Raw genomic sequence first — 47,138 nt, forward strand, 5'->3', positions numbered from 1 at the left:
GCAACCTCATCGAGCACATGTTCGGCAGGCTCAAGGACTGGCGACGCATCGCGACACGCTACGACCGATGCGCACACACCTTCATGAGCGCTATCTGCATCGCCGCTACCGTCATCTTCTGGTTATGAGTCCTGAGCCTAGTCCCCGACGCGAAGGCTGCCGCCACAAGGCCTATCATCGACGGTGGTGCAAAGCAGATCACCGGCAAGCTCGGGGTCGTCGCCCAGGCGGTGGCTGCACCCGATGGGGCAATGCTGGAGGAGCTGACCGCCGCTACCGGATGGCAGCGGCACACCGTCCGCGCCGCTCTCACCCGGCTGCGGCAGCGCGGTATCGATGCCCGGTTGACGACGGTCGATGATCGCAAGGCCTATCGGGTCACTCCAGTGGTCACCTGACGATGTCGAGTCCGGATTTATCGAAGAGCCTCCATGCCATTGCCGGCATGGAGGTCTCGGCATTGCTGCAGGAGTGGAAACGGCTCTTCCGGCGTCCTCCGCCAGAGCGGATCAGCCGATCGCTGCTCGAACTTGGGATCGCCTGGAAGCTGCAGGAAGCGACGCTCGGCGGATTGAGCCGGGCAACGATCCGACGGCTCACGGGTAAGCCGGGTTCGGATGAAGGGGCCGGCCCCAACTTGGAGCCACGGTCGATCACCCTGAAGCCAGGCTCACGACTTGTCCGTGAGTGGCGCGGCGAGATTTACGACGTTCTGGTGGTCGACGGCGGCTACGAGTGGCGGGGTCAACGCTGGATCTCGCTGTCGGTGATCGCCCGAGAGATCACTGGGACCCGCTGGTCGGGGCCGCGCTTCTTCGGCTTGGAGAAGCCCAGGGCGAAGCGGCCAGCCGGTAGGGCGGAGGTGACCGATGTCTAATCGAGCAAGCCGCTGCGCGATCTATACCCGCAAGTCATCAGAGGAGGGGCTGGAGCAAGAATTCAACTCACTCGACGCTCAGCGTGAAGCCTGCGAGGCCTACATCGTCAGCCAGAAGCACGAGGGTTGGACCGCACTCTCGGCATACTACGACGACGGTGGGATCTCCGGCGGCACCATGGAACGTCCGGCCTTGCAGCGACTTCTGACCGATATCGCGGCAGGCAAGGTCGATGTGGTCGTGGTCTACAAGGTTGATCGTTTGACCCGCTCGCTCGCCGACTTCGCCAAGATCGTCGAGGCGTTCGACGCCAAGGGCGTCTCGTTCGTATCGGTCACCCAGCAGTTCAACACCACAACTTCCATGGGCCGGCTGACGCTGAACGTTCTGCTGTCATTCGCGCAGTTCGAGCGAGAGGTCACCGGTGAGCGCATCCGGGACAAGATCGCGGCGTCGAAGAAGAAGGGTATGTGGATGGGCGGGCGGGTCCCGCTTGGCTACGACCTGAAAGACCGGTCGCTGGTGATCAACCCGAACGAGGCCGCGACGGTGCGGCACATCTTCGAACGGTACGCATCGCTCGGTTCGGCGCATGACCTGAAGGTCGAACTCGACCGGGATGGCTATGTCAGCAAGCGCCGGGTCAATGAACATGGCCGAGAAACCGGCGGCCAGCCCTTCAGCCGGGGGGCGCTCTACCTGCTGCTGCAGAACCGGCTGTACCACGGCGAGATCGAGCACAAGGGCTCGGTCTACCCAGGCCAGCACGAGGCGATCGTCGATGATGAGCTTTGGGGTCGTGTTCAACTCGTCGTCGCCAGCAATCGGGTCGATCGCGAGATCGGGCTCGGGGCTGCTGCTCCGAGTGTCCTGGCCGGCCTGGTGTTCGATGAGGCGGGCGAACGTCTGACCCCGACCCATGCCAACAAGAAGGGAACGCGGTACCGATACTACGTCAGCAACAGCCTGGTGCGTGGAGACCGCTCAGGTGCCGGATGGCGCTTGCCCACCAGCGATCTTGAACGGCTGGTTGAAGACCGAGTGATCGCGTTCCTGTCGGATGAAGGTGCCGTCTACGACGCGGTTGCTCAAACGGTACCGGATCAAGGGATTCGCCGAGAGATCCTCTCGGCGGCGTCGGATTTGGCAACTCATTGGACAGACCTGATCGCCGGTCGGCGCCGGGCGATCCTGTCGACCCTCCTGGCTCGGGTTGTGATAACCCGCGACGGCGTCGACCTGATGCTCCGGCCACACGCTATCAAGGCCGCCGTCGACCCCAATCTCCAGGTGGCAAGGTCGACGGCATCCGACCGGGACGATCCAGCGATGCTGCTCCACGTCTCAGCCAAACTCAGGCGGGTTGGTATGGGCAACACCCTGGTGATCAATCGAGGAGAAGCCAAGAGCCGCAGCTCCGATCCGGTGCTCACGCGCTTGCTGACGAAGGCCTATCGATATCGGGAACTGCTGGTATCCGGCGAAGCCGGCTCAATGCAGGAACTGGCCAATCGGGAGGGCATCAGTCGGCCCTACGTATCAGCGTTCGTCCGGCTCGGGTTTCTGGCACCGGAGATCGTTGAGGCCATCATCCAAGGCGAGCAGCCTGAGAGCCTTACGGCCAAGCGCCTGCTGCAGTGCGCGTCGCTTCCTGCCGCATGGGCCGATCAGAAAGTGATGCTGGGCTTCCGCTGACTGAGCACCTGCCAAGTCACTTCCCAATCCGCAATCGCAACCCCGAACACCGGCCCCAGAGACTTTGCGGCCGCCCGGCGCCGAATAGCGTCACCAGATCAGTCTCTCGGTGACGCTCGCGCGGACGCCACTCCGCGAAGCCTCGGAAATGTCGGCGCTATTTGGCAGGGACGCCTAAGCAGGGAGCGGAGACCCGATCGGGCGAAGAAGAATGGCTGGGGGACCTGGATTCGAACCAGGGTTGACGGAGTCAGAGTCCGTAGTCCTACCGCTAGACGATCCCCCAGCGGATCGCGCGCCGTTCCTCGGAACGGGCGGTGTCATTATCACAACCTCGGTTCGCGATGCAAACGCTGAAAGAGCCACGGTTGTCGTACGAATCTTGGCGGGCTCGCGCGAAGGGGATGGCCGCATCGGCTCCCGGGCGGCTACACTGGCTGGGAAGCAGGTCCGCAAGGACCAACGAAGAAGAGCGAGGAACGGGATGACCACGGGGCTGGAAGGCCACCGTAGCACCCCGTCCCGGCGACGAACGCGACGGCTGGACAACGGCCGCGGCGAGGGAGCGACACCGAGGGACGGGTCGGCGGCACACGGGAATGCCGGCGGGGGAGCCTATCCGGGTGTCCGAGTGTCGGGGCGGCCGGATGCTGCGCGGAGCGGCGATGTGCTGGCGGCACTGGATCTCGGAACCAACAACTGCCGGCTGCTGGTGGCCCGCCCGGACGGGCGGGGCTTCAAGGTCATCGATGCGTTCTCGCGGATCGTCCGGCTGGGGCAGGGGCTCAGCCACTCCGGCCAACTGACCGAAGACGCCATCCAGCGGACCATCGAGGCGCTGGTGATTTGCGCCGCCAAGATGGATCGCCGGCGGGTCACCCGGTTTCGGGCGGTGGCGACCGAAGCGTGCCGGCGCGCCGGCAACGGCGGCGACTTTCTGAAACGCGTGGTCGAGCGGACCGGACTGGCGCTGGAGGTGATCAGCACCGAGGAAGAGGCGGCGTTGGCACTGGCCGGCTGCCGGCCGTTGTTCGACCCGGCCATCCCGGGCGCCCTGGTGTTCGACATCGGAGGCGGTTCGACCGAGATCGCCTGGCAGCAGACCGTACCCGGGGGCCTCAGGGTCGCGGCGGTATCGATGCCGATCGGGGTCGTCACCCTGGCCGAGCGGTTCGGCGGCGACCGGTTCACCGATGACGGCTATGAAGAGATGATCGCCGAGGTCGGGGGGCGGCTGCAGGCTTTCGAGCGCGAGCATGGGATTGCCGCCGCCGCCGCCGCCGGGCAGGTCCAACTCGTCGGCACCTCGGGCACCGTGACCACCCTTGCCGGGGTGCAGTTGGAGCTGACCCGGTATAAGCGCGACCGGGTCGACGGTGTGTTTCTGGACGTGCCGAACACCCTGGCGATCGGCCGGCGGTTGGCGGGCATGGATTTCGACGAGCGCGCGGCACACCCCTGCATCGGCCGGGAGCGCGCCGATCTGGTGGTGGCGGGCTGCGCGATTCTGGAGGCGATCTGCCGGGCTTGGCCGGTTCCGCGCTTGCGTGTTGCCGACAGGGGTGTGAGAGAAGGCATCCTATTTGGTTTGATGACGCAACGGAGTTGACGACATGGCAGGCGCAGGCGGCGGCAGCCGGCGACCAGGAGCCCGCGGACGAGGTGCGGCCGGGCGCGCGGCCGGCGGTGTCGGCGGTTCGCGGCAGGTGTTCGTGCGGGTCAAGACCGCGCGCGGCCGTACCGCGTCGTCACAGCGCTGGCTGGAACGCCAGCTCAACGACCCGTTCGTCGCGGAGTCCAAGCGCCTCGGCTACCGCTCGCGGGCGGCGTTCAAGCTGATCCAGCTCAACGAGCGCTTCAACTTCCTGCGGCCGGGCGCACGGGTCGTCGACCTCGGCGCCGCCCCCGGTGGCTGGACCCAGATCTCGGTCGACCGGGTCGGGGCGCCAGGCCGCGGCCTGGTGGTCGGGCTGGACATCCTGCCGGTCGAGCCGATCGCCGGCGCCACGCTGATCGAGGCCGACTTCATGGCCGGGGACGCGCCGCAGCAGATCAAGGCAGCGATCGGCGGTCCGGTCGACGTGGTGCTGTCCGACATGGCGGCCCAGACCACCGGCCATCCCCAGACCGATCACCTGCGGATCGTCGGCCTGTGCGAGGCGGCGTTCGAGTTTGCGCTGGAGGTTCTGGCGCCGGAGGGTACGTTCGTCGCCAAGGTGTTTCAGGGCGGCAGCGAGACGGCGATGCTGGCCCGGATGAAGCGGGCGTTCAAAGTGGTGCGCCACGCCAAGCCACCGGCCAGCCGGGCCGAGTCGGCGGAGACCTACGTGGTGGCGACCGGCTTTCGCGGCGAGCCCGAGGCCGGCTGATTCCGCAGCGTTCCGGGCTATGCAGTGAGCGCATAGCCGGTCATCGAATGGCCGCTTGGCTTCCGAGGGGCGCGGTGTATAGTGCGCCGCCACCGGTACTCGGAGGCACCATGGACATCCGCGACGCGCTCACTTTCGATGACGTCCTTCTAGAGCCCGCTCGCTCGAACGTCCTTCCCGCCCAGGTCGACACCCGAACCAAAGTCACGCGAACCATCGAGCTTGGCATCCCGTTGATGTCGGCGGCGATGGACACCGTGACCGAAAGTCGTCTGGCGATCGCCATGGCCCAGGCCGGCGGGATAGGCGTCGTGCACAAGAATCTCGATGTCGCCGCCCAGGCGAACGAGGTGCGGGCGGTCAAGAAGTTCGAGGCGGGGATGGTGATCAACCCGCTGACCATTCATCCCGAAGCGACACTGGCCGAGGCGCTCGATCTGATGCAGCGCCACGGCATCAACGGTATCCCGGTGGTCCGCCGCCGCGACCGCCGTCTGGTCGGCATCCTCACCCATCGCGACGTGCGCTTCGCCAAGGAGATAAGCCAGCCGGTCCGCGACCTGATGACCAAGCGGGTGATCACGGCGCGCGAGGACGTATCGGCCGACGAGGCGCGGGAACTGCTGCACAAGCACCGCATCGAGAAGCTGCTGGTGGTCGACGACGACCGGCGCTGCGTCGGGCTGATCACCGTCAAGGACATGGAGAAGGCGCACAACTACCCGAACGCCACCAAGGACGAGAAGGGGCGTCTGCGGGTGGCGGCGGCCACCGGGGTCGGGCGCGACGGCATCGCACGGGCTGAGGCGCTGATTGACGCCGGTGTCGACATCGTGGTGGTCGACACCGCCCACGGCCACTCCGAGGGTGTGCTGGGCTCGGTCGCCGAGATCCGCAAGCTTGCCAACTACACCCAGATCATCGCCGGCAACGTCGCCACCGCCGGCGGCGCGCGGGCGCTGATCGACGCTGGCGCGGACGCCGTCAAGATCGGCATCGGACCCGGCTCGATCTGCACGACCCGGATGGTCGCGGGCGTCGGTGTGCCGCAGCTGACCGCCATCGTCGACGCCGCCCGGGTCTGCCAGGAGGCGGGCGTGCCGTGCATCGCCGATGGCGGCATCAAGTATTCCGGCGATCTCGCCAAGGCGATCGCCGCCGGCGCGAACTGCGCGATGATCGGCTCGCTGCTGGCCGGAACCGATGAGAGTCCGGGCGAGATCTACCTGTACCAGGGACGGTCCTATAAGGCGTACCGTGGCATGGGTTCGCTCGGCGCGATGGCCCGCGGTTCGGCCGATCGGTACTTCCAGGAAGAGGTTCGCGACAGCCTGAAGCTGGTTCCCGAAGGCATCGAGGGACAGGTTCCGTACAAGGGCTCGACCGGGCAGGTGGTGCATCAACTGGTCGGGGGCCTGCGGGCCGCCATGGGCTACACCGGAAGCGCCTCGATCGCCGACCTGCAGGCCAACGCCAAGTTCCTGCGAATCTCCAGCGCCGGGCTGCGCGAGAGTCATGCCCATGATGTGACGATTACCCGCGAAGCGCCGAACTACAGACCTAACATGTGACGCAAAAGTCACGTCACAAGAGATTGATTTAAAATGAGAGATGGACCCCGCCTTGCGGCGGTGATCGAGGTTCTTGAAGCGATCGGCGCGACCGATCGCCCGGCCGACCGTGTGCTCGATCGATACTTGAAGGATCGCCGCTATATCGGCAGCGGCGACCGCGGGATGATCGCCAACCGGGTGTGGGCGGTGCAGCGGCGGCGTGCCCGCCTGGACTGGTGGATTCACAAGGCCGGCAAGGGGTTGCAGCGCGACGCTCGCGGCCGGGTGTTGGCTGACGTGGCGCTGATCGACGGTGCCGACGTCGCCCGGATTGCCGAACTGTTCGACGGTTCCCGCCACGCGCCGACGGCCGTGACCCGAGACGAGAGCGATGCGTTACGCCGGCTGGTGGGCCGATCCCTGGATCACCCCGACATGCCGCCGGCGGTGCAGGCTGAATGCCCGAACTGGCTGTGGCCGCGGATGCAGGCGGTGTTTGGCGACGATGTCGACCTCGCGGTCCGCACCCTCGGCGAGGAAGCCAGCTTCGACCTGCGGGTCAATCCGCTCGCCGGGGCCGGCCGCCCCGCAGTGATCGCCGAACTTGCGGTCGCCAGCGTGCCGGCCGAGCCGACGCCGCTGTCGCCGCTCGGCCTGCGCCTCGATCGCCGACGCCCGGTGGACCGGATGCCGGCGTTCAAGGATGGCCGGATCGAGGTGCAGGACGAAGGCTCGCAGATCGCCGCCGCCCTGGTCGGCGCGCAACCCGGCCAACTGGTGGTCGACTACTGCGCCGGGGCCGGTGGCAAGTCGCTGGCGTTGGCCGCCGACATGGCGAACAAGGGCCGGCTGCTGCTGTTCGATGTCTCCAAGTCGCGGCTCGACCGGGCCGCGGTGCGGCTGCGCCGGGGCGGGGTGAACAACGCCGAGCGGCGGCCGCTGGTCGAGGGCGACAAGTCGGTCAAGCGGCTGGCCGGCAAGGTCGACCGGGTGCTGGTCGATGCGCCGTGCACCGGCACCGGCACCTGGAGGCGCAATCCCGACGCCAAGTGGCGCTATGACGCCGACGCGCTGGCCGAGATCACCAAGGTGCAGCGCACGATCCTGGAACGGGCCGCCGCCCTGGTGAAGCCGGGCGGCCGGCTGGTGTACGTCACCTGTTCGGTCCTGACCGACGAGAACGAGCAGGTGGTGGACGGATTCCTGGCTGAGACCACGTCCTTCAAGGCGCTGCCGGTGGCCGAGGTGTGGGCGGCGACCGTCGGCGCGAGTGGCGGCGGCGCGTGTCCGTCGGACGGCGCGTATCTGCGGCTCAGCCCGCACCGCCACGGCACCGATGGGTTCTTCGTCGCGGTGCTGGAGCGGGGCTACAGCCCGGGGTCGGTGGACAGCGCCTGACCGTGGTGCCTAGACTTCCCTGGAGCCGTCGCGAACCGGCGGCGCCCAGGAGGAGCCGATGGCCGAGTACGAAGTTACGATCCGGCCCGTTGAACCGGGAGATGCGCTGGGGTTGTCCCGGGTCCAGATCGACACGTGGCGGGATGCCTATGTCGGCGTGCTGCCGGACGACACCCTGCTCGACCTCGACGAGATGCGCGCGGCGGTCCGCTGGACCCGGATCGTCGGCACCCTGAAAGCGCCGGAGGTTGTGGCGGTCGCCGACTATGACGGCCGCATCGTGGGCTTCTGCCACGGCGGGCTGGGCCGCAAGACCATTTCCGACGTGATCGACCGCGACGGGTCGGTGGCCGAGGTCTACGCGATGTACGTCGACCCGAGCTTCCAGGGCCTCGGCCTCGGCCGGGCGCTGCTGGCGGACGTCGCCCGCCGGCTGATCAGCCACGGTTTCGAATCGCTGGTGCTGACCACCCTGGCCGACAACCGGCACGGCCGGCGCTTCTACGAGCGGATCGGCGGTGCGGTGGGCGACGCGATTCCCTCGATCGTGGTCGGTTCGCCGGCCGAGCAGGTGCCGTATTTCTGGCCGGACATGGAACGGCTGGTCCAGCGACTCGACGCGCCGGCTGCGTAGGGCGGTTTGCCGCGGCGCCGGTGCGCCTTGGTGCTTGCCGCTGCGGCCCCCTTCGGGTAGCGTCCCGCGCTTCTCAGACCCGCCCGGTGCTGCCCCATGACCGACCGCGTCCTCATCCTGGATTTCGGCAGCCAGTTCACCCAACTCATCGCCCGCCGGGTGCGTGAGAACGGCGTCTACTGCGAGATCTTCCCGTGCACCGTCGACCCGTCGCGGATCACCGAGTTCGGTGCCAAGGCGGTGATCCTGTCCGGCGGCCCCGCGTCGGTGTTCGGCGAGGGCTCGCCCCAGGCGCCGATGCTGGTGTTCGAGCTTGGCGTGCCGGTGCTGGGCATCTGCTACGGCGAGCAGTTGATGTGCCACCAACTCGGCGGCCGGGTCGATCCGTCCGACGAGCAGGAATTCGGACGCGCCGAACTGACCGTCACCGGCGAATGCGCGCTGTTTGACGGCCTGTTCGCCCCCGGCACGGTCGAGCCAGTGTGGATGAACCATGGTGACAGGGTGATGGCGCTGCCGCCGGGCTTCCGGGTGGTAGGCACCAGCGGCAACGCGCCGTTTGCGGCGATCGCCGACGACGCGCGCCGATTCTACGGCGTGCAGTTCCATCCGGAGGTCGTGCACACCCCCAGCGGGGCCAAGCTGCTGCGCAACTTCACCCACGGGGTGGCGGGGCTGGCCGGCGACTGGACCATGGCGGCGTTCAAGGACCAGGCGATCGCGCGGATCCGCGAGCAGGTCGGCGACGGGCGGGTGATCTGCGGCCTGTCCGGCGGTGTCGACTCCTCGGTGGCGGCGGTGCTGATCCACGAGGCGATCGGCGACCAGCTGACCTGCGTGTTCGTCGACCACGGCCTGCTGCGTGCCGGCGAGGCCGAGGATGTGGTCCGGATGTTCCGCGACCACTACAACATCCCGCTGATCGCCCGCGACGCCAGCGACCTGTTCCTGGGCGAACTCGACGGCGTCGACGACCCGGAGCTGAAGCGCAAGACCATCGGCCGGCTGTTCATCGACGTGTTCCAGCAGGAGGCCGACAAGATCAAGGATGCCCGCTTCCTGGCCCAGGGCACCCTGTACCCGGACGTGATCGAGAGCGTGTCGTTCACCGGCGGCCCGTCGGTCACCATCAAGTCGCACCACAACGTCGGCGGCCTGCCGGAGCGCATGAACCTGAAGCTGGTGGAGCCGCTACGCGAGCTGTTCAAGGACGAGGTCCGCGACCTTGGCCGCGAGCTCGGCCTGCCGGAGGTCCTGGTCGGCCGCCATCCGTTCCCAGGGCCGGGCTTGGCGATCCGGGTTCCGGGCGCGATCACCCGCGACAAGCTGGACATCCTGCGCAAGGCCGACACGATCTATTTGGACGAGATCCGCAAGGCCGGGTTGTACGACGTGATCTGGCAGGCCTTCACCGTGCTGCTGCCGGTGCGCACGGTCGGCGTGAAGGGCGACGCCCGCTCCTACGACTATGCCTGCGCGCTGCGGGCGGTGACCTCGACCGACGGCATGACCGCCGACTACTACCCGTTCGAGCACGACTTCCTGCGCCGGGTCTCGACCCGCATCGCCAATGAGGTGCGCGGCATCAACCGGGTGACCTACGACATCACCTCCAAGCCGCCGGGTACGATCGAGTGGGAGTGACGGGTGACGGCGGCGGAGCAGTAGTTTAGGCGGCCTGTCACTTGCCCGTTTCGCCTGCCCCGGTTCCAACTGGTCGGTGTCTGCTCCCTTGACGGGCTCGTAAGCCCTCTCTGCGCCTGCCCATGGGGTATTGCCGCCGCGACTCCTGACACGGGCGGTGGTGGGCGTCCTGTGTCCCTCCGGTCAGAAAATCTCCTGAGTGATGTCGGCTCCGGACGGTCCCGTACGTCGTTCCGGCATCAGGCCATTGCGGCCGGCTGGAACAAAGGAGACCGATGATGCGTGTGATGGTGCTCGTGAAGGCCACCGAGGACAGCGAGAAGGGCTTCTCGCCCACACCCGAGGCGCTTGAGATGCTCAAGGCTATGGGCCGATTCAATGATGAACTGGTCAAGGCCGGCATCATGCAGGCCGGCGATGGCCTGAAACCATCCTCGCAGGGCAAGCGGATTGCGTTCGATGGCTCAAGCCGCACGGTCATCGACGGCCCCTTCGCGGCGACCCGGGAGCTGGTCGCCGGCTTCTGGCTGTGGGACGTCAAGGACATGGACGAGGCGGTCGCCTGGGTGAAGCGCTGCCCCAGTCCCATGCCGGGACCCAGCGAGATCGAAATCCGCCCGCTGTATGAGATGGCCGATCTGCAGTGAGGGCCTGATGCCGGAGAGGACCAGAGGAGTTCCGGTCGATCGCCGCGCGTCGCGAGGCGCGCGGCTTCGCTCCCCAGCAGATCTGGGCAAAAACGCGGCCGCCCGGGTAGCCAGGCGCGGGTGGCCGCGTTTACGTTCCGGTCCTGGGTCGGATTTGGACTCGGACGCATGGACGGCCGGCGCGACGGGATAAACTCAGGCCAGGTGAACGAGACACCATGAGCAAGACCGGATCTCAATCAGACAGAACGCCTTCGCAACTGATCGATGACCGGATCGGCGAACTGGGTGACTGGCGAGGCGAGATGCTCGCCCGGCTCCGCGCCCTGATCAAAGAAGCTGATCCCGAGGTAGTCGAGGAGTGGAAGTGGCGTGGGGTTCCCGTGTGGCACCACGGCGGCATGATCTGCACCGGCGAGACCTACAAGAAGGTTGTCAAGATGACGTTCGCCAAGGGGGCCGCGCTGGACGACCCGTCCAGCCTGTTCAACGCCAGCCTGGAGGGCAACACCCGGCGCGCCATCGATTTCCGCGAGGGCGAGCGGATCGACGAGGACGCCTTGAAGGCGCTTATCCGTGCCGCCGTCGCGCTGAACGGAGGCCGCGCCGGCGGTTGATCCCGCAGATGGTGCCGGCCGAACGCGCGTCGGGACGTCGAGCCTTGTGAACGACTGACACGACCGCTTCACATCGCCCGTCTCAGGGTCAGATTGAATCGCGTCCGCCCGGTTGCCGGATGCTCGCCGTTCCGCAAGGTCAGCACCCCGTGGTGGTGCAGCCGCGCTGCGCCGCCCCACACCACCACGTCGCCGTGGGTCAGTGGGACCTTGGCCACCGGATCGGCGCGGTTGGGGCCACCAAACTGGAAAGTCGCGGGCAGGCCGAGCGAGACCGAGACGATCGGATGGGCGTAGTCGCGCTCGTCCTTGTCCTGGTGCAGCGACAGCCGGGCGCCCGGTTCATAGCGATTGATCAGGCAGGCGTCGGGGACGAAGCCGGGGAAACCGGCCTCGGCCGCCGCGGCATCGGCCAAGTTCAGGAACACTGCCGGCATGGCGGGCCAGGGTGCGCCGGTCTGCGGGTCGTCGGCGGTGTAGCGGTAGCCCTTGCGGTCGGTCATCCAGCCGGCGCTGCCGCAATTGGTCATGGCGACCGACATCTGGAAGCCGCCGGGCGTGACCATGCGCCGGAACGGGGCAGCATCGGCGACGGTCCGGATGGCGGAGAGCAGAGCTTCGGCCACCGGCAGCGCCCGGCCGCGCAACAGGACCGCATCTTCCGAAAGCGCTACGCGGACCGCGCCGTCGATTGCCGATGCGTCGAACAGGTCGCCGGTCACTACGGTGCCTCCAGCCCGGCGCTGGGGTGCAGGACCGGATGGTATCCGGCGGCCAAGGCGGCGACGGTCGAGGGCGGAGTAATCAGGCGGTCGAACACCGGTGCCGTACTTGCTTCCCGGTAGCCATCCGGGGTCCAGCGCAGTGTCCGCCGCCCAGTGACAAGGAACGCTTCGGCACCGGCCGCAACCACGGTGCCGTCCGGCAGATCCGCTGCTGGGCCGGGCAGCGGGTGCAGGCGCTTGGCGCGATGCTCGACCCGCTCGCCGTGCAGAGCCGCGTCCATGGCCGGCGCCCGCGCAGGTTCGCACCGGTTGCCGGCCGCCCAGGCCGCCTGGAACGCCCGTGCGTTGGCCCGCCGGCAGTAGAAGCAGGGGCGATGCCCGGCGGCCAGCGCCGTCGCCTCGTCGAGGAAGAACAGCTCAGTCCAGCTTCGTCGGGCCATCACCTCGCGGCGGCGGCCCCTGAACTCGCAGACGCAGATGATCCACGCCTTGCTGGTCCAGCGCCGGGACAACAGGGTGCGGGTCGTAGGGTCGTGGATGATCCCGCGGTTGCCGGTGAAGGTGCCGCGCTGCGGAACCGCCACGATGTCGCCGAAGGGCGTGACCCGGTTCTGCAGCGGCCGGCGGTCGGGCGGCACGACTAGCCCAGCCGTTCGATCAGTGCGGTCGCCGCGGCCGGATTGCGCTCCTTGAACCCGCTGATGACGTACAGGAACACATCGCGGCCGGCCGGGTGCTGTATCGATGGGGCTACGCTGTCCAGATCATCCGGGATCTCCCCTGCCGCCCAACGGCGCGCTCGACCGGCCCAGGCGTCGAGGGCGGCCGGAGAGTATCCGGTCTCCTCGGTCTCGGCCGTGCCCATGATGCGGGCGTAGACGAAATCCGCGGTGGCGTCGGCGATCTGTGGGTATTTGGAATCGGCCGCGGTGATGACCGCCACGCCATAGTCGCGTGCCAGGTCGATGAACTCCGGTGTGCGGAAACTGTCGTGCCGCACCTCGACCGCGTGCCGCAGCGCGCGACCGTCGAGCGATTTTGGGAGCAGCTTCAGGAAGCCCTCGAAATCGGCGGGATCGAACTGCTTGGTGGCAGCGAACTGCCAGTTGATGGGACCGAGCTTGTCCTTCAGCTCCAGCACGCCGCCGGTCAGAAACCGTTCGACCGACGCGCCACCCTCGGCCAGCACCCGCCGGTTGGTCGCGTAGCGCGGTCCCTTGAGCGCGAAGACGAAGCCGTTCGGCGTCTCATCGTGCCATTTGGCAAAGGTCTCCGGCTTCTGGGAGCCGTAGAAGGTGCCGTTGACCTCAATGGTGGTGAGCTTTTGGCTGGCGTACTCCAACTCGCGCTTCTGGGTCAGCCCGTCAGGGTAAAATGTTCCGCGCCAGGGCTCGAACGTCCACCCTCCGATCCCGACCCGGATCCGCTGCTTTGCTTCGCTCGACACGATTCACGCTCCCGACTCTCTCGATTGCCCGATATTCATGTAGGCCCGTTGGAGCGGTTTGACACTCCGGCGCTTGCGCTGACTGGGACCGTACCGGTTGATTGCTGACAACGTGCCGTCAGTAGTAGACGGGCTGACCACCCCCGGTCGTGGCCACCCGCCAGGCCCGCCGACCTTCGTGTTCTCCCGCGAACCGCTGGTCTAGCCGGGGTCGAGGCGCGCGTGGGCACGGACCGGGAAGGTGCCCGTTCCCGCAGCCCTGGGCGGAACCGCCGAGAAGCGGAAGCCATCGATCGGCAGCCTGTCCAGACCGGTCAGGTGCTCGACGACCGGGATACCGGCTGCCAGAAGCACGGAGTGCACGGGCCGGCCGGACCCTGACGTGTCGTCGATGCTGAGGGAGTCGATTCCGACGAGAGCCGCACCCTGGTCGCGCAGATACCGCGCCGCCTTCTCTGTCAGGAAGGGGTGGCCTTCGAAATAGCGATCGGTGCGCCAGTGGACGTCCCATCCGGTGTTCACCAGCACGGCGCGTCCGCGCAGGTCGGTGGCCGCGAAGGCCTGCCAGTCGACGGCCCGGCCGTCGATTCCGGACAACTGGAGCACGACACCGGGAAGATCCGCGACCAAGTGGAGCGCGATGCCGGGCAGGTCGGTGCCATCGGGACTTCGGCCGCGTGGCGTGGCGAGACACGTACCGACGTTCGCCGGCGTTGCATCTTCTACGGCGTGGCTGAGGTCGATGAACACCGCACCGCCGTCTCGCGACGATAGGTGTTCGACAGTCGGGGATCGCTTGTGCCGCTCCTCGATGATCCGTTTGTTGAGGATGCGGGCCGTGCCGACCATCAGGAGGCGAAGATCGCGAATCACGAACGCAGCGAGTGCATCGTCGTCGATGCTGTCCCCTTCAATGTCCAGGCGAAAGCCTTGCCCCTGGATGCCGCCGCCGTTTGAAAACGCGATGTCGAAGTCAAAGCATACCCGATGGTCCACCATGCGACCGGCCTCCGTCACTCTGGCTGGAGGTGTTTGGCGCGGTGCCGGCGCACCTTCGCCCGGTTGCCGCAGCCGGTGGCGGACGAACACCATCGCCGTTTTCCGGGGCGCGACGTGTCGACGAACATCATTGCGCACTCCGGACAGATCCGGATGCGCTGTCTCGAAGAGCCGGTGAGTATCGCGATGGCGTCGGCAGCCAGGGTCGACAGGGCGGCCTCGATCGGACGCTTGGCCTGCAGGACCACGGTTGCGCCTTCGATCCGTGGCCGAAGCGGTGGTTGCTGCGCGTGCCGGTTGATGCAGGCGATGTCGGCCGGATCGAACGGAGCGCCGCCGACCGCCGCCATCCCGCACCGGTAGATCGCTTCGCGCAGTTCCCGCGTCTGCAGGAGGTCATCAGGCGATGCCGGTCGCGCGCCGCCGGTGTCCAGGCCGGCTGCCTTCAGCCAGATGTCGAGATCGGTCGGTTTGCGAAGCCGGTCCGTTGCCAGACGACCGCGGTCCGCGACGGTATCGACGAAGCACAGGGCGGGAGTGCCGGCGATGAATGCGAAGTTGGGTTCAATGAGCATGTAACCAGTATAAAAGGTTACATGCTCGATTCAAGCATTGAGGCTCGGGGGCGGTGCGCCTTGATCGATGGGGCGGAAATCGACGTTCGGATACTGAGCGTAGAGCGCACGCACCAGGGCCTTGTCCGCGTCCGACAGGGTGTTGCCCAGATTGATCTGGCTGTGGGCGTCGGGGGGCAGTTTGGCAAGCTTCTCGGCGAGTTCCCCGCGCAGCAGCCGGTGCCCCCGCTCCTCAAGGCGGTCGACCAGAAAGCCGGGCCAGTCTTCGTGGACGTCTTCCCATCGGTAGACGGTACAGCGACCGGCGGTTTGCTCGATCGACCAGGTTCCATGGAAGTCGACCAACTGAGCCGCCATCCGAAGCACCAGGATCCGTCGACGCGCCTGCGGGTCCAGAGCGGCCAGCCGATAACCGGGCGCGACCGCGGGGTCGGTGCGGTCATCCGCGTAGCTGGCGATCGTGTCGAAGATGTCGCGGACCAGCACGATCGGGCGGACGGCGAGAGCTGCCAGACAAGCCCGGAACCGGATACTCGCGATCAGGTGGGAGCGGACCAGCGACCGGCTGCGAAGCTCGCGGATACCGATGCTGAGGTCAAATCCGGCTTCCCGAGCCGTGTTGCCGGGATAGACGCTGCCGCGCCGCAGCCCGAGTGACTCCACCAGAACCGTCTCGGCGGCGGCCGTTGGAACGCGCGGAAAGGTGTTGAGCAGCAGGACCGTGTCCGGCGGGGTTGCCGGATAGCCGATCAGCTTGGCGGCCAGTGGTCGAAGCTCGTCGGCCCATGGAAGATTGGCCAGTACCTGCTCAAAGAAGCCGACATCCAGGACCACCGGTCGCTCGGCCAGCCTGCGTTCCAGCAGGGCGCGGTAGGCGGCCGGCGATGACTGCGCCGCTGCCGCCCGCTCTTCGGCGAACAGCGCACGCAGGTCGCGCTGCGCTGCGCTCACAGACCCTCAAGGTCGATGTCGAGCATGGTCATCTGGAAGTGGAAACAGGTCTCACCATCTTCGACGTCCTTGTAGACGACACCGAGAAACTCGTCGTCCAGCATCACTTCGACGGAATCGGTCTTCTTCTCCCGTCGGATCAGGCCGATGCGCGGGTTGGCGAACCGCTTGCGCATATAGGTCTGGACCTGGGCGATGTCGGTCGGCGTCACGGTCGTTCTCCCCGGAATGTGGTGTGAGGGTCCCGGCTTATCCCAAGCGCGCCGGCCGGCGCAACCGCGAACGCATTCGGCGGACACGGAAGATGACGGCGCGGCTTGAGGTGGATATGGTCCCGCACTCATCAAGTTTGGAGCCCGCAAGGTGACGGATCCACGCCCCCTCTTGATCGACTGCGACCCGGGTATCGACGACGCCATCGCCCTGCTTCTGGCGTTCTCGATGACGGAGGCGCTGCACGTGACCGCGGTTACGGCGGTTGCCGGGAACGTTCCGCTTGCGAACACGTCCCGCAACGCCTGCCGGGTTCGTGGACTGGCCGGCCGGCCGGAGGTTCCGGTCTTTGCAGGTTGTCCGCGACCCCTGGTAGCCCAGCCATACTTCGCGACCGAGGTACATGGCGCCGATGGACTCGGCGGAGTCCCGTTGCCGGGCGAGCCGGGTGGGCTTGCGGCCCAGCACGGTGTCGACGCCATTGTCGAACAGCTTGCAGCCCGACCGGGCCTTGCGATTGCGGCGGTCGGTCCGCTGACAAATGTCGCTGTTGCCCTGGTAAAGCGCCCGGATGTTGCGGAACGCGTTGGAAAGCTGGTGATCATGGGGGGCGGCTTGGCGATCGGGAATGTCACCCCGGCTGCCGAGTTCAACATCTTCGCCGACCCCGAGGCTGCGCGCACCGTGATCGAGGCCGGACTGCGGCCTGTTCTGGTGCCGCTCGATGCTACGCACCAGGCGCCTGTAACGGCCGCCGCAATCGAGGAACTGGCGGCATGCGGCGACGGAGTTGCCCCGCAAGCCGCGGCGATGCTGCGGGCCTATCATGGCAACGTCGGAACGGAGCGGCCGGGCGCCTACGTGCACGATGCCATGGCGGTGGCCGTGCTGATCTGGCCGGAGCTGTTCGACCTTCGTCCGGTGCGGCTTTCGGTGGTGACGGATGCCGGACCCGAGCGCGGGCGAACGGTCGCCGACTTTGCATCCCGGGAACCGAATGCCGATGTGATTGTTGAACTCGACGCTGACGCCTTCCTGAACCGGTTGCTGGAACGGTTGCGTTCGTTCCCCAGGTGACCCGCGCGATGTTCCTTGCCATCCTGGTCGTATGCCGATCCTAGAAACCGTCCTTGCCGGTGGGGCAGTGCCTGTCGTGGCGACGATCGCGGCGGCACTGCTGGTCCGTCTGATTGGCGGTCGGTCGGTCGGGGCCCGGGCTGCGGCGGTCGGTGTGCCGATCGGGTTGATTGCCGCCTACGCCGTCGTTCCTGGGTGGCCGTGGGCGCCACCGACCGATCCATTCGACCAGCTGGTCTGGCTGGCGGTTGGTGGTGGGCTGCTGGGGCTGGCCATTGATCTGGCGACTCCCGGCCGACTGATTGCAACGATTGTCGCTGCGGTCTGGCCGGCCATCGGGCTCGCCTGGTTGGGAGCGGCGCTGCTGCTGCACGGCAATGGCAATGATCTCTACAGGTTCGGTGAGGTCTCGGTGGTGCTGGGACTGATCCTGGTGCGGTTGTACCGGCTGTCCGGCGATGGGCTGTCCGGTCCGCTCACCGCGGCAGTCATCGCCGCCGGCGTTGCGGCCTTGGGCTTGCTGTCCGGAGTGCCGGGACTTGCGGTCGTGGGCGTGCCGCTCGCTGCGGCTTGGATCGGCTGGCTGGCGTGCAACTGGCCGAAGCGCCGTTTTCCGTTCGGTGCCGCCGGCCTGCTTGGGGGTTCGGGAGTGGCGCTGGTGCTGGCCGGCCACGCGGCCCTCCTGACCCCGGTGAATGCATCGCTGGTGCTGCTTGTCCTGGCGGCGGTCCTGATGCAGCCGGTGATGCCTTTCCTGGCCGGACGTCTGCCTGGCCTCCGCGCTCCGGCTGTACGACCGCTGGCAACCGCCGCATTCGTTGCCATCCCCGTGATCGCGGCAGGGTTATTGGCCTGGCTCGCGCCGAACCTGATCCCGTCCCTGTACTGAACGGTCAGCGAAGCGGATGCCGGAAGCCGTTCGCGACAGGGCAATGGTGCAACAAGAGCACTCCTGTAGAGTCCCGTGAGCACCTTGAGCGGCAACAAGAGGGTTCGATGACACTGGAAACCTGGATCGCGTTTGCAGCGCTGGAGACCGTTCTGTGTCTGATTCCAGGACCCGCGGTTCTGTTCGTCCTGGGGCAGGGTCTGGTGCAAGGCCCGCGGTCCGCTGTTGCCGCCAGCGTAGGCATCCTGTCGGCAAACGCCGGGTACTTCGCTGTTTCCGCAACCGGCCTGGGGGCGCTGTTGCTGGCGTCCTACGAGGTGTTCTTCGCGATCAAGTGGCTGGGCGTCGCCTATCTGGTCTGGCTCGGCCTGCGTGCGTTGCTGGCAAGGCCGGAAGCGCTGGCGGTTGAGCGCAGCAAGCCGGCCAGCGTCTGGCGGGTGCTGCGGCGTGGCTTCCTGGTCCAGGCGGCAAACCCCAAGACGATCCTGTTCTTCGGCGCCCTGCTGCCGCAGTTCATCGATCCCACGGGCGACGTAGTGGCACAGATGCTGATCCTCGGTGTCACGTCGGTCGTCGTCGAGTTCGTCGTCCTGGCCGTCTATGGTGGCCTCGCGGGACGCCTGCGGCAGGTCGCGACCCGGCCGGCGGTCGCGCTGTGGTTCGAACGCGTCGCCGGCGGTTTGCTGATCACTGCCGGCCTCGGCATGGCGGCGATCCGGCGTGCGGACTGACAATCGTTACCGGCGGCGGCCGAAGACCGCTACCCAGATGTGGCGGAAGCTGCGCGTCGGCTCGTCGATCGGCCCCGGCAGGTAGCCGATCCCGACGTCCCGCAACGCCGGATCGTACAGGATCCGGGCGTGACCCGGACTGTCCGTCCAACCCCGTACGACCGCATCGGCGGTGTCCTGTCCGGCGGCGAGGTTCTCACCGATCTTTTGAAAGCGATAGCGGTGTCGATTGACACGGTCGTCGAGCTCGATCCCTTCGGGCGACCGGTGCTCGAAGAATCCGTTCGATACCATGTCCCGGGCGTGGTCCATGGCGGCCCCGGACAACGCCGGCTCCGGTTGGACTGCCGGCAGGCCGCGCTGGCCCCGCGCCCGGTTGATCGCCTCCGCCAGTTGCTTGAACGGCTCCGTCACTGGCTTGAACCGGGTCTCGGACAGCACCAGCAGCCACGCGTGGGTGATGGTCGTGTGGCTGGTGGAGTCCGTATAGGGGCCCGCTGCGTGGGCGATGCCGACCTCGCCCAGGTCCGGATTCATGAGCAGGGTGTGGGTCGCGTCGGTACCGAGCAGGCTTTCGATCAGCAGCCGGGCATCCGGATAGCCTGCGGTCAGCAGCAGCCGGCTGACTGCAGGCACGTATCCGGCTCCAACGAAGTGGTCTCGGAACGCTGCGGTGCCGGGCGGCTCCAGCTTGAAATACTGGCGCCGGACCATGTCCACGGTATGAGCCTGCGCGGACGCTGTCAGTTCGTGCCGTTCGATGACCGGTAGAAGCCCACGCTCGATCCGGGCGGCGTTCAAGGCGACGAGCGCTTCGTTGACAGAATCGGCGATGGCGGATGTCGCTGCAGAGGCAACGACCGCCAAGCCGATCAGCCAGACGAAACAGCTCCGCATCGCCGGCTCAGGCGAGACCTTCCAGCCCGGCGTCGACGCTCAGCGATTGTCCGGTGATGCGCCGGCCCGCGTCGGAGCACAGGAACAGGATCTGGTGGGCGATATCCGACGCGGTCACGAATGACTTGAGGTGCGTGCCCGAGGTCATCTGGTCGCGCATGGCGTTCTCGGAGATCCCCCCGGCTTCGGCCTTGGCCCGGATGACCCGGTCGATGCGGGCACCCTCCACCGGCCCGGGCTGGATGCAGTTCACCCGGATGCCGTGCCTGCCAAGCTCCATGGCACAGGTCCGGGTGAAGCCGACGATGCCGAACTTGGCGGCCGAGTAGGGGCTGCGCATCGGGAACGCGAACTTGCCGGCAGCCGAGGACAGGTTGACGATGCTGCCGCCGCCGGCGGCCTTGAGCGCTGGAACGGCTTTGCGGGTGCCGAGGAACGCACTGGTCAGATTGACGGTCAGGCAGGCGGTCCAGTCTTCCAGCGCGACCTCTTCCACCGGAGCGGTCGGCCCTGCAGTACCGGCGTTGTTGACCATGATGTCGAGCCCGCCGAGCTGGTCGATGGCGGAGTCCAGGAAGCCGTCCAGGGCCGTCGCGTCCCCCACATCGCAGATCGAACCGGCGAGGCCAGGGATGTTCGCCTTGGCGGATTCCAGGGCGTCGGAATCGAGATCACAAATCACGATCCGGGCGCCGGCGGCGGCGAACAGTTCGGCTGTCCGGCGGCCAATTCCGGCGCCGCCCGCGGTGATGATCGCGCGCTTGCCAGTCAGGTCCAACTTCATGAAGGCATCTCCCGGTCAGAATGTTGCGGGTGACGATAACCGTCAGCCACGCCGACCGGCAATCTCCGGTATTCATCGACCGGGTTCGGTCCGCTGATTCAGGCGTCGTTGCCGAAGCGATCCCGGATCTTGCTGCGCATTTCCTCGATGTCGTTGCTGCTCATCAGCAGGCCGGCCAACACGAACGCGAACGACAGGCCGATGGCCGACATCGTGGCGCCAAGTCCCCAGGCCGGCCCGTAGGTCCGCCAGATGTGGACGATGCCGTACCAGAAGGCCGCGAATGCCATGACCGAGGCCAGCAGGAGGAACCCGATCCGCAGGCACAGGCCGCCGATGCGGTTGGCTGACATCAACTCCCGCATCGAGGCCGAGGCTTCGGCCTCCCGAATGGCTCTGAGGATGCGCTTGCGCGCCACCTTGGCCCAGTCCGAGTAAGCCATGCCTGTACTGCCGTCGAGCCGGCCCGGGTTGAGGATCGCTTCCTTGAGCGCATCGACGATCTCATCGGCCCGCTCGTCGGCGGAACGACGCCGAAGGCTGGGAAACAGAGGTTCCTCGTCGTTGCTGCCGGCTGGGGCGCCGAACGGACCCGGTCCGTCCGGGATTGCGCCGGCGGGACGGGACGGCCCCCGGTTGATCGGTGTCGACGTGGACGAAACAGTCGGTCGGCGCATGCGTCGCTCAGCGGTCATGGGTCAGGCTTGGCTCCGGATGAGCCGCTCCTGAAAGTACCGGTTCAGCGTCGATATGGCGACGGTGTCGAGCCGCTCGAAGGTCAAGCCGAGAGAGCGCGAGTCGGCGTCCACCCGATGCACCTTCCCTTCGGTGCGAAACAGGGCGCCGGGACCGGCCGTCGGCACCAGGATGCGAAGCGAGGCCACGTCGCCGGGCGCCAGGGGCCCTGCATAGTCGACAACCCGAACGCTGCTCGGGCTCCAGTCGCCGATCGCATAGGGGGTGTTGCCAATGACAACGGTCATCGGAGCGTCGATCCGTCGATCGCGCCGACGGTCGATTTGCCGGCGTCCGGCCTTCACAGTGCGTTGCATGGCGGAGGCGCCTCCGTTCGAGGGTTGCGAGGACGGGTCGCTTCAGGAGCGAACCATCCGGATCGGTCTGCAACCGACGTGCCGGATTGTCGGGTCTTGAAAACCGTCGATTCGAGAGTTCTCGTGTGGGTCCGGACGCCGCCGCTGACCAGACGCAATTTCCCGTCGGCAGATTTTGCCCTGCGGACCGGAATCAGGGCGATTCTGTGCTAACCGGCGGCCGCCTGCCGTTCGGCGACGTCAGCCTGCCAGGCCGGCCGGGTGGCGACGTCCTTGGATCCGCAGGAACGGCAGCGCATGCGGGTTCCGATCTCCGGCACCGGGAAGTCCAGGCCAAGCTGCGCAACCAGTATCCCGATCGGCGTTTCGGCGCTGTGGCTGCAGCGGTTGCACCAGCAATGCACCCCGACCCTGCCGTGCATCAGATCGATCAGCCGCGTCGCTTCAATTCCATGATCGTCCCGCTCGATCAGTTCACGCTTCATCCGTCCCATGGCACGATCGCCTGTTGTCGTTATCTGGAACGAGAACATAACAGGAACATTTACTGCGTGCAAGAACGCCGCGCGCATGCCTTGCGGCGCGTCAGCCGGTGACCAGGCGCGGAAGCTTGTCGAAGGTCAGGAGCAGGTCGCGCAGATTCTGCGTGGTCTTGAGTCGCTTCGGCCCGTTGAACAGCGTATAGCTCGGCCGCCGATGGCCGCGTGGCAGGGTTTTGGCCACTGAGTATAAGGGGCGTTCATGGGTGTGCCGAAAGATCGAGAACAGCACCATGTCGTCGAGTTGATCGAGCGCGTAGTCGCGCCATTCGCCGGCCGCAACACGGCTTGAGTAGAGCGACAGGAGCTGGCCCAACTCACCGCGTGTGAAGAAGAAATGTCCGACGGATTTCCGGTCTCTTTGGAGGCGGATCAGATTGTCCATCAGGCGGATCGAATCTCCCGTTCGTGTCGCGTCAAGGAATGAGTTTTCCTGAATTCGTCGCTGGGGTAAACCCCACCGACGTCGGCATCGGTGCCGTGCGTTTGATTTCAAGGGAGCGCCCCGCTACGGTGGCGCGCCCGCAGCCAGCGGTGGCCGGGCCGGCCACCGATCAGGAGACCAGATCGTGGCCGAGATTTTCCGCGAGATCGACGAGGAACTGCAGCAGGAGCGTGCCGCAAAGCTTTGGCAGCGGTACGGCGGTTGGCTGATCGCGGCCGCAGTGGGCGTGGTGCTGGCGGTTTCCGGTAACGTCTTCTGGACGCGCTACAGCGCGCAGCTCAAGGCGGAGATGGGCGACCGCTACGAAGCGGCATCGGAACTGGTCGTGTCCGGCAATCCCAAGGATGGCGCCCAGGCATTTGCGGCTCTCGCCGACGACGCCGGTGCCGGGTATGCCACGTTGGCGCGGCTTCGCGAGGCCGCCGCCCTTGCCACGGCCGGCGATACCGAGGCCGCGATCATCGTGTTCCGCAAGGTTGCTGCCGACGCCAAGCCGCCCTACGCGGATCTGGCGAGGCTGCGCGCGGTCCGGCTCGGGATCGACACCGGCGATACGGCGGGTTTGTTGAGGGAACTCGCGCCGGTGCTGGCGTCGGGAAATCCCTGGCGTCCGCTGGCGATGGAAACCGAGGCGGCGATCCACTTGCAGGCCGGGGACACCAGCAAGGCGCTGGCGATCTACAAATCCTTGGCTGACGACGCGTCGACGCCAAGCCAGCTCCGTGCGCGAGCGACCGAGATGGTCCGCGCGCTCGGCGACTGATGATCGGACACTCCGTAATGCTCAACCCACGCCGACTGGTTCACCGTCTAGCGCCGATCGGCGCGCTGTTGATCGTTGTTATGCTGACAGCGTGCGGATCCGGCGGCTTCTTCGGTGAAGATGAGGGAGCGCCGCTGCCGGGGGACCGCATCCCCGTGCTGACCGGCGATGACCTGATCAAGGCGGATGAATCGATCGCTTCACTGCCGGTGATCCTGCCGCCGCCGCACCAGAATCCCGACTGGAGTCAGTCGGGAGGAAATGCCTCCAAGAGCATGGGGCATCTGGCCGCCGCCGAAGTGCTGCGCGAGGCCTGGTCGGTTTCGATCGGATCCGGCGGCGACGACGAGGCCGCGCTGCTGTCACAGCCGATCATTGCGGGTGGCCGGGTCTTCACGCTGGATTCGGAAGCCGATCTGTCGGCTCTGGACCCGCGTGACGGTCGCACGCTGTGGAGCAAGGACCTGCGTACGGGCGACGACGAATCGGTGTTTGCGGGCGGAATCGCGTCTGATGGCGAAAAGGTCTACGCCGCCACCGGTGTCGGCGAGGCCATGGCGTTGTCGGCCGAGGATGGACGCGAGATCTGGAGGGTTCGTCTGTCCGGACCGGTCCGTGGCGCACCGACGGTCGCCAACGGTCAGGTCTATGTCGTGACGTTGGAGAACCGGGCCATCGTGCTGTCGGCCGACGATGGCCGGCGGCTCTGGGAGCATCAGGGCATCAACGAGGTGGCCGCGCTCCTCGGAGGTGCCGCGCCGGCGGTATCGGGTTCGACGGTTCTGGCACCGTATTCGTCCGGTGAGCTCTATGCGCTGCTGGCCCAGAACGGCCGCGTGGTGTGGGTGGAGAATCTCTCCAGTGCCCGAACCATGGACGCGATCTCGCGGCTCGCCGATATTCGCGGCAACCCGGTCATCGACCGCGACCTGGCGTTTGCCGTCAGCCACGCCGGGCGGATGGCGGCGGTCGATGTCCGGACAGGCGCGCGGGTATGGGAGCGGCAGATCGGCGGCGTTCACATGCCGTGGGTGGTCGGTGATTTCATCTACGTCCTTGGAATAAACGGCGACGTCGTGGCCATGTCTCGGCGTGACGGCCGGATCCGCTGGGTCCATCGCCTGCCGCCGTTCGAGGACATGGAGGACCGTGAGGATCCGATCCAATACTCGGGTCCGGTGCTGGTCGGCGACCGGCTGCTAGTTGGCAGTTCGGATGGGTTTGTCTACGCAATCTCGCCGTACACCGGTGAACTGCTTGGCCGGATCGATATCGGTTCGGCGATCTTCGTGTCGCCGGTGGTGGCCGACGGAACCGTCTACATTCTGAGCGATAACGGCACGCTCCACGCGTACCGCTAGGGAGAACGGCGCCGTGTCCATCAAGGTAGCCGTCATCGGACGACCGAACGTCGGAAAGTCCACGTTGTTCAATCGATTGACCGGGACGCGGCACGCGCTGGTCGACGACACCCCGGGTGTGACCCGCGACCGGCGCGAGGGTGATGGCCGGATTGCCGATCTTTCGTTCCGGGTGATCGACACCGCCGGGCTTGAGGATGCGTTCGACGACAGTCTCGAGGCGCGCATGCGCCGGCAGACCGAACGCGCGGTGGCGGAGGCCGACCTGGTCTTCATGCTGATCGACGCCCGGGCCGGGATCACTCCGCTCGACTCGCACTTCGCCGACTGGCTGCGGCGCGTCGACGTACCGGTGGTCGTTCTGGCCAACAAATGCGAAGGGCGGGCCGGTGCCGCCGGCCTTGCCGAAGCCTACGCGCTTGGGCTCGGCGATCCGGTGCCGGTCTCGGCCGAGCACGGCGAAGGCATGGGCGAACTGTACGACATCATCCGAGAGATCGCCGAGCGCAAGGGCGAGTTCGGCGCACCCCAACCGGCGCCCGAGCCGGCATGGCCGGACGAAGAGGCGGAACTGTCCGACGACCTTGAGGAAGAGCCGGAGGCGGGGCCGATCCGCTTGGCCATCGTCGGGCGGCCGAACGTCGGAAAGTCCACGCTCGTCAACCGCCTGATCGGCGAAGACCGCCTGCTGACCGGTCCGGAGGCCGGGATTACCCGGGATGCAATCGAGGTCGAATGGCAGTACCGGGACCGCCCGATCCGGCTGGTCGACACTGCCGGGATGCGCCGCAAGGCCCGGGTCCAGGAGAAACTGGAGCGCCTGTCGACGGCTGATACGCGCCGCGCCGTGCGCTACGCTCATGTCGTCCTGCTGGTCCTGGACGGCGAGATGATGCTGGAGAAGCAGGACCTCACCATCGCCCGCATGGCCTTGGAGGAGGGGCGCGCCCTGGTGATCGCGGCCAACAAGTGGGACGTCATCCAGGACAAGAACACCGCAAGCCAGATGCTGCGCGACCGGCTGGACACATCCCTGACCCAGGTGCGAGGCGTGCCGTGGGTTCCGGTTTCCGCGGTGCGTGGAACCAACCTCACGAAGCTGCTGGACGCGGTGCTGGAAACCTACGACCGCTGGAACACCCGGATCCCGACGGCCAAGCTGAACCGGTGGCTCGAAGGCATGCTGGAGGCGCATCCCCCGCCGCTGGCAAAGGGCCGCCGCGTCAAGATCCGCTACATGACCCAGGCCAAGGCGCGTCCGCCGACTTTCGCGGCATTCGTCAGTCAGGCGACCGAGTTGCCGGATTCCTATGTCCGCTACCTGACCGGCGGGTTGCGCGATGAATTCGGGCTGGTCGGCGTGCCGATCCGGCTCTATCTGCGCCAGCGCAGCAATCCATACGTGGACAACGGTTGATCGGCAGCGGGCGGGGGTGGTCCTTCGCCCGGTCCGCGCGTTAGCATGCTTCGTGCATGGCCGATTGCCAGGCACCGAAGGGGCGAGCATGAGACAGCGTCGAGCAACGAAGTCGGAAGGCCGGGTCACCATCGGCGACTTGGCCCGGGCCTACGACGAGAGCAAGGCCGGCCGGCCGATCCGGCTGGGAAACAGGCGTTTAGCGGCCAACGCCGTCAGCCGCACGTCCAGGACCCTTAATGGCGACCAGAGCGATCATCGGCTGGCGCGCCTCAAGGCGCGGGCCGACGGCATCCGCTTCGCCCTGCAGTACGAGAACCAGGGTGCTGCGCAAGCCAAAGTCCTGCAGCAGATCCTGCAGAACCTGGAACTGGCGATCCGCGGAATGGAGATGACCGCCCGCGAGTCCTGACGGAGGCGGCGGCCGGAGACTTCGCTACCCTTGAGCGTCGACCCGCTCGCCGTGCCGGGTGCAGGCCGGATCGGCGAGATCCACGAACACCGGTGCAATGTCCTCCGGGGTCTTCAGGGTCATCGGATCTTCGCCAGGGAATGCGGTTGCACGCATCTTGGTGCGGGTGCCGCCGGGGTTCAGCAGATTGACCCGCAACTTGGTCTTGCGGGTCTCGCCGGCGTAGCTGCGCACCATCGCCTCGAGCCCCGCCTTGGACACCGCATAGGCCCCCCAGTTGGGCCGCTCTCCGACGGCGGCGCCGGAGGTCACGAAGATCGCACGCCCGGCATCGGACTGGCGCAGCAACGGGTCGAGGCTGCGGATCAGGCGATGGCAGGACGACAGGTTGACCGCCATCACCTCGTCCCACATCTTCGGCTCATACATGGCGATGGGTGTCAGCACGCCGAGGCTGCCGTGGTTCGCCACCAGTACGTCCAGCTTCTTCCAGCGCTCGAAGATCGAGGCGCCGAGCCGGTCGATCGCCGGATAGTCGGTGAGGTCCAGCGGCACCAGCGTGGCGCTGCCGCCGGCGGCCTTCACCCGGTCGTCGGTTTCCTCCAGGCCGCCTACAGTCCGCGCGACCAGGATCAGATGGGCACCCTCGCGCGCGTAAGCTTCGGCGACGGCTGCGCCGATACCGCGCGACGCGCCGGTGATCAGGGCGATCCGCCCTTCAAGACGTCCAGACATTGAGGCCTCAGGATGCTTCTGCGAGCAGGGAGAGCTGGCGGGTCGACGGTCCGCCTTCGCGGTCGGTCAGGGCGATCGGGTAATCGCCGGTGAAGCAGGCGTCGCAGTACTGCGCGGCCTCGGGATTGCGCCCCGGCTCGCCCATCGCGCGGTACAGGCCGTCGATCGAGATGAACGCCAGGCTGTCGACACCGATTACCCGCGCCATCTCCTCGACCGACATCTTGTAGGCCAGCAGCTTCTCGCGCTCCGGCGTGTCGACGCCGTAGAAGCAGGAGTAGCTGGTCGGCGGGCTGGCGATCCGCATGTGCACTTCGGTGGCGCCGGCCTGCCGGACCATCTCGACGATCTTGGTCGAGGTGGTGCCACGCACGATCGAGTCATCGACCAGGATCACCCGCTTGCCGGCAAGCTGGGCCCGGTTGGCGTTGTGCTTCAGCTTGACGCCCAGGTGGCGGACCTGGTCGGTCGGCTGGATGAAGGTGCGCCCGACATAGTGGTTGCGGATGATTCCCAGTTCGAACGGGATGCGGGCCGCTTCGGCATAACCGACGGCGGCGGGCACCCCGGAATCGGGAACCGGTACTACGACGTCCGCATCGACCCCGGACTCCTGGGCCAGTTCGGCACCGATTGCCTTGCGGGCGGCATACACGCTGATGCCCTCGACCAAGCTGTCCGGGCGCGCGAAGTAGATGTACTCGAAAATGCAGAACCGCTTCTGCGCCTTGCGGAACGGGAAGTACGACTGGATGCCATCCTCGCCGATCACCAACAGTTCGCCCGGCTCGACGTCGCGCATGAAGTCGGCGCCGATGATGTCCAGCGCGCAGGTCTCCGACGTGAGGATGTAGGAATCACCCAGCTTGCCGAGGACCAAGGGCCGCACGCCGTTGGGGTCGCGCAGTCCGATCAGCGCTGAACTCGACAGGCACACCAGGGCGTAGGCGCCGTCGACCTGGTTGACCGCCTCGATCAGGCGATCGACCACCGTGCGCCGGCGCGACCGAGCGATCAGGTGGACGATGGTCTCGGTGTCGGTGGTCGACTGGAAGATGCAGCCCTGGCGGACCAGCTGCTGACGCAGGATTAGGGCGTTGGTCAGGTTACCGTTGTGGCACAGCGCAAAGCCGCCGAACTCGAAGTCCGCGAACAGCGGCTGGACATTGCGGATCGCCGTCTCGCCGGTGGTGGCGTAGCGGTTGTGCCCGATCGCCGCGAAACCCTGGAGTTTGGCGACGGTGTTCTGCGAATCGGCGCCGAAGTTCTCGCCGACGTGTCCAAGGCCGCGATGCGCGTGGAACTGCTCGCCATCCGTGGCGACGATGCCGGTAGCCTCCTGGCCGCGATGCTGAAGGGCGTGGAGACCGAGTGCCGTGTGGGCCGCTGCATCCGTCGTGCCGAAGATGCCGAATACAGCGCATTCCTCGTGCAGGTGATCGTCGTCAAAAGGCGAGGTTGTGAGCGTCATACGGTCCCGCTTCCTGGGGTGAACGAAGGGTCGTTCTGAAATGGTGAAAGCACCCTTACTGGGTGCCCTGGATCGCCCGGTTCATTTCTTGACGTTCGCGGTCACTATACCCGGTCGAGCCGCTCGGCGCACCGGCTTTCGGTGCCGGATTGAGCAACCGCTCCTGCAGGGCCCGTCTCGTCTGCTCCTCGGCTTGGCGTCGAGCCCGTGATGCGGCGGCGTCTGCTTCGTCCAATAGATGGGGAGGCACCAGGTCCCAGAGAAGGTCTGCGCCTTCTTCCACCAGCGGCAGGGCCCGCGCCTCGGTCAGCCACGCCGGATGGTCGCTGCGTTCGGGGACCGCCCACAGGATCAGCAGGTAGGCCAGGCAGACGAGGGCGGCGCCACGCGCCAGTCCGAACAGGAAGCCAAGCGACCGGTCGATCGCGCCGAGTCCGGCCATCGACAGCGCGCCTGACATCACCCGGGCGAGCACGGTGAACAGGATCAAGGCGACGACGAACAGTGCCACGCCGGCGGCGGCATCGGCGGCAGTCGTGTTGATGGTGATGACTTGGCGCGCATAGGGCTGCAGATAGACGTAGCCGTAGACGGCGACGAACAGGGCACCGATCCAGGACGCCACCGACAGGACTTCCGCGACGAAGCCGCGCAGAAAGGCCAGCAGGCCCGACAGCACCAGCACGAGCAGAATCACCAGGTCGGTTATGTTGATCGGCAGGCTGTCCATCCTACTCCCCGCTCAGCCCGAGAACGCGCGCCGGCCGAACTGGGCGTCGTCGCCCGGGTCGTGCAGGAGTTCCACAAGATCGTGCAGCCGCGAGATTGCCACCAGTTCCAGCCCGCCGGCCGAAGGACCACCACCCTTGCGCCGCGCGGCCGGCAGCAGCGCCTTGGAGAAGCCTAGCTTCGCGGCTTCCTTCAGCCGCGGTTCGGCGTGTGTGACTGCACGCACTTCGGCGGCCAACCCGATTTCGCCGAACACCACGCTTGCCTTCGGGACCGGCACACCGGTCAAGGACGAGATCAACGCTGCTGCAACCGCCAGATCGGCCGCCGGTTCCGATACCCGCAGTCCACCGGCGACGTTCAGGAAGACGTCGTTTCCCGCCAGGCTGACGCCGCAGCGCGCTTCCAGTACGGCGGTGACCATGGCCAGGCGGTTGGAGTCCCAGCCGACCACCGCGCGGCGCGGCGTGCCGAACGGCGACGGGGCGACCAGGGCCTGGATCTCGACCAGTACCGGCCTGGTACCCTCCATCCCGGCGAACACGCAGGCGCCGGAAACATCGTCCTGGCGGTCCGACAGGAACAGCGCAGAGGGGTTGCCGACCTCAACCAGCCCGCGCTCGGTCATCTCGAACACACCGATTTCGTCGGTCGGCCCGAACCGGTTCTTGACCCCGCGCAGGATGCGGAACTGGTGGCCGCGCTCGCCCTCGAAGTACAGGACGGTGTCAACCATGTGCTCCAGCACACGGGGACCGGCGATCGCACCTTCCTTGGTGACATGGCCGACCAGTAGCACCGCCACGCCACGCTTCTTGGCAACCCGGATCAATTCCTGGGCGGAGGCCCGCACCTGGGTAACCGTGCCGGGCGCGCTGTCGAGGGCGTCGACGTACATGGTCTGGATTGAGTCGATCACGATGATGTCGGGCCGATCGGTGGTATCCAGGCTGGCAACGATGTCGCGCACGCTGGTGGCGGCGGCCAGACCGACCGACGCGCTCGCAATCCCCAGGCGCCGGGCGCGCATGCGGACCTGATCGACCGATTCCTCGCCGGAGACATAGGCGCATTTCGAGCGTCCGGCGAGACCGGCCACCACCTGCAGCAATACCGTCGACTTGCCGATCCCGGGGTCGCCACCGATCAGGGTGGCCGACCCTGGGACGAGGCCGCCGCCGAGAACGCGGTCGAACTCGCCGATCCCGGTGACCCGGCGTGGGGCATCGGTGGTCTCGCCATCCAGTTCGACAAAGGCCAAGCGCCGCCCGCCACCGGGCTTCATGCCTTTCGGAGCGGCGGCTTCGACAATCTCCTCGACCAGGGTGTTCCAGGCTCCGCACGCCTCGCATTTGCCGGCCCACTTGGGGTGAACCGACCCGCAGTCCTGGCAAACGAAGGTGCTGGTGGATTTCGCCATTGCTGCGTCAGCTCCGCCGCACGGCCATCTGGATCGGGCCGTCGGCCCGGCCGTTGATGAACTGGTCGACGTGGGCATTGCCGCTGCGGTCGATCTCGGCGACCGGCCCGGCCCAGATGATCCGGCCATCGTACAGCATGGCCACCCGGTCGGCGATCTTGCGGGCACTGGCCATGTCGTGGGTGATCGACAGCGCGGTTGCCCCCAGCTCGCGCGTGCATTTGACGATCAGGTCGTTGATGACGTCGGACATGATCGGGTCGAGGCCGGTCGTCGGCTCGTCGAAGAAGATGATCTCGGGCTCGATCGCAATGGCGCGGGCCAGCGACACGCGCTTCTGCATCCCGCCGGACAACTCCGCCGGCGACAGCAGCGATACAGCCTCGTTCAGACCGACCTGCGCGAGCTTCTCGAGAGCGACCGCGCGTGCCTCCGCGCGGCCCATGCGCTTGGATTGGATCAGCCCGAACGCGACATTCTCCCAAACCGGCAGCGAGTCGAAGAGCGCACCGCCCTGAAACAGCATGCCGAACTTGCGCATGTAGGCCTCGCGCTCGGCGCGCGGCAGGCCGACGACGTTGCGGCCGTCGATCTCGATGGTGCCGGAATCCGGGTCAATCAGGCCGAGGATGCATTTCAGCAAGACCGACTTGCCGCTTCCGGATCCGCCGATCACCACCACGGATTCCGCGACCCCGACATCCAAATCGAGGCCGTCCAGAACGACCTTGGAGCCAAATCTCTTGTGGAGGTCTCGGATGCGGATCTTCGGCTGGTCGGTCATCCGGCCCTCAGCGCCCAAAGAACAGTTCGGTGATCGCGTAGTTGGCGATCAGGATCATGATCGAAGCGGTGACCACGGCGTTGGTGGTGGCGGCTCCCACGCCCTGGGCGCCGCCGCGCGAGTGATAGCCGTGGTAGCAGCCCATCAGGGCCACGATGAACCCGAACACTCCGGCCTTGACCAGTCCGGAAATCACGTCGATCTGTTCCAGGAACTGGACGGTGGACTGGATATAGTTTCCGGCGTTGAAGCCCAGCTTGTAGACCCCGACGACATAGCCGCCGAAGACGCCGATCACATCACCGATCAGCACAAGGATCGGAAGGCTGATCGTGGCGGCGATCAGCCGCGGAGCGATCAGGTACTTGAACGGATTGGTCGACAGCGTGGTCAGCGCGTCGATCTGTTCGGTCACCCGCATGGTGCCGATCTCGGCGGCCATGGCGGCACCGACCCGGCCGGCAACCATCAGCCCTGCCAGCACCGGTGCCAGTTCGCGCGTAATCGACAGCACGACCACGGTGGCGACCGCGCTCTCAGCCGAGAACCGGGCGAAGCCGGAGTAACTCTGCAGTGCCAGCACCATGCCGGAGAACAACGTCGTCAGCCCCACTACCGGCAGCGAGTAGTAGCCGATCTCCAGCAACTGCCGGCCGATCAGCCGAGGGTAGATCGGCGGGCGAACGCAGTGCCCGACGGCGCTGCCGGCGAACAGCGCGAGCCGCCCGAGGGCGGCGAGGAAGGACAGGAATGTGCTGCCGATCGTGGCGAGCGGATTCATGCGCTACTGGATCCCGTCGGAGTGAGCGAGCCGGACATCGGCATCGAATGCTTCCTCACGCAGCGTCGCCCTCACGTCTTGTCGACGGTGATCGTTTCAGCCGCCGTATCCACGTAATGCCTGACATAGCGTCGCCCCAGCGCCGTCAGAAACTCGTAGCCGATGGTTCCGGCTGCGTCGGCGGCGGCATCCGGCGTGAGTGCCGGACCCAGGACTTCGACGAAGGTGCCCGGAACAATCTCGGCGGGCGGCACGTCCGTGACATCCACCGTGATCAGATCCATCGAGACGCGTCCTACCACGGGACAAGTTCGCCCACCAAGCGCGACGGTTCCCGCGCCCGACAGGCTGCGCAGGTAGCCATCGGCGTAGCCGGCGGCAACCGTGGCGATACGCGCGGCACGGCCGGCGGTCCAGGCGTTGCCATAACCGACGCTGTCGCCCGCCGGTACGTTGCGGATCTGCAGTATCCGGCCTTCGATTCGGATCGGACACTCCATCGGGTTCGGCCCGGCTTCGGTCGGCCGTCCGCCATACAGCGCGACACCGGGTCGGCCAAGATCGAAGTGATAGGGCGCACCGAGGAAAATCCCAGACGAGTTCGCCAGGCTGGCCTTCGTTCCGTGCGGCAGGCGCTGGCGCACCTGTTGAAACCGCGCCAGTTGCTTCGCATTCGACGGGTTTTCCGGTTCGTCCGCCACCGCGAGATGCGACATCAGATACATCCAGTCGACGCCGTCGAGGATGTCCGGCGCCTCCAGTACTCGATGCCACTCGTCGTCGCCCAGTCCCAACCGGTTCATGCCGGTGTCGACGTGCAGGATCGCCGGCAGCGGGTGCCCCAGCCGGCCACCATGCATCCGCCAGCGGGCGACCTGATCGAGTGCATTGAGGACCGGGACGATCCGGTGCGCCGTGAACACATCCTCGGTGCCGGCGAGCAGGCCATTCAGGCAGCAGACCGTGGCGTTCGGAACCACCGGCCGCAGCCGAACCGCTTCCTCCAGCGTGGCGACGAAGAAGATCCGGCAGCCCTCGGCCCACAGCGCCGGGGCCACCCTGTCGGCGCCCAGGCCGTATCCGTCGGCCTTCACCACGCCGGCGCAAGGCACGCCACCCAGCACTTTGACCAGCCGGCGATAGTTCCGCCGAACCGCGCCGAGATCGATGGTCAGCCGGGACAGCGCCGCTTCGGCGGCAGGGTCGGTAGGGATCATGGGCGCGGGATATCAGCGCGTTCCGGCAAAGGCAAGGTGGCGCGCCCGCACGCTCTTTCAATCGCGGCCCACTCGACGCATGCTCGCCGCAAAACCAAGCCGGGACGACAGGGAGGATACGGCATGACATACACCCAACGGATCGAGCGCGTGGCCGAGGCTCTGGAGGCCCAGCATGCGGCGCGGGCGCGGTTCGAGCCGCTGACCGGGCCGCTGGCGCTCGACTCGCTGGATGAGGCCTACGCGGCGCAGCGCGTGCTGATCCAACGTTGGAATGACGGCGCTCGCGGGCCGATTGCCGGCTACAAGGTCGCGCTCACGTCGAAGGCGGTCCAGGAACTTTGCGGTGTCGACCATCCATGCGTCGGCGCGATCTTCGAATCCACCGTTCATGGCAGTCCGGCGAGCGTTGAGCGCGCCGACTTCGTTCGTTTGGGCCTGGAGTTCGAGCTGTGCCTGCGGGTCGGAACGTCGCTGCCCGGCGGCACCCAGCCCTACACCGCCGAGACGGTGCGGGATGCGATCGCCGAGGCGGTCCCGGCGTTCGAACTGGTCGAGGACCGGGCCAGCGACTACTCCAAGCTGAACGCGGTCTCGCTGGTGGCGGACAATTGCTGGTGCGGCGGGATCGTGACCGGTGCCGCCACCGGCGACTGGCGGGCGCTCGACCTGACGCAAACCCCCGTGCGTCTCGAATACACCAGCGGCGGCAGGACCGAGTCCGAAACGGCGACCACCGGCGCGGTGCTTGACAGTCCGCTGAACGTGCTGGCGTGGGTCGCAAACGTGCTGGCGGGTCAGGGTCGGCCGCTGGAAGCCGGAATGTGGGTGATGACCGGCTCGGCCCTGCGGACCCGCTTCGCGGAAGCCGGCGACCGCGCGGTCTACACCATCGAGGGCCTGGGCACCGTGACCATCGACGTGAGCTGAAGCGCCCGGTCGGGCCGCTTCAGCCGATCCGGTCCAGCGCGGCCAGCAGGGCGTCGTTCTCCTGTGGCGTGCCGATGCTGATGCGCAGCTTGTCGCGCAGGCGGTCCTGGTCGAACCAGCGCACGTAGATGCCGTCATCGGCCAGGGTCCGGTACACCGACGGCGCGTTGCCGCCGGGAACGTCGGCCAGCAGGAAGTTGGTCTGTGAAGGCGGGCAGGCATAGCCACGCGTGGTCAGCGCTTCGGTCATCCGGATCCGCTCGGAACGCACCGCCTGCCAGGTCTTCGCCGCCTCGTCGCGGTGGCGCAGTGACGCCGTCGCCAACGCCTGGGCGACCGCGTCGACGTTGTAGGAATCCTTGGTTTTGGTCAGCATCGGCTGGATCAGCGTCGGCGAGCCCAGCCCGTAGGCGAAGCGCAGCCCGGCCAGGGAGTACCCCTTGCTCATGGTCCGCAGCAGCAGCACGTTCGGGAAGTCGCGGACCAGCGGGGTGGAGTCATAGCCGCGGTCGGGGTCGATGAAGTCGGCATAGGCTTCGTCGAGCAGCAGCACGCCCTTGAATGCCTTCGCGATCTCGGCGATTTCCGCGACCGGTGCCAGCCGGCCGGATGGGGCGTGCGGGTTGACCAGCATCGCGAGCCGGATCCCAGCGTCGTTCCAGCGCTGGGCAAGATCGGCCGGAACCGACCAGTCGTCGGCCAGTGGCACCCGGAACAACGGGCTGGCGTTCAGTGCGGCGAGCACCGGGTACAGCGAGTAGCTGGGCTCGACGATACCCAGCGGGCCACCCGGCTCCAGGAACGTGGTGATGGCCAACCGCAGCAGTTCGTCGCCGCCGTTGGTCGCGATGACGTTGTCGGCGGTCAGGTCGTGGACCCGCGCCGCCTCGGTCCGGAAGCCGTCGGCCATCGCGTTGGGGTAGCGCTGCAGGGCGTCGCCGGAGATGCCGTGCAGCGCTGCCATGACGGCCGGGCAGGGCGGGTATGGGTTCTCGTTGGTGTTCAGCTTGGCGACGACCGCCCGCGCCGGCTGCTCGCCGGGGACGTAGCCGGACATCCGGGCAATGGCATCGCGTTCGTAGCTCATGGCGGGCTCCCGGCCGAACCGACCGGGGCGTTCCGGCCGACGGCGGAGGAAAAACACCGTTTGCGGCGATCTTGCAAGGCCGCCGTCAGGTCACCGCTGCCGGCTGCGCCACCAGCGGTGAACCGCCATGGGCAGCAGCGCGAGTACGATCAGGCCGGCGAGGGGCAGCAGGGTTTCAGGGGCGAGCAGCACCCCAACGTTGAGCCGTGCGGCCTCGCTCAAGTCCTGCAGCCGGCTGCCGATGCCGCCCAGGACGAAGGACAGCGGCGCCACCCCGATCAGGGTGGCCAGGAACACCCATCGCAGGCGGATGTCGACCGCGACCGGCAGGAGGTTGCCAACCCACGCCGGAACCAGCGGCAGGACCCGGATTGCCGCCAGGTACAGGATTCCGTCGCGGGCCAGCGCCGCTTCGTAGCGGGCGAACCGGCTGCCCTTGATGCGGGCGACCAGGTCAGGGAACACCCAGCGGCCGATGGCAGTGACACCGATGGCGGCCAGCGCTGATCCCATTGCCGCCAGCACCGGTCCGACAGCCGGCCCGAACAGGTACCCCGCGGTCAGCATGACCACCACGCCTCCCGGGATCGGGGTGACCTTTCCCAGCGTCGCGAACGTCAGAAACAGTCCGGCCCCTAGCAACGGGTTTCGAGCGATCCACTCCATTACGCTGCGCGAGGCATCGAGCAGTTCGGCAGGAGAGGGCGCGAACAGCGCACCTGCGGCGACCACGGCTGTGACAATGGCGGCCATCGCCATGCGTAGGGTTCGACCACTCATTGTTCGCGCTGCATGGGTTCAGCCTGGATCATGACACCGACATCGCATCCAATGCCCTGACCGTCCAGAGCGGCGCCGGGCCCGGACGATTCGCCCGGTCCAGCGCCATCCGACGGTGATCGGCAAGATGCTGGAATAGCGCGGTTTCTCGGGAAGGCTTGTCGCGGGGCGCAGCGGACCCCATGCTTTTTATATCCTAGTGCAACAGCAGAAAGGAGGTGATCCGATGTCGAGTGAGATCGCGGTGCGGGTCGAACCCGTGTGTCTGGATCGTATGTCGGGGCATCCTTCGGCCACCTTCTGAGGCACGATAACGTGTTCGAGCCAACCGGCTCACGGAAAGGCCGCCCCTCGGGGCGGCCTTTCTCCGTTGGAGGCAGCAATGCCTGAGACCGATCTGTCGGCACCGGTGACGGCGTTCCTCGCCGCCCAGGGCTATTCGGTGAAGAGCGAGGTGGCGAACTGCGATCTGGTGGCGGTACGCGGCGGCGAGCCGCCGGTGGTGGTCGAGCTGAAACAGCGGTTTTCCCTCGACCTGCTGCTGCAGTGCGTCGACCGGCTGGCGGTGTCGGACACGGTGTATCTCGCGTTTCCGGCCGAAAGTGCCGGCAGCGCCTGGAAGAAGCGTCGGAAAGCAGTGCTGAAGATCTGCCGGCGCCTGGGGCTGGGGATTCTGGTGCTGCGCCTGCAGCCCGATGGCAGCTATGCAGTGCTCCCGGTGTTGGATCCCGGAGCGTACCAGCCGCGTGTGAGCACGAAGCGGCGGGGGCGCCTCCTGAAGGAGTTCGCCAACCGGGTCGGCGATCCCAACACCGGCGGATCGACCCGGGTGAAGATCATGACAGCCTACCGGCAGGACGCGCTCAGGGTCGCCGTGGCGCTCGCGGACGGCGGCGACCGGGCGGTGGCCGAGCTTCGCCCCGAGGCGCGCTCGACGGCGGTCGCAGGCTTGCTGCAGCGGAACGTGTACGGCTGGTTCGAACGGGTCAGCCGCGGCCGCTACCGCCTGACGCCGTCGGGTGAAACGGCACTGCAGACTTATGCCGACGCTGTGAAGGGACTCACAGAGACATCCTCGTGATCATCAATGCACCGGCAGGTGTTCGTCGCCGACGTGGTTGCTGAACTTGGTGGTGGCGCCGTCGAAGTGCAGGGTGACGGTGCCGGTCGGGCCGTGGCGCTGCTTGGAGATGATAACCTCGGCTTTCCCGTAAGCCTTCTCGCAGAGTTCCTTCCACTTGTCGTGGCGGTCGTGGAATTTCTCGGGGCTTTCGTCCGGGCGCTCGGTCGGCTGGCCCTTCGCCAGATAGTATTCTTCGCGGAAGATGAACATCACGACGTCGGCGTCCTGCTCGATCGATCCGGATTCACGCAGGTCGGCCAGCACCGGCCGCTTGTCCTCGCGTTGCTCGACCGCGCGTGACAGCTGCGACAGGGCGAGGACCGGGACGTCCAGTTCCTTGGCGATCGCCTTCAGGCCCTGGGAAATCGCCGAGATCTCCTGCACCCGGTTGTCGACCCGCGCGCCGGGCGACGGGCGCATCAGCTGCAGGTAGTCGACGACGATCATCGCCAGACCGTGCTGGCGCTTCAACCGGCGGGCCCGCGTGCGCATGGTCGAGATCGGCAGCGCCGGCGTGTCGTCGATGTACAGCGGAATGCGCTCGAGTTCCTGGCTCGCCTGGACGAGACGCCCGAAATCGTCGTCGTTGAGCTGGCCACGGCGCAGCTTCTCCGACGAGATGCTTGTGCGCTCGGCGAGGATACGGGTGGCGAGCTGCTCGGAGGACATTTCCAGAGAGAAGAACGCGACCGGCAGGGGCGCCTGACTTGGATCGCGCAGGTTGGTCGTGGCGATGTTGAACGCGATGTTGGCGGCCAGCGCAGTCTTTCCCATCGCCGGGCGCGCCGCGAGGATCAGCAGGTCCGAGCTGTGCAGGCCGCCCAGCAGGTTGTCCAGGTCGATCAGCCCGGTCGAGAGGCCGGCCAGACCGCCCTCTCGGCGGAACGCGGCCTCGGCCATCGATACCGATTCCGCCATTGCAGTCTTGAACTCGGTGAAGCCGCCCTCGGCCTGTCCGTTTTCCGCCAGGTTGAAAAGGTGGGCTTCGGCCTTCTCGATCTGCTCGGTCGCCGGGCTGTCGATGTCCCGGTCGAAAGCGTCGTTGACGATGGTCTCGCCGACCTCGATCAGTTGGCGCCGCAGGAAGCAGTCGCGGATCTCGCGGCCGTAGTCCTCGGCGTTGATCACGGTGACCACGGAGGCGGCCAAGCGCACCAGATAGGCGGCGCCGCCGACTTCCTTCAGGGCCTCGTCCTGGTCGAACAGCCCCTTGAGCGTGACCGGGGTGGCCATCTGGCCGCGGTCGATCAATCGGCCGCACGCCTCATAGATCCGGCCATTGACTGGGTCGGCGAAATAGTCGGCGCGCAGGAACTCCGACACCCGCTCGTACGCGCGGTTGTTGATGAGGATGGCGCCGAGCAGAGCCTGCTCTGCCTCCAGATTGTGTGGCGGCTCGCGGTGGGTCGCTGCTTCGACACCGGGAAACAGGGCTATGCGGGACTCGGACTCGGGCATGACGGGCGCACTGACGGTTTGGTTCGGGGCGTCGGGCCGCTCCGGCCGGGCCAACTTGGCATCGGCACGGATGGATCATAACCGATACCGGGTTTGACGGTGTCAAACCACCGGATGCCAACAAGAATCACGGGGGCGAATCGGGGCGGGTTCTGTGGATCGATGGTCCAACCGGCGGTGCTGCAAGGGCGTTGTCGGCCACCGGCTGTGGACAATCCGGTTGCGGAACGGTTGCCGAGCGATCGCCGCATCCCAAAAGTGCGACGACCCGCTCCGGAATTCCGGGCGGGTCGTCGAGATCATTCGTACGTGCAGACCGAGCCGGCCGCACGGCGGGGCGATCAGGCGTCGGCCTTCTCGTCCTCGGCGGCGACGGCCTCTGCTTCGGCCTCCGGGGCCTTCGAGCCGGCTTCGTCGGCGGCGGCTGCGCGATCGTACTCGTCTTCCATCGTCTCGCGATCGAGGGCACGACCCAGCTTGGCCTGGGTTTCGGCCTCTTCAACCGAACGGGCGATGTTGACGGTCACGGTCACCGAGACTTCCGGGTGGAGCTGCACGCGGATCGGCTCAAGGCCGAGCTGCTTGAGCGCCTTGTCCAGGCGGACCTGCGAACGCGCAACGCTGACGCCGGCGGTGGTGATCGCCTGGGAGACGTCGTTGGCCGTGACCGAGCCGTACAGCTGGCCGGACTCGCTGGCGGCGCGAACCAGGACGACCGCGAGGCCATCCAGCTTGGCGGCGACCGTCTCGGCCTCGGCCTTGCGGGTCAGGTTCTCGGCTTCGAGCTGAACGCGACGCTCGTCGAATACCTTGCGGTTCGCGTCGGTTGCCCGAAGCGCCTTGTTCTGCGGCAGCAGGAAGTTCCGGGCGAACCCGGACTTGACCTTAACCACCTCGCCCATCTGGCCGAGGCTTTCGATCCGCTCCAGCAGGATGACTTCCATCGTCCTCACTCCTCGTCATGCGGGGCCTGGGCCCCGAGGGACGCCGGCGGCGCCCCGCTTTGTCTCACCAAACGCCCGTCAAGTGGCGGGCGGTGCGGAGGGCGGGCCTGCCCGTCCGCGGAAATCGAAGATCGTGTCGATCAGCCCGATCAGCATCAGGATGACCGCCGGCCAGCCGAACACGATCAGCAGACCGTAGAGCAGTCCAAGCCAGAGCCCTGGCGCACCGCTGCGCCGAAGCACCCAGTGCGCCAATGCGAGTCCGCCCAGAAAGAACGGCAACGCTGCCACCGGCAACAGATTGTCCGCCAGATACCCGACGCCGCCGGACATCATGGACAGCGCCACGGTCACACCGAACACCGCGAGCATCCAGCGCGGGGCCAGGATTGCCGCAACGTCCGGTGTCGGAAGGCGATTCTTGCCGAACCGGCGCAGCAGACCTTGCGCGAGCGCCCCGTTCACCGCGATCAGCAGCGCCCAGAACGTCGAGGCCAGGGCCGGAAACAGTCCGGCAATGGTCTCGATGAACGAAGCCCACTGCGGCGGGGTGACCCCCGACCGATCGGTCACCGCGGCATTCAAGAGCGGCGACAGCCGCTCCTGGATGACACCTTCCAGCCCGCCGTCGTGCCCGCTGAAGTACAACGCTGCCGCCACGATCGGCACGGCCGCGCAGGCTGCCAGAGTCAGGACGAGCCGGACCGGTTTCCCGGGTTCCCGCTCGGCCTGCCACATCAGCAGCGCTGTCGGCACCGCATTGACCGCCGCGTAGTAGAGTCCGGCCTCCAGGCTGACGCCGAACAGGATGGCGATCGTCGCCGCCGCCCCCGTTGCGGCACCGTGGAACAGTCCCCACCACAGCCCGACCACGAACAATGGCAACGGCGCCAGCACCGAAAGCACCATCCCGCCCGGTGAATCCGGCTGGGCGGCGAACAGCAGCAACGCACTGGTCGCCGCTGCCGCTCCGACCTGGAGCCATCCGGAATTCATCGGTCATGACCGCCCGTCTGATGCTCGCGCCGCCACCCCTACGTCACTTCAGGACGTAGGGCAGCAGGGCCAGGAAACGGGAACGCTTGATGGCGCGGGCCATTTCACGCTGCTTCTTGGCGGACACAGCAGTGATGCGGCTCGGCACGATCTTGCCGCGCTCCGAGATGAAGCGGGACAGCAGCTTGGTGTCCTTGTAGTCGATGATCGGTGCGCCGGTCCCGGAGAACGGGCACGACTTGCGCCGACGCATGAACGGGCGGCGGACGGCCGCGCGTGCGATCTGAAGCTGGCTCATGGATTACTCTCCCTGCTCTGCGCGGTCGCCGTCGCGAGGACGACGGTCACCGCGGTCACCCCGATCGCGGTCGCCACGGTCGCCGCGATCCCGATCCCGGTCGCCGCGCTCGCGGTCACCCCGGTCCCGATCGCCACGCCGGCCGCGGTCGCGGTCCGACTTCGCCTGCATCATCACGGACGGGCCCTCTTCGAGAGCGTCCACCTTGACGGTGAGGTAGCGCAGGATGTCTTCGTTCAGCCGCATCAGGCGCTCCATCTCGCTCACCGCCGCGGCGGGCGCGTCGAGATTGAACAAAACGTAATGGCCCTTGCGATTCTTCTTGATGCGGTACGCGAGGCTGCGAAGGCCCCAGTACTCGCGCTTCTTCACTTCGCCGCCACCGGTCGCGACGATCTCCGCGAACTGTTCGATGAGCTGCTCGACCTGAGTCGACGAGATGTCCTGGCGTGCGATGAACACGCTCTCGTAGTACGACATTGCGCACTCCTTGCGGATGTTGCGCCCCGGGAACTACCCCGAGGCAAAGCCGGTCGAGTCACGCTCGCGCCGGCAAGGAGCTATGTTTCCGGACACCAGGGCGGCCGGAAGGCGCGCACTATACGCATCGCGCGTGACGGCGCAAGTGGAATAGGCTGTGAAGCAGGGAACGCCGATGGGTCGCCTTGACATCGATGCTGGTCGAGCGCAAATGCCCGGCCCGAACTGCGGGTAGCCGACAACGACATATGGAGGGAACACGGTATGGACGACGCAAAGACCGGTCGGGCGTTCGTGTTTCCGGGGCAAGGCAGCCAAGCCGTCGGAATGGGCAAGGACCTGGCCGACGCGTATCCGGCTGCCCGGGCCGTGTTCCAGGAAGTCGATGACGCCCTGGGCGAGGCGCTGTCCCAGTTGATCTGGGATGGGCCGGAGGAACGGCTGGTCCTGACGGCGAACGCCCAGCCCGCGTTGATGGCGGTCAGCCTTGCCGTGACCCGGGTGCTTGAGGCGGAAAGCGGCCGCAGCTTGGCCCAGCTGTGCGATTTCGTTGCCGGGCACTCGCTCGGCGAATATTCGGCGCTTGCGGCAGCGGGAACCTTCGATGTCGCTACGGCCGCCCGGCTGCTGCGCCTGCGCGGCGAGGCCATGCAGCAGGCCGTTCCGGTCGGTGTCGGCGCCATGGCAGCGTTGATCGGTGCCGAGTTGGAGGTTGCGCAGGCTCTGGCCGCCGCCGCCGCAGAGGGCGAGGTCTGCGACATCGCCAATGACAATGGTGGCGGTCAGGTCGTCCTGTCGGGCCACGCCGGCGCCATCGAGCGGGTTCTGGCGCTGGCGTCCGATCACGGTGTCAAGCGTGCGGTCAAGCTGACGGTCAGTGCGCCGTTCCACTGCGCGCTGATGGCTCCGGCCGCCGATGCGATGGCCGATGCCCTGGCATCGGCCGACCCACGGCCGCCGGTCGTCCCGGTTGTCGCCAATGTTACCGCGATGCCGACCGCCGATCCCGACGCCATTCGCCGGCAACTGGTCGAGCAGGTCACCGGTCGGGTACGCTGGCGGGAATCGGTTGCGTCATTTGCCGGGCTCGGCGTCCGCTCGATGGTGGAGGTCGGTGCCGGCAAGGTCCTTACCGGACTAGCGCGGCGCATCGACAAGGATCTGGCGGCGACCACGATCAACGGTCCCGCGGATGTCGACGCCTTCCTGGCGTCACTCGGATAGAAGCACAGGGAGCGGAAGCATGTTCGACCTCAGCGGCAAGACCGCGCTGGTGACCGGGGCGACCGGCGGTATCGGTGCAGCAATTGCGCAGGCGTTGCACCGCCAGGGCGCCCACGTCGTGCTGTCGGGAACGCGTGCCGCGGTGCTGGAGGAGAAGGCCGCAGCGCTCGGTGACCGGGTGTCGGTGGCGCCGGCGAATCTGGCCGATCTGGACACCATCGACGGCTTGGCGAAGCGCGCGGAAGAACTGGCGGGCGGCGGAATCGACATCCTGGTGAACAACGCCGGAATCACCCGCGACGGCCTGCTGATGCGGATGAAGGACGATGACTGGGACGCGGTGCTCGCGGTCAACCTGACCGCCGGCTTCCGGCTGTCGCGCGCGCTGGTGCGCGGCATGATGAAGCGACGGTGGGGCCGGATCGTCGGGATCTCGTCGATCGTCGGTGCCACCGGGAATCCGGGGCAGGCGAACTATGCCGCGGCCAAGGCCGGCATGGTTGGGTTCTCCAAGGCGCTTGCGGCCGAGATCGCCAACCGTGGAATTACCGTGAACGTCGTTGCCCCGGGCTTCATCGACACCGCGATGACCGAGGCCCTGTCGGACGCCCAGAAGGAGAAGCTCCTGACTGCCGTCCCGGCGGGGCGACTCGGCACGCCGGAGGACATTGCGGCGTCGGTCGTCTACCTGGCAAGCCAGGAAGCGGCCTATGTCACCGGCGCGACGATCCATGTGAATGGCGGGATGGCGATGCTTTGACGCGGAAAAGCGCCGGGTATGCTGGTTTTGCTGCGAGAGTTATGATACAGCCCGCCGATCCAACGGTCGGGACCGGCTAACGGCCCGGACGACAACGGAAAGCGCCGGCCGGACCGGCGGATATCATGAGAAAGCTTAGAGGGTCTTGAGAGATGAGTGACGTCGCCGACCGGGTGAAGAAGATCGTTGTCGAGCATCTCGGAGTCGAAGAGGGCAAGGTTACCGAGAACGCCAGCTTTATCGATGACCTCGGCGCAGACAGCCTCGACACTGTCGAGCTGGTCATGGCGTTTGAGGAAGAGTTCGGCTGCGAGATCCCCGATGACGCCGCCGAGAAGATTCAGACCGTCAAGGACGCTATCGATTTTATCGAGAGCAGCGCTTCCTGACGCCCCGTCGGTGTCGCCGGGCTAGTCCGGCGACACCGGTGATTGCTGCGCTAAGGGAACCACGGCATGCGACGAGTGGTTGTCACGGGCCTCGGGCTCGTTACCCCGCTGGGCTGCGGGGCAGGCCATAACTGGGATCGTCTGACCGCCGGTCAATCGGGAGTCCGATCGATCGACGGGTTTGACGTGTCCGACCTTCCGGCGAAGATCGCCGGGCTGGTTCCGTCGGGGAAGCTTGCCGATGGCGGCTTTGATCCGGACGAGTGGCTGGAGCCCAAGGAACAGCGCAAGATCGACCGGTTCATCCTGTACGGGATAGCAGCCGCCCATCAGGCTGTCGTCGATTCCGGCTGGCAGCCGGAGGACGAAGAAAGCCGCTGCCGAACCGGTGTGATGATCGGGTCGGGGATCGGCGGACTGTCGACTATCTATGAAGCGAGCCTGGTTCTTATCGAGCGCGGTCCGCGCCGAATCAGTCCGTTCTTCATTCCGTCGGCGCTGATCAATCTGATTTCGGGTCAGGTGTCGATCCGCTTCGGCTTCAAAGGTCCGAACCATGCGGTGGTGACCGCCTGCGCGACGGGTGCCCATGCCATCGGGGACGCCGCCCGGCTGATCGCGCTGGATGATGCCGATGTCATGGTGGCTGGCGGCGCCGAAGCGGCAGTGTCGCGGCTTGGTGTTGCCGGGTTCGCCGCGTCGCGCGCGCTGTCGACCGACTTCAACGACACGCCAGAGAAGGCTTCCCGTCCATGGGACGAGGGCCGCGACGGCTTCGTGATGGGCGAGGGTGCCGGTGTGGTCGTTCTCGAGGAGTACGAGCACGCCAAGCGGCGCGGTGCTACGATCTACGCCGAGGTGGTCGGTTACGGCCTGTCCGGCGACGCTCATCACATCACCGCGCCGGCCGATGATGGCGATGGCGGTTTCCGCGCCATGACGGCGGCGCTGAAGCGTGCCGGCATGTCTCCGGACGACATCGACTACGTCAACGCCCACGGCACCTCGACGCCGCTCGGCGATGCGATCGAGTTCGGTGCGATCAAGCGCCTGTTCGGCGACGCTGCCGGCAAGATCTCGATGTCCTCTACCAAATCGGCGATCGGGCATCTGCTCGGTGCGGCGGGTGCCGTTGAGGCGATCTATTCTGTGCTGGCAATCCGCCACCAGATGGTGCCGCCGACCCTGAACCTCGACCGACCCTCCGAGGGGCTCGAGGGCATAGACTTGGTGCCGCATACCGCGAAGGCCCGGCCGGTTCGTGCCGCGTTGTCGAACTCGTTCGGCTTCGGGGGCACCAACGCCTCGTTGATCTTCGCCAAGACGGACTGATCGGGACCGGCCGGATGGGGCGCTGGCTTCTCCGGCTCGCCTCGCTGGCGATGTCGTTCGCCATCGTCGGCGGACTGGCGGCTGTCTGGGGCTGGTCGGCTTTCACGCAACCGGGGCCGCTCGACCAACCAACCACGGTGGTTGTGCCGCGTGGCGCAGGTCTGGACGGCATTGCCCGTCGCCTGGCCGAGGCCGGCGTGATCGTGGATACGACACTCTTCGTGATCGGCGCCAAGGCGACCGGCAGCGCGCGTGGCCTGAAGGCCGGCGAGTATCGTTTTCCCGCGTCGATCAGTTCGCGGGACGCCCTCGGCATGATCGAACGGGGCGAGACGGTGGTGCGCCGCATCACTGTGGCCGAAGGGCTGACCAGCATCCAGGTTCAGGATCTGCTGGAGGACGCGGAGGGTCTGGAGGGAACGGCTGAGTTGCCGCCCGAGGGCAGTCTGCTGCCCGAGACCTACCACTACTCCTGGGGCGACGACCGGGCGGGAATCGTGCGCCGCATGCGCCGGTCGATGGACGAGACGGTTGCGCGCCTGTGGAACGAGCGTGCCGACGACCTGCCCTTCAAGACCCCGGAGCAGGCGGTGATCCTGGCGTCGATCGTCGAGCGCGAGACCGGCGTGGCGGGCGAACGCGGGCTGGTGGCCGGCGTGTTCATCAACCGACTGAAGCTCGGCATGCGCCTGCAGTCGGACCCGACGGTGGCCTATGGCGTCGCCGGCGGCGCCGGGCTTGACCGGCCGCTCACCCGGGGCGACCTGCGGACCGAGACGCCCTACAACACCTACGTGATCGCAGGCCTGCCGCCGGGACCAATCTGCAACCCGGGACTGTCAGCGCTGCAGGCCGTGCTGAAGCCGACGCAGACTGACTATCTGTACTTCGTGGCCAACGGATCCGGCGGACATGCGTTCGCCCGCACGCTGGCCCAGCACAACCGCAACGTCCGGGCCTGGCGGCGGATCCAGCGACAACCCGCTTCCGAATAGCCGCGTCGCACCCTGGATGCGGCGGCCGATCGGTGATCATGCGCCACAGCACTTCTTGTATTTCTTGCCGGACCCGCAGGGGCATGGCTCGTTGCGTCCAACTTTCGCGACCGTGCGGGGAGGGCCTTTGGGATTCATTTCGCCGTCAACGTAGACCCACTGGCCGTCCTCACGCCGAAACGCCGACTTCTCGTGATGGATCTGGATCTGGCCATTCATCTTGTAGCGGGAGATGAACTCGACGGTGCCGGTGTCATCGGTGGTGCCGCCGCCGCTGACGGCGCGAATCTCCAACCCGGACCACTCCACCGCGCGCGCCAGCTCTTCAGCCTCCTCGCGGCTGAAGGTATCGCGAATTTCAGCGGCGTGCGTTCGCTCGATGTGACCCACCTCCTTCAGCACATAGGCGGTGTAGCGTGAGCGCATCAGCGCCTCGGCGGTCGGTGCCGGGGCGCCGCCGACGATCGGCGCGCAGCACGCTTCCAAGGCTGAA

The 47,138-nt window shown here is 66.9% G+C and carries 54 protein-coding genes and 1 tRNA gene; 26 read left to right on the plus strand and 29 right to left on the minus strand.

Annotation, left to right across the window (positions count from 1 at the left end; genetic code table 11):
• The 4 genes from RIC54_RS19245 to RIC54_RS19260 all read left to right on the plus strand — a co-directional run.
• Positions 1-128 (plus strand): transposase (locus RIC54_RS19245; protein WP_350151339.1); only part of this gene is annotated, 128 nt, incomplete at its 5' end.
• 69 nt (positions 129-197) lie between these two features.
• Entirely contained in the window at positions 198-398 is a 201-nt protein-coding gene (locus RIC54_RS19250) for a DUF3489 domain-containing protein (protein ID WP_350095034.1), read from the plus strand.
• Positions 399-400: 2 nt separating this feature from the next.
• Positions 401-877 (plus strand): DUF2924 domain-containing protein, encoded by a 477-nt coding sequence (locus RIC54_RS19255; protein ID WP_350093495.1) that lies wholly within the window; start codon positions 401-403, stop codon positions 875-877.
• Entirely contained in the window at positions 870-2,573 is a 1,704-nt protein-coding gene (locus RIC54_RS19260; RefSeq protein WP_350093498.1) for a recombinase family protein, read from the plus strand. The genes RIC54_RS19255 and RIC54_RS19260 overlap by 8 nt, the downstream gene beginning before the upstream one ends.
• 212 nt (positions 2,574-2,785) lie before the next feature.
• Here RIC54_RS19260 and RIC54_RS19265 read toward each other — a convergent pair.
• Positions 2,786-2,859 (minus strand) — tRNA-Gln (locus RIC54_RS19265).
• A gap of 381 nt (positions 2,860-3,240) precedes the next feature.
• Between RIC54_RS19265 and RIC54_RS19270 the strand changes: the two genes are divergently transcribed.
• From RIC54_RS19270 to RIC54_RS19305, 8 genes are all read left to right on the plus strand, one after another.
• On the plus strand, positions 3,241-4,182 hold the full coding sequence (locus RIC54_RS19270) for a Ppx/GppA phosphatase family protein (protein ID WP_350093501.1): 942 nt from the start codon (positions 3,241-3,243) through the stop codon (positions 4,180-4,182).
• A gap of 4 nt (positions 4,183-4,186) precedes the next feature.
• The gene (locus RIC54_RS19275; protein WP_350093504.1) at positions 4,187-4,942 is read left to right on the plus strand and encodes an RlmE family RNA methyltransferase; all 756 of its coding nucleotides are present in this window, start codon (positions 4,187-4,189) and stop codon (positions 4,940-4,942) included.
• A gap of 110 nt (positions 4,943-5,052) precedes the next feature.
• Positions 5,053-6,513: an IMP dehydrogenase gene (gene guaB / locus RIC54_RS19280; protein ID WP_350093507.1), complete on the plus strand. Its 1,461-nt coding sequence runs from the start codon at positions 5,053-5,055 to the stop codon at positions 6,511-6,513.
• 33 nt (positions 6,514-6,546) lie between these two features.
• Positions 6,547-7,893 carry an RsmB/NOP family class I SAM-dependent RNA methyltransferase gene (locus RIC54_RS19285; protein WP_350093510.1) on the plus strand — a complete coding sequence of 449 codons (1,347 nt, stop codon included), beginning with the start codon at positions 6,547-6,549 and terminating at the stop codon, positions 7,891-7,893.
• Between the two features lie 58 nt (positions 7,894-7,951).
• Positions 7,952-8,527 carry a GNAT family N-acetyltransferase gene (locus tag RIC54_RS19290; RefSeq protein ID WP_350093513.1) on the plus strand — a complete coding sequence of 192 codons (576 nt, stop codon included), beginning with the start codon at positions 7,952-7,954 and terminating at the stop codon, positions 8,525-8,527.
• 96 nt (positions 8,528-8,623) lie between these two features.
• The gene (gene guaA, locus RIC54_RS19295; protein WP_350151336.1) at positions 8,624-10,171 is read left to right on the plus strand and encodes a glutamine-hydrolyzing GMP synthase; all 1,548 of its coding nucleotides are present in this window, start codon (positions 8,624-8,626) and stop codon (positions 10,169-10,171) included.
• Positions 10,172-10,449: 278 nt separating this feature from the next.
• Positions 10,450-10,818, plus strand: coding sequence for a YciI family protein (locus tag RIC54_RS19300; protein WP_350093519.1), 369 nt, complete (start codon positions 10,450-10,452; stop codon positions 10,816-10,818).
• Between the two features lie 218 nt (positions 10,819-11,036).
• Entirely contained in the window at positions 11,037-11,435 is a 399-nt protein-coding gene (locus RIC54_RS19305) for a DUF1801 domain-containing protein (protein ID WP_350093522.1), read from the plus strand.
• A 68-nt stretch (positions 11,436-11,503) separates the two neighbouring features.
• On the opposite strand, the gene alkB is transcribed toward RIC54_RS19305, so the two are convergent.
• The 7 genes from alkB to RIC54_RS19340 all read right to left on the minus strand — a co-directional run bounded on the left by alkB (position 11,504) and on the right by RIC54_RS19340 (position 16,344).
• Positions 11,504-12,157 carry a DNA oxidative demethylase AlkB gene (gene alkB, locus RIC54_RS19310; RefSeq protein WP_350093525.1) on the minus strand — a complete coding sequence of 218 codons (654 nt, stop codon included), beginning with the start codon at positions 12,155-12,157 and terminating at the stop codon, positions 11,504-11,506.
• On the minus strand, positions 12,157-12,798 hold the full coding sequence (locus RIC54_RS19315; protein WP_350093528.1) for a hypothetical protein: 642 nt from the start codon (positions 12,796-12,798) through the stop codon (positions 12,157-12,159). Before RIC54_RS19315 ends, alkB begins: the two co-directional genes overlap by 1 nt.
• Positions 12,799-12,800: 2 nt before the next feature.
• Positions 12,801-13,607, minus strand: a complete 807-nt coding sequence (locus tag RIC54_RS19320; RefSeq protein ID WP_350093531.1) for a DUF72 domain-containing protein — start codon at positions 13,605-13,607, stop codon at positions 12,801-12,803.
• Between the two features lie 201 nt (positions 13,608-13,808).
• Positions 13,809-14,606: a cyclase family protein gene (locus tag RIC54_RS19325; RefSeq protein WP_350093534.1), complete on the minus strand. Its 798-nt coding sequence runs from the start codon at positions 14,604-14,606 to the stop codon at positions 13,809-13,811.
• Positions 14,607-14,620: 14 nt separating this feature from the next.
• Positions 14,621-15,181 carry a CGNR zinc finger domain-containing protein gene (locus RIC54_RS19330; RefSeq protein ID WP_350093538.1) on the minus strand — a complete coding sequence of 187 codons (561 nt, stop codon included), beginning with the start codon at positions 15,179-15,181 and terminating at the stop codon, positions 14,621-14,623.
• Positions 15,182-15,211: 30 nt separating this feature from the next.
• Positions 15,212-16,132, minus strand: a complete 921-nt coding sequence (locus RIC54_RS19335) for a hypothetical protein (RefSeq protein ID WP_350093541.1) — start codon at positions 16,130-16,132, stop codon at positions 15,212-15,214.
• Complete coding sequence (locus RIC54_RS19340; RefSeq protein WP_350093544.1) at positions 16,129-16,344, minus strand: DUF3126 family protein; 216 nt, start codon at positions 16,342-16,344, stop codon at positions 16,129-16,131. The genes RIC54_RS19335 and RIC54_RS19340 overlap by 4 nt, the downstream gene beginning before the upstream one ends.
• 151 nt (positions 16,345-16,495) lie before the next feature.
• On the opposite strand from RIC54_RS19340, the gene RIC54_RS19345 reads away from it, so the two are divergent.
• From RIC54_RS19345 to RIC54_RS19355, 3 genes are all read left to right on the plus strand, one after another.
• Complete coding sequence (locus RIC54_RS19345) at positions 16,496-17,422, plus strand: nucleoside hydrolase (RefSeq protein WP_350093547.1); 927 nt, start codon at positions 16,496-16,498, stop codon at positions 17,420-17,422.
• 76 nt (positions 17,423-17,498) lie between these two features.
• Positions 17,499-18,311 (plus strand): hypothetical protein, encoded by an 813-nt coding sequence (locus RIC54_RS19350; protein ID WP_350093550.1) that lies wholly within the window; start codon positions 17,499-17,501, stop codon positions 18,309-18,311.
• A 107-nt stretch (positions 18,312-18,418) separates the two neighbouring features.
• Positions 18,419-19,042 carry a LysE family translocator gene (locus RIC54_RS19355; RefSeq protein ID WP_350093553.1) on the plus strand — a complete coding sequence of 208 codons (624 nt, stop codon included), beginning with the start codon at positions 18,419-18,421 and terminating at the stop codon, positions 19,040-19,042.
• A 6-nt stretch (positions 19,043-19,048) separates the two neighbouring features.
• Here RIC54_RS19355 and RIC54_RS19360 read toward each other — a convergent pair whose 3' ends face one another.
• The 6 genes from RIC54_RS19360 to RIC54_RS19385 all read right to left on the minus strand — a co-directional run bounded on the left by RIC54_RS19360 (position 19,049) and on the right by RIC54_RS19385 (position 22,699).
• Positions 19,049-19,939, minus strand: a complete 891-nt coding sequence (locus RIC54_RS19360) for a CAP domain-containing protein (protein ID WP_350093556.1) — start codon at positions 19,937-19,939, stop codon at positions 19,049-19,051.
• 7 nt (positions 19,940-19,946) lie between these two features.
• Entirely contained in the window at positions 19,947-20,723 is a 777-nt protein-coding gene (locus RIC54_RS19365) for an SDR family oxidoreductase (protein ID WP_350093559.1), read from the minus strand.
• 98 nt (positions 20,724-20,821) lie between these two features.
• On the minus strand, positions 20,822-21,400 hold the full coding sequence (locus RIC54_RS19370) for a YbaK/EbsC family protein (RefSeq protein ID WP_350093562.1): 579 nt from the start codon (positions 21,398-21,400) through the stop codon (positions 20,822-20,824).
• A 21-nt stretch (positions 21,401-21,421) separates the two neighbouring features.
• Entirely contained in the window at positions 21,422-21,706 is a 285-nt protein-coding gene (locus tag RIC54_RS19375; protein ID WP_350093565.1) for a hypothetical protein, read from the minus strand.
• A gap of 278 nt (positions 21,707-21,984) precedes the next feature.
• On the minus strand, positions 21,985-22,269 hold the full coding sequence (locus tag RIC54_RS19380) for a hypothetical protein (RefSeq protein ID WP_350093568.1): 285 nt from the start codon (positions 22,267-22,269) through the stop codon (positions 21,985-21,987).
• 91 nt (positions 22,270-22,360) lie between these two features.
• Positions 22,361-22,699 (minus strand): DUF2794 domain-containing protein, encoded by a 339-nt coding sequence (locus RIC54_RS19385; RefSeq protein ID WP_350093571.1) that lies wholly within the window; start codon positions 22,697-22,699, stop codon positions 22,361-22,363.
• A gap of 184 nt (positions 22,700-22,883) precedes the next feature.
• Here RIC54_RS19385 and RIC54_RS19390 point away from each other — a divergent pair, with 184 nt between their 5' ends.
• The 4 genes from RIC54_RS19390 to RIC54_RS19405 all read left to right on the plus strand — a co-directional run bounded on the left by RIC54_RS19390 (position 22,884) and on the right by RIC54_RS19405 (position 26,712).
• The gene (locus RIC54_RS19390) at positions 22,884-23,522 is read left to right on the plus strand and encodes a tetratricopeptide repeat protein (RefSeq protein WP_350093574.1); all 639 of its coding nucleotides are present in this window, start codon (positions 22,884-22,886) and stop codon (positions 23,520-23,522) included.
• 17 nt (positions 23,523-23,539) lie between these two features.
• On the plus strand, positions 23,540-24,883 hold the full coding sequence (locus tag RIC54_RS19395) for an outer membrane protein assembly factor BamB family protein (RefSeq protein WP_350093577.1): 1,344 nt from the start codon (positions 23,540-23,542) through the stop codon (positions 24,881-24,883).
• Between the two features lie 13 nt (positions 24,884-24,896).
• The gene (gene der, locus RIC54_RS19400) at positions 24,897-26,300 is read left to right on the plus strand and encodes a ribosome biogenesis GTPase Der (protein WP_350093580.1); all 1,404 of its coding nucleotides are present in this window, start codon (positions 24,897-24,899) and stop codon (positions 26,298-26,300) included.
• A gap of 88 nt (positions 26,301-26,388) precedes the next feature.
• Entirely contained in the window at positions 26,389-26,712 is a 324-nt protein-coding gene (locus RIC54_RS19405) for a hypothetical protein (RefSeq protein ID WP_350093583.1), read from the plus strand.
• 24 nt (positions 26,713-26,736) lie between these two features.
• Here RIC54_RS19405 and RIC54_RS19410 read toward each other — a convergent pair whose 3' ends face one another.
• The 7 genes from RIC54_RS19410 to alr form a co-directional block, all read right to left on the minus strand.
• Positions 26,737-27,447 (minus strand): SDR family NAD(P)-dependent oxidoreductase, encoded by a 711-nt coding sequence (locus tag RIC54_RS19410; protein WP_350093586.1) that lies wholly within the window; start codon positions 27,445-27,447, stop codon positions 26,737-26,739.
• A gap of 7 nt (positions 27,448-27,454) precedes the next feature.
• Positions 27,455-28,918 (minus strand): amidophosphoribosyltransferase, encoded by a 1,464-nt coding sequence (gene purF, locus RIC54_RS19415; protein WP_350093589.1) that lies wholly within the window; start codon positions 28,916-28,918, stop codon positions 27,455-27,457.
• 55 nt (positions 28,919-28,973) lie between these two features.
• Positions 28,974-29,648 carry a CvpA family protein gene (locus tag RIC54_RS19420; RefSeq protein WP_350093592.1) on the minus strand — a complete coding sequence of 225 codons (675 nt, stop codon included), beginning with the start codon at positions 29,646-29,648 and terminating at the stop codon, positions 28,974-28,976.
• Positions 29,649-29,660: 12 nt separating this feature from the next.
• A complete protein-coding gene (gene radA, locus RIC54_RS19425; RefSeq protein ID WP_350093595.1) occupies positions 29,661-31,067 on the minus strand; it encodes a DNA repair protein RadA in 1,407 nt (468 codons plus the stop codon).
• A gap of 7 nt (positions 31,068-31,074) precedes the next feature.
• A complete protein-coding gene (locus RIC54_RS19430) occupies positions 31,075-31,851 on the minus strand; it encodes an ABC transporter ATP-binding protein (RefSeq protein ID WP_350093598.1) in 777 nt (258 codons plus the stop codon).
• A gap of 7 nt (positions 31,852-31,858) precedes the next feature.
• Positions 31,859-32,632, minus strand: coding sequence for an MlaE family ABC transporter permease (locus RIC54_RS19435; protein ID WP_350093601.1), 774 nt, complete (start codon positions 32,630-32,632; stop codon positions 31,859-31,861).
• A gap of 71 nt (positions 32,633-32,703) precedes the next feature.
• Positions 32,704-33,849 (minus strand): alanine racemase, encoded by a 1,146-nt coding sequence (alr, locus tag RIC54_RS19440; protein ID WP_350093604.1) that lies wholly within the window; start codon positions 33,847-33,849, stop codon positions 32,704-32,706.
• Between the two features lie 123 nt (positions 33,850-33,972).
• Between alr and RIC54_RS19445 the strand changes: the two genes are divergently transcribed.
• A complete protein-coding gene (locus RIC54_RS19445; RefSeq protein ID WP_350093607.1) occupies positions 33,973-34,779 on the plus strand; it encodes a 2-keto-4-pentenoate hydratase in 807 nt (268 codons plus the stop codon).
• A gap of 19 nt (positions 34,780-34,798) precedes the next feature.
• Here the strand turns inward: RIC54_RS19445 and RIC54_RS19450 are convergent, their stop codons facing one another.
• Positions 34,799-35,866 carry a pyridoxal phosphate-dependent aminotransferase gene (locus RIC54_RS19450; RefSeq protein ID WP_350093610.1) on the minus strand — a complete coding sequence of 356 codons (1,068 nt, stop codon included), beginning with the start codon at positions 35,864-35,866 and terminating at the stop codon, positions 34,799-34,801.
• 90 nt (positions 35,867-35,956) lie between these two features.
• Entirely contained in the window at positions 35,957-36,646 is a 690-nt protein-coding gene (locus tag RIC54_RS19455; protein ID WP_350093613.1) for a TVP38/TMEM64 family protein, read from the minus strand.
• A gap of 382 nt (positions 36,647-37,028) precedes the next feature.
• On the opposite strand from RIC54_RS19455, the gene RIC54_RS19460 reads away from it, so the two are divergent.
• Positions 37,029-37,727, plus strand: a complete 699-nt coding sequence (locus tag RIC54_RS19460) for a DUF2161 domain-containing phosphodiesterase (RefSeq protein ID WP_350093616.1) — start codon at positions 37,029-37,031, stop codon at positions 37,725-37,727.
• Positions 37,728-37,730: 3 nt separating this feature from the next.
• On the opposite strand, the gene RIC54_RS19465 is transcribed toward RIC54_RS19460, so the two are convergent.
• The 5 genes from RIC54_RS19465 to rpsF form a co-directional block, all read right to left on the minus strand.
• Positions 37,731-39,227: a replicative DNA helicase gene (locus tag RIC54_RS19465; RefSeq protein WP_350093619.1), complete on the minus strand. Its 1,497-nt coding sequence runs from the start codon at positions 39,225-39,227 to the stop codon at positions 37,731-37,733.
• 341 nt (positions 39,228-39,568) lie between these two features.
• Entirely contained in the window at positions 39,569-40,171 is a 603-nt protein-coding gene (gene rplI / locus RIC54_RS19470) for a 50S ribosomal protein L9 (RefSeq protein ID WP_350093622.1), read from the minus strand.
• A gap of 78 nt (positions 40,172-40,249) precedes the next feature.
• Complete coding sequence (locus tag RIC54_RS19475; RefSeq protein ID WP_350093625.1) at positions 40,250-41,167, minus strand: DUF2232 domain-containing protein; 918 nt, start codon at positions 41,165-41,167, stop codon at positions 40,250-40,252.
• 43 nt (positions 41,168-41,210) lie between these two features.
• Positions 41,211-41,465 carry a 30S ribosomal protein S18 gene (gene rpsR / locus RIC54_RS19480; RefSeq protein WP_007679749.1) on the minus strand — a complete coding sequence of 85 codons (255 nt, stop codon included), beginning with the start codon at positions 41,463-41,465 and terminating at the stop codon, positions 41,211-41,213.
• Positions 41,466-41,468: 3 nt separating this feature from the next.
• On the minus strand, positions 41,469-41,945 hold the full coding sequence (gene rpsF, locus RIC54_RS19485; protein WP_007679752.1) for a 30S ribosomal protein S6: 477 nt from the start codon (positions 41,943-41,945) through the stop codon (positions 41,469-41,471).
• 264 nt (positions 41,946-42,209) lie between these two features.
• Here rpsF and fabD point away from each other — a divergent pair, with 264 nt between their 5' ends.
• The 5 genes from fabD to mltG all read left to right on the plus strand — a co-directional run bounded on the left by fabD (position 42,210) and on the right by mltG (position 46,645).
• Entirely contained in the window at positions 42,210-43,169 is a 960-nt protein-coding gene (gene fabD / locus RIC54_RS19490) for an ACP S-malonyltransferase (protein WP_350093630.1), read from the plus strand.
• A gap of 19 nt (positions 43,170-43,188) precedes the next feature.
• Positions 43,189-43,929, plus strand: coding sequence for a 3-oxoacyl-[acyl-carrier-protein] reductase (fabG, locus tag RIC54_RS19495; RefSeq protein WP_350093633.1), 741 nt, complete (start codon positions 43,189-43,191; stop codon positions 43,927-43,929).
• A 152-nt stretch (positions 43,930-44,081) separates the two neighbouring features.
• Positions 44,082-44,318: an acyl carrier protein gene (locus RIC54_RS19500; protein WP_007679760.1), complete on the plus strand. Its 237-nt coding sequence runs from the start codon at positions 44,082-44,084 to the stop codon at positions 44,316-44,318.
• A gap of 66 nt (positions 44,319-44,384) precedes the next feature.
• Positions 44,385-45,650 carry a beta-ketoacyl-ACP synthase II gene (gene fabF, locus RIC54_RS19505; protein WP_350093637.1) on the plus strand — a complete coding sequence of 422 codons (1,266 nt, stop codon included), beginning with the start codon at positions 44,385-44,387 and terminating at the stop codon, positions 45,648-45,650.
• Positions 45,651-45,664: 14 nt separating this feature from the next.
• On the plus strand, positions 45,665-46,645 hold the full coding sequence (mltG, locus tag RIC54_RS19510) for an endolytic transglycosylase MltG (protein WP_350093640.1): 981 nt from the start codon (positions 45,665-45,667) through the stop codon (positions 46,643-46,645).
• A gap of 36 nt (positions 46,646-46,681) precedes the next feature.
• Here mltG and RIC54_RS19515 read toward each other — a convergent pair whose 3' ends face one another.
• Complete coding sequence (locus RIC54_RS19515; RefSeq protein ID WP_350151341.1) at positions 46,682-47,131, minus strand: YchJ family protein; 450 nt, start codon at positions 47,129-47,131, stop codon at positions 46,682-46,684.
• Positions 47,132-47,138 lie beyond the last annotated feature (7 nt).

It is taken from the genome of Thalassobaculum sp. (genome assembly GCF_040219215.1).
Lineage (GTDB): Bacteria > Pseudomonadota > Alphaproteobacteria > Thalassobaculales > Thalassobaculaceae > Thalassobaculum_A.

What these genes read in the sequence shown, in the direction of transcription:
- RIC54_RS19255 (WP_350093495.1), top strand. Translation starts at nt 401, where the DNA reads ATGTCGAGTCCGGATTTATCGAAGAGCCTCCATGCCATTGCCGGCATG.
- RIC54_RS19260 (WP_350093498.1), top strand. Translation starts at nt 870, where the DNA reads ATGTCTAATCGAGCAAGCCGCTGCGCGATCTATACCCGCAAGTCATCA.
- RIC54_RS19275 (WP_350093504.1), top strand. Translation starts at nt 4,187, where the DNA reads ATGGCAGGCGCAGGCGGCGGCAGCCGGCGACCAGGAGCCCGCGGACGA.
- guaB (WP_350093507.1), top strand. Translation starts at nt 5,053, where the DNA reads ATGGACATCCGCGACGCGCTCACTTTCGATGACGTCCTTCTAGAGCCC.
- RIC54_RS19285 (WP_350093510.1), top strand. Translation starts at nt 6,547, where the DNA reads ATGAGAGATGGACCCCGCCTTGCGGCGGTGATCGAGGTTCTTGAAGCG.
- RIC54_RS19290 (WP_350093513.1), top strand. Translation starts at nt 7,952, where the DNA reads ATGGCCGAGTACGAAGTTACGATCCGGCCCGTTGAACCGGGAGATGCG.
- guaA (WP_350151336.1), top strand. Translation starts at nt 8,624, where the DNA reads ATGACCGACCGCGTCCTCATCCTGGATTTCGGCAGCCAGTTCACCCAA.
- RIC54_RS19300 (WP_350093519.1), top strand. Translation starts at nt 10,450, where the DNA reads ATGCGTGTGATGGTGCTCGTGAAGGCCACCGAGGACAGCGAGAAGGGC.
- RIC54_RS19305 (WP_350093522.1), top strand. Translation starts at nt 11,037, where the DNA reads ATGAGCAAGACCGGATCTCAATCAGACAGAACGCCTTCGCAACTGATC.
- RIC54_RS19325 (WP_350093534.1), bottom strand. Translation starts at nt 14,606, where the DNA reads ATGGTGGACCATCGGGTATGCTTTGACTTCGACATCGCGTTTTCAAAC.
- RIC54_RS19330 (WP_350093538.1), bottom strand. Translation starts at nt 15,181, where the DNA reads ATGCTCATTGAACCCAACTTCGCATTCATCGCCGGCACTCCCGCCCTG.
- RIC54_RS19355 (WP_350093553.1), top strand. Translation starts at nt 18,419, where the DNA reads ATGACACTGGAAACCTGGATCGCGTTTGCAGCGCTGGAGACCGTTCTG.
- RIC54_RS19360 (WP_350093556.1), bottom strand. Translation starts at nt 19,939, where the DNA reads ATGCGGAGCTGTTTCGTCTGGCTGATCGGCTTGGCGGTCGTTGCCTCT.
- RIC54_RS19365 (WP_350093559.1), bottom strand. Translation starts at nt 20,723, where the DNA reads ATGAAGTTGGACCTGACTGGCAAGCGCGCGATCATCACCGCGGGCGGC.
- RIC54_RS19370 (WP_350093562.1), bottom strand. Translation starts at nt 21,400, where the DNA reads ATGCGCCGACCGACTGTTTCGTCCACGTCGACACCGATCAACCGGGGG.
- RIC54_RS19375 (WP_350093565.1), bottom strand. Translation starts at nt 21,706, where the DNA reads ATGACCGTTGTCATTGGCAACACCCCCTATGCGATCGGCGACTGGAGC.
- RIC54_RS19380 (WP_350093568.1), bottom strand. Translation starts at nt 22,269, where the DNA reads ATGGGACGGATGAAGCGTGAACTGATCGAGCGGGACGATCATGGAATT.
- RIC54_RS19385 (WP_350093571.1), bottom strand. Translation starts at nt 22,699, where the DNA reads ATGGACAATCTGATCCGCCTCCAAAGAGACCGGAAATCCGTCGGACAT.
- RIC54_RS19395 (WP_350093577.1), top strand. Translation starts at nt 23,540, where the DNA reads ATGCTCAACCCACGCCGACTGGTTCACCGTCTAGCGCCGATCGGCGCG.
- RIC54_RS19405 (WP_350093583.1), top strand. Translation starts at nt 26,389, where the DNA reads ATGAGACAGCGTCGAGCAACGAAGTCGGAAGGCCGGGTCACCATCGGC.
- RIC54_RS19410 (WP_350093586.1), bottom strand. Translation starts at nt 27,447, where the DNA reads ATGTCTGGACGTCTTGAAGGGCGGATCGCCCTGATCACCGGCGCGTCG.
- purF (WP_350093589.1), bottom strand. Translation starts at nt 28,918, where the DNA reads ATGACGCTCACAACCTCGCCTTTTGACGACGATCACCTGCACGAGGAA.
- RIC54_RS19420 (WP_350093592.1), bottom strand. Translation starts at nt 29,648, where the DNA reads ATGGACAGCCTGCCGATCAACATAACCGACCTGGTGATTCTGCTCGTG.
- radA (WP_350093595.1), bottom strand. Translation starts at nt 31,067, where the DNA reads ATGGCGAAATCCACCAGCACCTTCGTTTGCCAGGACTGCGGGTCGGTT.
- RIC54_RS19430 (WP_350093598.1), bottom strand. Translation starts at nt 31,851, where the DNA reads ATGACCGACCAGCCGAAGATCCGCATCCGAGACCTCCACAAGAGATTT.
- RIC54_RS19435 (WP_350093601.1), bottom strand. Translation starts at nt 32,632, where the DNA reads ATGAATCCGCTCGCCACGATCGGCAGCACATTCCTGTCCTTCCTCGCC.
- alr (WP_350093604.1), bottom strand. Translation starts at nt 33,849, where the DNA reads ATGATCCCTACCGACCCTGCCGCCGAAGCGGCGCTGTCCCGGCTGACC.
- RIC54_RS19445 (WP_350093607.1), top strand. Translation starts at nt 33,973, where the DNA reads ATGACATACACCCAACGGATCGAGCGCGTGGCCGAGGCTCTGGAGGCC.
- RIC54_RS19450 (WP_350093610.1), bottom strand. Translation starts at nt 35,866, where the DNA reads ATGAGCTACGAACGCGATGCCATTGCCCGGATGTCCGGCTACGTCCCC.
- RIC54_RS19455 (WP_350093613.1), bottom strand. Translation starts at nt 36,646, where the DNA reads ATGAGTGGTCGAACCCTACGCATGGCGATGGCCGCCATTGTCACAGCC.
- RIC54_RS19460 (WP_350093616.1), top strand. Translation starts at nt 37,029, where the DNA reads ATGCCTGAGACCGATCTGTCGGCACCGGTGACGGCGTTCCTCGCCGCC.
- RIC54_RS19465 (WP_350093619.1), bottom strand. Translation starts at nt 39,227, where the DNA reads ATGCCCGAGTCCGAGTCCCGCATAGCCCTGTTTCCCGGTGTCGAAGCA.
- rplI (WP_350093622.1), bottom strand. Translation starts at nt 40,171, where the DNA reads ATGGAAGTCATCCTGCTGGAGCGGATCGAAAGCCTCGGCCAGATGGGC.
- RIC54_RS19475 (WP_350093625.1), bottom strand. Translation starts at nt 41,167, where the DNA reads ATGAATTCCGGATGGCTCCAGGTCGGAGCGGCAGCGGCGACCAGTGCG.
- rpsR (WP_007679749.1), bottom strand. Translation starts at nt 41,465, where the DNA reads ATGAGCCAGCTTCAGATCGCACGCGCGGCCGTCCGCCGCCCGTTCATG.
- rpsF (WP_007679752.1), bottom strand. Translation starts at nt 41,945, where the DNA reads ATGTCGTACTACGAGAGCGTGTTCATCGCACGCCAGGACATCTCGTCG.
- fabD (WP_350093630.1), top strand. Translation starts at nt 42,210, where the DNA reads ATGGACGACGCAAAGACCGGTCGGGCGTTCGTGTTTCCGGGGCAAGGC.
- fabG (WP_350093633.1), top strand. Translation starts at nt 43,189, where the DNA reads ATGTTCGACCTCAGCGGCAAGACCGCGCTGGTGACCGGGGCGACCGGC.
- RIC54_RS19500 (WP_007679760.1), top strand. Translation starts at nt 44,082, where the DNA reads ATGAGTGACGTCGCCGACCGGGTGAAGAAGATCGTTGTCGAGCATCTC.
- fabF (WP_350093637.1), top strand. Translation starts at nt 44,385, where the DNA reads ATGCGACGAGTGGTTGTCACGGGCCTCGGGCTCGTTACCCCGCTGGGC.
- mltG (WP_350093640.1), top strand. Translation starts at nt 45,665, where the DNA reads ATGGGGCGCTGGCTTCTCCGGCTCGCCTCGCTGGCGATGTCGTTCGCC.